General features: G+C 58.5%; 54 protein-coding genes, 1 tRNA gene and 1 pseudogene (2 of these 56 cut by a window edge). 14 read left to right on the top strand and 42 right to left on the bottom strand.

Annotated elements, in window-relative coordinates; all coding sequences use genetic code 11:
• Positions 1-162 carry the 3' portion of an SAM-dependent methyltransferase gene (locus ABRP93_RS01315; RefSeq protein ID WP_349886558.1) on the top strand. It extends 1152 nt beyond the left edge of the window, so the window shows 162 of its 1314 coding nt (coding positions 1153-1314); the start codon falls outside the window, past its left edge; the stop codon is at positions 160-162.
• A gap of 5 nt (positions 163-167) precedes the next feature.
• Here the strand turns inward: ABRP93_RS01315 and ABRP93_RS01310 are convergent, their stop codons facing one another.
• The 4 genes from ABRP93_RS01310 to ABRP93_RS01295 all read right to left on the bottom strand — a co-directional run bounded on the left by ABRP93_RS01310 (position 168) and on the right by ABRP93_RS01295 (position 2921).
• On the bottom strand, positions 168-1073 hold the full coding sequence (locus ABRP93_RS01310; RefSeq protein WP_349886557.1) for a Dyp-type peroxidase: 906 nt from the start codon (positions 1071-1073) through the stop codon (positions 168-170).
• 633 nt (positions 1074-1706) lie between these two features.
• Positions 1707-1871: a hypothetical protein gene (locus ABRP93_RS01305; protein WP_023022311.1), complete on the bottom strand. Its 165-nt coding sequence runs from the start codon at positions 1869-1871 to the stop codon at positions 1707-1709.
• A gap of 3 nt (positions 1872-1874) precedes the next feature.
• Positions 1875-2576: a YceI family protein gene (locus ABRP93_RS01300; protein WP_349886556.1), complete on the bottom strand. Its 702-nt coding sequence runs from the start codon at positions 2574-2576 to the stop codon at positions 1875-1877.
• Positions 2577-2579: 3 nt separating this feature from the next.
• Positions 2580-2921, bottom strand: coding sequence for a hypothetical protein (locus ABRP93_RS01295; RefSeq protein WP_284771868.1), 342 nt, complete (start codon positions 2919-2921; stop codon positions 2580-2582).
• A gap of 127 nt (positions 2922-3048) precedes the next feature.
• Here ABRP93_RS01295 and ABRP93_RS01290 point away from each other — a divergent pair, with 127 nt between their 5' ends.
• Entirely contained in the window at positions 3049-3426 is a 378-nt protein-coding gene (locus ABRP93_RS01290; protein ID WP_005279221.1) for an RNA polymerase-binding protein RbpA, read from the top strand.
• Positions 3427-3504: 78 nt separating this feature from the next.
• Here the strand turns inward: ABRP93_RS01290 and ABRP93_RS01285 are convergent, their stop codons facing one another.
• The 3 genes from ABRP93_RS01285 to ABRP93_RS01275 are packed head-to-tail and all read right to left on the bottom strand — an operon-like array spanning position 3505 to position 6536.
• Entirely contained in the window at positions 3505-4404 is a 900-nt protein-coding gene (locus ABRP93_RS01285; protein WP_284771869.1) for a polyprenol monophosphomannose synthase, read from the bottom strand.
• Between the two features lie 14 nt (positions 4405-4418).
• The gene (gene lnt / locus ABRP93_RS01280; RefSeq protein ID WP_284771870.1) at positions 4419-5936 is read right to left on the bottom strand and encodes an apolipoprotein N-acyltransferase; all 1518 of its coding nucleotides are present in this window, start codon (positions 5934-5936) and stop codon (positions 4419-4421) included.
• Entirely contained in the window at positions 5937-6536 is a 600-nt protein-coding gene (locus ABRP93_RS01275) for an FxsA family protein (RefSeq protein WP_023022319.1), read from the bottom strand.
• Positions 6537-6623: 87 nt separating this feature from the next.
• Between ABRP93_RS01275 and ABRP93_RS01270 the strand changes: the two genes are divergently transcribed.
• Complete coding sequence (locus ABRP93_RS01270; protein WP_349862240.1) at positions 6624-7433, top strand: precorrin-3B synthase; 810 nt, start codon at positions 6624-6626, stop codon at positions 7431-7433.
• Here the strand turns inward: ABRP93_RS01270 and ABRP93_RS01265 are convergent.
• The 13 genes from ABRP93_RS01265 to ABRP93_RS01205 all read right to left on the bottom strand — a co-directional run bounded on the left by ABRP93_RS01265 (position 7430) and on the right by ABRP93_RS01205 (position 22742).
• Positions 7430-8176, bottom strand: a complete 747-nt coding sequence (locus ABRP93_RS01265) for an SDR family oxidoreductase (RefSeq protein ID WP_349886554.1) — start codon at positions 8174-8176, stop codon at positions 7430-7432. The genes ABRP93_RS01270 and ABRP93_RS01265 overlap by 4 nt on opposite strands.
• The gene (locus ABRP93_RS01260; protein WP_349886553.1) at positions 8177-9298 is read right to left on the bottom strand and encodes a M24 family metallopeptidase; all 1122 of its coding nucleotides are present in this window, start codon (positions 9296-9298) and stop codon (positions 8177-8179) included.
• Positions 9299-9333: 35 nt separating this feature from the next.
• Positions 9334-12150, bottom strand: coding sequence for a DEAD/DEAH box helicase (locus tag ABRP93_RS01255; protein ID WP_349886551.1), 2817 nt, complete (start codon positions 12148-12150; stop codon positions 9334-9336).
• Between the two features lie 21 nt (positions 12151-12171).
• On the bottom strand, positions 12172-13296 hold the full coding sequence (gene tatC / locus ABRP93_RS01250; protein WP_349886550.1) for a twin-arginine translocase subunit TatC: 1125 nt from the start codon (positions 13294-13296) through the stop codon (positions 12172-12174).
• A 128-nt stretch (positions 13297-13424) separates the two neighbouring features.
• A complete protein-coding gene (gene tatA / locus ABRP93_RS01245) occupies positions 13425-13694 on the bottom strand; it encodes a Sec-independent protein translocase subunit TatA (RefSeq protein ID WP_237800800.1) in 270 nt (89 codons plus the stop codon).
• Positions 13695-13808: 114 nt separating this feature from the next.
• Positions 13809-14762, bottom strand: coding sequence for a helix-turn-helix transcriptional regulator (locus ABRP93_RS01240; protein WP_349886549.1), 954 nt, complete (start codon positions 14760-14762; stop codon positions 13809-13811).
• 4 nt (positions 14763-14766) lie between these two features.
• Positions 14767-15753, bottom strand: a complete 987-nt coding sequence (locus ABRP93_RS01235; RefSeq protein WP_349886548.1) for a helix-turn-helix transcriptional regulator — start codon at positions 15751-15753, stop codon at positions 14767-14769.
• 35 nt (positions 15754-15788) lie between these two features.
• The gene (gene pafA / locus ABRP93_RS01230) at positions 15789-17168 is read right to left on the bottom strand and encodes a Pup--protein ligase (protein ID WP_349886578.1); all 1380 of its coding nucleotides are present in this window, start codon (positions 17166-17168) and stop codon (positions 15789-15791) included.
• A gap of 38 nt (positions 17169-17206) precedes the next feature.
• A complete protein-coding gene (locus ABRP93_RS01225; protein ID WP_349835990.1) occupies positions 17207-17398 on the bottom strand; it encodes a ubiquitin-like protein Pup in 192 nt (63 codons plus the stop codon).
• Positions 17399-17429: 31 nt separating this feature from the next.
• Entirely contained in the window at positions 17430-18974 is a 1545-nt protein-coding gene (gene dop / locus ABRP93_RS01220) for a depupylase/deamidase Dop (protein WP_349886546.1), read from the bottom strand.
• Positions 18959-20539, bottom strand: coding sequence for a proteasome ATPase (arc, locus tag ABRP93_RS01215; protein ID WP_349886544.1), 1581 nt, complete (start codon positions 20537-20539; stop codon positions 18959-18961). The genes dop and arc overlap by 16 nt, the downstream gene beginning before the upstream one ends.
• 83 nt (positions 20540-20622) lie before the next feature.
• The gene (locus ABRP93_RS01210; protein WP_284770664.1) at positions 20623-21459 is read right to left on the bottom strand and encodes a tRNA (adenine-N1)-methyltransferase; all 837 of its coding nucleotides are present in this window, start codon (positions 21457-21459) and stop codon (positions 20623-20625) included.
• 29 nt (positions 21460-21488) lie between these two features.
• The gene (locus ABRP93_RS01205; protein WP_349886543.1) at positions 21489-22742 is read right to left on the bottom strand and encodes a M18 family aminopeptidase; all 1254 of its coding nucleotides are present in this window, start codon (positions 22740-22742) and stop codon (positions 21489-21491) included.
• A 46-nt stretch (positions 22743-22788) separates the two neighbouring features.
• Here ABRP93_RS01205 and ABRP93_RS01200 point away from each other — a divergent pair, with 46 nt between their 5' ends.
• Positions 22789-23616, top strand: coding sequence for a RecB family exonuclease (locus tag ABRP93_RS01200; protein ID WP_349886542.1), 828 nt, complete (start codon positions 22789-22791; stop codon positions 23614-23616).
• 6 nt (positions 23617-23622) lie between these two features.
• Here ABRP93_RS01200 and ABRP93_RS01195 read toward each other — a convergent pair whose 3' ends face one another.
• From ABRP93_RS01195 to ABRP93_RS01155, 9 genes are all read right to left on the bottom strand, one after another.
• Positions 23623-25290 carry a formate--tetrahydrofolate ligase gene (locus ABRP93_RS01195; protein WP_349886541.1) on the bottom strand — a complete coding sequence of 556 codons (1668 nt, stop codon included), beginning with the start codon at positions 25288-25290 and terminating at the stop codon, positions 23623-23625.
• Positions 25291-25439: 149 nt separating this feature from the next.
• Positions 25440-26747: an anaerobic C4-dicarboxylate transporter gene (locus tag ABRP93_RS01190; RefSeq protein WP_349886540.1), complete on the bottom strand. Its 1308-nt coding sequence runs from the start codon at positions 26745-26747 to the stop codon at positions 25440-25442.
• A 365-nt stretch (positions 26748-27112) separates the two neighbouring features.
• On the bottom strand, positions 27113-28672 hold the full coding sequence (gene aspA / locus ABRP93_RS01185) for an aspartate ammonia-lyase (protein ID WP_349886539.1): 1560 nt from the start codon (positions 28670-28672) through the stop codon (positions 27113-27115).
• A 111-nt stretch (positions 28673-28783) separates the two neighbouring features.
• The gene (gene hisG, locus ABRP93_RS01180; protein WP_023022358.1) at positions 28784-29629 is read right to left on the bottom strand and encodes an ATP phosphoribosyltransferase; all 846 of its coding nucleotides are present in this window, start codon (positions 29627-29629) and stop codon (positions 28784-28786) included.
• A 43-nt stretch (positions 29630-29672) separates the two neighbouring features.
• Positions 29673-29936 carry a phosphoribosyl-ATP diphosphatase gene (locus tag ABRP93_RS01175; RefSeq protein WP_023022360.1) on the bottom strand — a complete coding sequence of 88 codons (264 nt, stop codon included), beginning with the start codon at positions 29934-29936 and terminating at the stop codon, positions 29673-29675.
• Positions 29937-29979: 43 nt separating this feature from the next.
• Positions 29980-30702, bottom strand: a complete 723-nt coding sequence (locus ABRP93_RS01170) for an HAD family hydrolase (RefSeq protein WP_023022362.1) — start codon at positions 30700-30702, stop codon at positions 29980-29982.
• A 124-nt stretch (positions 30703-30826) separates the two neighbouring features.
• Positions 30827-31210: a hypothetical protein gene (locus ABRP93_RS01165; RefSeq protein WP_023022364.1), complete on the bottom strand. Its 384-nt coding sequence runs from the start codon at positions 31208-31210 to the stop codon at positions 30827-30829.
• Positions 31211-31234: 24 nt separating this feature from the next.
• On the bottom strand, positions 31235-32473 hold the full coding sequence (mshC, locus tag ABRP93_RS01160) for a cysteine--1-D-myo-inosityl 2-amino-2-deoxy-alpha-D-glucopyranoside ligase (RefSeq protein WP_349886538.1): 1239 nt from the start codon (positions 32471-32473) through the stop codon (positions 31235-31237).
• A gap of 33 nt (positions 32474-32506) precedes the next feature.
• On the bottom strand, positions 32507-33361 hold the full coding sequence (locus ABRP93_RS01155; RefSeq protein WP_349862225.1) for an undecaprenyl-diphosphate phosphatase: 855 nt from the start codon (positions 33359-33361) through the stop codon (positions 32507-32509).
• 66 nt (positions 33362-33427) lie between these two features.
• On the opposite strand from ABRP93_RS01155, the gene ABRP93_RS01150 reads away from it, so the two are divergent.
• The gene (locus ABRP93_RS01150) at positions 33428-34474 is read left to right on the top strand and encodes an NHL repeat-containing protein (RefSeq protein ID WP_349862224.1); all 1047 of its coding nucleotides are present in this window, start codon (positions 33428-33430) and stop codon (positions 34472-34474) included.
• Between the two features lie 3 nt (positions 34475-34477).
• On the top strand, positions 34478-35593 hold the full coding sequence (locus ABRP93_RS01145) for a quinone-dependent dihydroorotate dehydrogenase (RefSeq protein WP_349886536.1): 1116 nt from the start codon (positions 34478-34480) through the stop codon (positions 35591-35593).
• 65 nt (positions 35594-35658) lie between these two features.
• Here ABRP93_RS01145 and ABRP93_RS01140 read toward each other — a convergent pair whose 3' ends face one another.
• Together ABRP93_RS01140 and ABRP93_RS01135 are read right to left on the bottom strand one after the other, a co-directional pair.
• Complete coding sequence (locus ABRP93_RS01140) at positions 35659-36051, bottom strand: hypothetical protein (RefSeq protein ID WP_023022374.1); 393 nt, start codon at positions 36049-36051, stop codon at positions 35659-35661.
• Positions 36051-36590, bottom strand: coding sequence for a YbhB/YbcL family Raf kinase inhibitor-like protein (locus ABRP93_RS01135; protein WP_023022376.1), 540 nt, complete (start codon positions 36588-36590; stop codon positions 36051-36053). The genes ABRP93_RS01140 and ABRP93_RS01135 overlap by 1 nt, the downstream gene beginning before the upstream one ends.
• A 239-nt stretch (positions 36591-36829) precedes the next feature.
• On the opposite strand from ABRP93_RS01135, the gene ABRP93_RS01130 reads away from it, so the two are divergent.
• The 3 genes and pseudogenes from ABRP93_RS01130 to ABRP93_RS01120 all read left to right on the top strand — a co-directional run bounded on the left by ABRP93_RS01130 (position 36830) and on the right by ABRP93_RS01120 (position 38359).
• Positions 36830-36915 (top strand) — tRNA-Leu (locus tag ABRP93_RS01130).
• A gap of 102 nt (positions 36916-37017) precedes the next feature.
• Positions 37018-37757: pseudogene (locus tag ABRP93_RS01125) on the top strand (TVP38/TMEM64 family protein).
• A gap of 29 nt (positions 37758-37786) precedes the next feature.
• Positions 37787-38359: a hypothetical protein gene (locus ABRP93_RS01120; RefSeq protein ID WP_023022380.1), complete on the top strand. Its 573-nt coding sequence runs from the start codon at positions 37787-37789 to the stop codon at positions 38357-38359.
• 26 nt (positions 38360-38385) lie between these two features.
• Here ABRP93_RS01120 and ABRP93_RS01115 read toward each other — a convergent pair whose 3' ends face one another.
• The gene (locus ABRP93_RS01115; RefSeq protein ID WP_349853068.1) at positions 38386-39225 is read right to left on the bottom strand and encodes a DUF3097 domain-containing protein; all 840 of its coding nucleotides are present in this window, start codon (positions 39223-39225) and stop codon (positions 38386-38388) included.
• Between the two features lie 33 nt (positions 39226-39258).
• On the opposite strand from ABRP93_RS01115, the gene ABRP93_RS01110 reads away from it, so the two are divergent.
• Positions 39259-40032, top strand: coding sequence for an Rv1486c family protein (locus ABRP93_RS01110; protein WP_349886535.1), 774 nt, complete (start codon positions 39259-39261; stop codon positions 40030-40032).
• A gap of 22 nt (positions 40033-40054) precedes the next feature.
• Here ABRP93_RS01110 and ABRP93_RS01105 read toward each other — a convergent pair whose 3' ends face one another.
• The 3 genes from ABRP93_RS01105 to ABRP93_RS01095 all read right to left on the bottom strand — a co-directional run bounded on the left by ABRP93_RS01105 (position 40055) and on the right by ABRP93_RS01095 (position 44725).
• Positions 40055-41128 carry a ferrochelatase gene (locus ABRP93_RS01105; protein WP_023022386.1) on the bottom strand — a complete coding sequence of 358 codons (1074 nt, stop codon included), beginning with the start codon at positions 41126-41128 and terminating at the stop codon, positions 40055-40057.
• A 32-nt stretch (positions 41129-41160) separates the two neighbouring features.
• The gene (locus tag ABRP93_RS01100) at positions 41161-42543 is read right to left on the bottom strand and encodes an NlpC/P60 family protein (protein ID WP_349886534.1); all 1383 of its coding nucleotides are present in this window, start codon (positions 42541-42543) and stop codon (positions 41161-41163) included.
• Positions 42544-44251: 1708 nt separating this feature from the next.
• Positions 44252-44725 (bottom strand): Rv1476 family membrane protein, encoded by a 474-nt coding sequence (locus ABRP93_RS01095; RefSeq protein WP_349886533.1) that lies wholly within the window; start codon positions 44723-44725, stop codon positions 44252-44254.
• A gap of 374 nt (positions 44726-45099) precedes the next feature.
• Between ABRP93_RS01095 and can the strand changes: the two genes are divergently transcribed.
• Positions 45100-47916 carry an aconitate hydratase gene (can, locus tag ABRP93_RS01090; protein ID WP_349886532.1) on the top strand — a complete coding sequence of 939 codons (2817 nt, stop codon included), beginning with the start codon at positions 45100-45102 and terminating at the stop codon, positions 47914-47916.
• Between the two features lie 194 nt (positions 47917-48110).
• Positions 48111-48686: a TetR/AcrR family transcriptional regulator gene (locus ABRP93_RS01085; protein ID WP_284796119.1), complete on the top strand. Its 576-nt coding sequence runs from the start codon at positions 48111-48113 to the stop codon at positions 48684-48686.
• Between the two features lie 69 nt (positions 48687-48755).
• Here ABRP93_RS01085 and ABRP93_RS01080 read toward each other — a convergent pair whose 3' ends face one another.
• The 5 genes from ABRP93_RS01080 to ABRP93_RS01060 all read right to left on the bottom strand — a co-directional run bounded on the left by ABRP93_RS01080 (position 48756) and on the right by ABRP93_RS01060 (position 53122).
• Positions 48756-49910 (bottom strand): ATP-binding cassette domain-containing protein, encoded by a 1155-nt coding sequence (locus tag ABRP93_RS01080; protein ID WP_349886531.1) that lies wholly within the window; start codon positions 49908-49910, stop codon positions 48756-48758.
• Complete coding sequence (locus tag ABRP93_RS01075) at positions 49901-50593, bottom strand: energy-coupling factor transporter transmembrane component T family protein (RefSeq protein ID WP_023022398.1); 693 nt, start codon at positions 50591-50593, stop codon at positions 49901-49903. The genes ABRP93_RS01080 and ABRP93_RS01075 overlap by 10 nt, the downstream gene beginning before the upstream one ends.
• Positions 50593-51339 (bottom strand): ECF transporter S component, encoded by a 747-nt coding sequence (locus ABRP93_RS01070; RefSeq protein WP_023022400.1) that lies wholly within the window; start codon positions 51337-51339, stop codon positions 50593-50595. Before ABRP93_RS01070 ends, ABRP93_RS01075 begins: the two co-directional genes overlap by 1 nt.
• Positions 51340-51462: 123 nt before the next feature.
• On the bottom strand, positions 51463-52440 hold the full coding sequence (locus ABRP93_RS01065; protein ID WP_023022403.1) for a nucleoside hydrolase: 978 nt from the start codon (positions 52438-52440) through the stop codon (positions 51463-51465).
• 13 nt (positions 52441-52453) lie between these two features.
• Complete coding sequence (locus ABRP93_RS01060) at positions 52454-53122, bottom strand: NAD(P)H-binding protein (RefSeq protein WP_023022405.1); 669 nt, start codon at positions 53120-53122, stop codon at positions 52454-52456.
• 117 nt (positions 53123-53239) lie between these two features.
• Here ABRP93_RS01060 and ABRP93_RS01055 point away from each other — a divergent pair, with 117 nt between their 5' ends.
• Both ABRP93_RS01055 and ABRP93_RS01050 read left to right on the top strand, forming a co-directional pair.
• Positions 53240-53509 carry an ACT domain-containing protein gene (locus ABRP93_RS01055; RefSeq protein ID WP_023022407.1) on the top strand — a complete coding sequence of 90 codons (270 nt, stop codon included), beginning with the start codon at positions 53240-53242 and terminating at the stop codon, positions 53507-53509.
• A 1-nt stretch (position 53510) separates the two neighbouring features.
• The gene (locus tag ABRP93_RS01050) at positions 53511-54875 is read left to right on the top strand and encodes a PFL family protein (protein WP_349862213.1); all 1365 of its coding nucleotides are present in this window, start codon (positions 53511-53513) and stop codon (positions 54873-54875) included.
• Between the two features lie 58 nt (positions 54876-54933).
• On the opposite strand, the gene ABRP93_RS01045 is transcribed toward ABRP93_RS01050, so the two are convergent.
• Both ABRP93_RS01045 and ABRP93_RS01040 read right to left on the bottom strand, forming a co-directional pair.
• Positions 54934-56262 (bottom strand): DUF2254 domain-containing protein, encoded by a 1329-nt coding sequence (locus ABRP93_RS01045; RefSeq protein ID WP_349886530.1) that lies wholly within the window; start codon positions 56260-56262, stop codon positions 54934-54936.
• 5 nt (positions 56263-56267) lie between these two features.
• Positions 56268-57269, bottom strand: the 3' portion of a protein-coding gene (locus ABRP93_RS01040; RefSeq protein ID WP_034659222.1) for an ABC-F family ATP-binding cassette domain-containing protein. Its footprint extends 630 nt past the window's final position; the window shows 1002 of its 1632 coding nt (coding positions 631-1632); its start codon lies beyond the right edge, outside the window — the gene reads right to left on this strand; it ends in the stop codon at positions 56268-56270.

Below are 57269 nucleotides of genomic sequence, written 5' to 3'. Positions count from 1 at the left end.
TTTGATGGGCATCTTCGTGAGGCCGCCGCTGCCGGCTTTGATCCGGTTTTCCGCAGGTTATGGACCTTCCAATTCGCGCTTCGTGAGGCGCTCATGAGCCTCGGGATGATAGAATCCGTCCAATTCGGACTGACCCACCGCAATCGCGGCGGGCGCCGCTAGGATTTTTATTGCGGAAGCTCATCAAATTCGTCCAGCAGTTCAACGCTCGGGACGAAAAAGTTCGTACCGGTCAAGGCCGTGGAGAAGTCCAGGATCCGGTCATAATTGCCTTCGGGATCGCCGATGAACATATTGCGCAAACGCTCATTAATATCCTCTGGGTCCTTGGCATATCCGATAAAGTAAGTACCCATCTCACCTGCGGCAAAGGAACCGAAGACCATGTTCTCGCGGTAGATATCCTCCTCGAGGTCATTGAGAGCCACGTGGGAATTTGATGACTGCGCATCCTCATCGAGCTCCACGTCATCGGCCTTGGTACGCCCGATAACGCGTTCCTGCTCTTCGGTGCTGATACCGCTCCACTTATCTAGGTCATGGGTGTATTTTTGCACTGTGACGTAGGAGCCGCGGGGATAATCGGCGTCATCGGCAAGCAGCACTGTCTCTAGAGCTTCCTCGGGGAGGGGATTGGCGGTGCCATCCACAAAGCCTAGGAGGTCGCGCTGGTCCAAGTACTTGAAACCCTGGGTCTCATCGATGACGGTCGCAGCATCGCCCAGCTGGCGCAAGACCTGGCGCGCCATCTCGTGGCAGAGGTCATAGGTATTCGCGCGGAAATGCAGCAAAATATCGCCCGGCGTGGAAGGCGCCTTGTACGTGCCCTCGAGCGGCTCGAACTCCTTGAGCTTGTCCGGCCGGGGAGCGCTGGTGAGGCGTGGCCACATGTTGGCGCCGATGCCAACGACCGTGTACAGCTCGCCCTCGTTATGGCGGAAATTGACGGACTTGAAGGTATCGCCAAATGCGGAGAACATGTCCCGAGTGGCTTGCTCGCCGCCTTCTGCAATGTTCAAGACCAAGAAAAGGGCGGCGCGGGAAGGCTTAGTGACAACGCGTTGAATAGTCATGAAGTCCAGCATATGTGTTGGCCTTGGGCGTTGCACGTTTGGTGTATGTGGTGTGTGGGGTTGGTGTGATGTGCCGGCATGGCTTGCATGCGGGATGCGCTGGCATGGCGTGATGCGTTTTTGCAAATAGCGAGCCGATTTGGGCCTTTTGAGGGGCTCTATTTGTAAATTTGGAACACTTTGCGCCCGGGTGGCTGGACCATTCTTGGATTAAGGGCCGCGGCACGATGGGAGGGACTTCTACGGATCTAAAATGACATAATGTACATTATCGGACAATTATGGAGATCTGCTGGTTAAGTTGAGGGCGGCTTGAGTGTAACCCCTTAGGTCCGTGGATTCGGTCCGGGATGTTGGCTGGCCTACCTGTTGCTGCACGCTGAGGCCTTGAGCACGTCAAAGCTTCTGCGACTTCGGCTCCTCAGTGGCCAGAGTTTAGATTCCTGAAGCGAGCCTGGCTTGAGAAATCGTTTCGACGAGGCTTGTGTGGAGTGTCTGGCAGGCGGCACGCCACGGCTCCGGACGGCTCGGACGTCCGATTGAGTCGAGATTCGCTTCAGGCGGTCCTTTCCTGCCGCTGGACCTTGGTGCACTTATACCCCGGTATTTAGTCACAGTGACGTTAAAATAACGCTATTGGTTTTTGTAGGCGCTCCACAGCTGCCAGATGGTTAACACCGCCAGCAATGCTGCAACCGCCGTGACTAGCCACATCTGTTGGACCGCGACGAAAATCGAGAAAGCTATGACGACAATGAGGCGGAACCAAAGCACGGGAATTAAACGTCGAGAATTCACGGTTTAGTCCTTATTCAAGGAGATGCGCAGGTTGATCTCGCCGTCCTCGGCAACCTTAGCCGCCAGCATGTCTGGCGTCTCCACGTTGTAGTCCAAGCGGTTAATCGGAATATCGCCGCCAATGACGATATCGTCGCCGTCGCGCAAAACATCGAACTCATGGGTGATTTCCTGCGTCTTGTCCTTGATCTTGAGGTCACCGGTGAGCTTAACGGAGCCTATGGTGCCGTCTTCGGGAACATCGGCAAGTGAGACGGGCTTGGTTAGCGTGAAGGACGATTCTGGGAAGTCTGAGGTCTTAAAGAGCTTGGACTTCATATTTTGGTCGCGGACTTTCTTATCCGTGGTCAAGGAATCCATATTCACCGTTATGGTGGCGGATTCCAGCGTGGAATCGGAAATCTCCGTCTGGCCGGTGACCTCCGTGGTCGACCCAGAGGTGGACGTCCTCTCTGCCGGCAGAACCTCGTCGAAGGTAAAGCCCACCGAGGTGTGGTTATCGGCGCGGCCCTTGGCCACAGACCAGGAACCGTCGACCGGCGTTGAGGCTGCCTTGGCGCCATCGGCAGTCACGGGCTCCGTCTTGACGCCGCCGCTTTTGAAAAGCGAGTACACAATCGGGCCGATCGCTACGGCGGTAAGCACGAGGATTAAAACCACGAAGATGGAAACGACGAGTTTCCGGTTATAAAAAAGCTTTTTCATCTACTATCGAAGTCCTTCTAAACGCCGAGCCAGCGAAATAAGCTCCTCACACAGACTGGAAAGCTCTTCCGCGCTCGCGCCTTCTTTTGCGGCAGTTTGAATGTCTTCTGCGGAACACCGCAATTCAAAAAGGCCGTCGCGCAAGCCTTGCACTTTATCTGGGCTCAAGATTACTGCATCGGCAGGAATATCCGTGCCACTAACATTGTTTCTTTGTTCATAAGCACGCTGTTTGCACGAGGCGCTGCAAAACTTACGTGGTCGTCCCCTACCGCCTTGGTCAATATCCTTTCCACACCACTGGCAGGAACCGACATTGCTTTCACGACTAGCTGTACGGATCACTAGATACACTTTAGTCCATTAAACGGCGGGCTGGGAACAATACCGCGTGGGTGTTCGTTATAATAAATAGCTCTTAGGCGAAACTATCGCCGTCAATCAGGGATCTCTTTGAAAAGGATGATGTTGCATGGCAGATCGCGTACTCCGTGGCAGCCGTATGGGTGCAGTCAGCTACGAAACTGACCGCGACCACGACCTCGCACCGCGCCAGATGGTGAAATACCGCACGGACGATGGTGAGATTTATGAGGTGCCCTTTGCACATGAGGCAGAAATCCCTGAAGAGTGGATGTGCAAGAATGGCAAGCTGGGCCACCTCGTAGAGGGCGAAGGCGTGGAAGCTAAGCCCATCAAGCCACCGCGCACCCACTGGGATATGCTGCGGGAGCGTCGCTCCATCGAGGAACTCGATGAGCTTTTGGAAGAGCGCATTAACCACCTGCGTTCCCGCCGCCGGACCGCTGCTCGCCTCCTCAAGGAGCAAGAACAGCAGAAGAAGTCTTAAAGGCGAAGACGGAATTAATTAAAGCCCGTACCCTGACTGCCATTTTGGCACGGGGTGCGGGCTTTAATGCTGCCTAGATTACTTCTTCTTAGTCAGCTGGCCCACCTGGTGCTTGACCAAGTATCCCAGCTCATTGGCCAAATTGGTGGCCCAACCGACACCGTTGCGGGCCTTCTGACCAGCATTGTGAACGGAGCCGTATTTGACCTCGTGGTCCGCCAGCTTGGACATCTCGCCGGCAAAATCCTTCACCTGCTCCGCGCGGTGGGCCACGCCCCACTTGGTTACCTCGAAGAGGGAGTCCTTGACAAAGGAACCATCCAGCTTGGACTCACCGTACTCGCGCTCGGTGAAGGTGATGGGCACCTCGCGGATATCGTATCCAGCCTTGACCGCGCGGAAGGCCAAGTCCACCTGGAAGATATAGCCGGCCTTGGACAGCTCGTCAAAGTCGATGTCTTCCAAAAGCTCGCGGCGGAAGGCACGGTAGCCGGCGGTCATATCGGACAGGTCGGTTCCGAGCGCGAAAGAGATGTAGAGGTTGCCCAAGCGGGACAGGTACTCGCGGGATGCCGGCCAATTGACGGTCTCGCCGCCCGGCACGTAGCGGGAACCGATGACTAGGTCCGCGCCCTTGTCAATCTCCTCCAACAGCAAGTGCAGCTGTTCTGGGGCGTGGGAGCCATCGGCATCCATCTCACAAAGGACCTGGTAGTCGCGCTCCAGGCCCCATTCGAAGCCGGCGATATAAGCGCCTAAAAGGCCGCCCTTGCCCTCGCGGTGTAGCACGTGAATGTGGTCATCTTCTGCTGCGAAAGCATCGGCCTTCTCGCCGGTGCCGTCGGGGGAATTATCATCCACAACGAGGATGTGAACCTCTGGCAGCGCCTCGCGGACGCGGCCGGTAATCAGGGGAAGGTTTTCAATCTCGTTATACGTTGGGATGATAACCAGCGTCGCAGAATCAAGAGTGCTCACAGTAATTAATGCTCCTACTTTTCTTTAGCGCCGACACCGCGAGGTGTACGACCCAATCGGTTAGTACGCACGGCAATGAGTGCGCAGACGGTACCAATAATAACCATCAGCCACTGCATGAGCGAACCGTAGCGCACCGAAAATGTTTCGCCGGTTTTCAGTGGCAGGCGTTCTACCAGTGCCGCGGGCTCAAAAAGCTCCGTGGATTGGCTCACGCTGCCGTCTGGGTGCACGAGTGCGGACACTCCAGAGGTGGCTGCAACCACGACGGCGCGGTCTGTTTCTAGCGCGCGCAGCCTGCTCATAGCCAGCTGCTGGTACGTCATATCGGAAAAGCCGAATGTTGCGTTATTGGTCGGAGTCGTCAGAATCTGCGCGCCGTTTTTGACGGATTCATGGAAGGCATTATCGAAGGAGACCTCATAACAGGTCGCCACACCTACCGCGACGGAATTCATGGAGACCACACCGGGCCCGTCCCCTGCCTTGAAATCACCGGCGAGGTCAACGTAGTCAGAGAAATGCGCGAAGAAGTCCCGCATGGGCATGGTCTCACCGAACGGCTGCAGGTACTTCTTATGGTGGTGATCGCCCACACCATGGCCAGGGGTAAAGACTTGCATGGTATTGCGCGCGCCTACCTCATCGCGGGTGGCGGTACCGACCAGCACGGGAGCGTCAATGGCATCGACGGCCCCGCTAATGGCTTGGGCTGCTTCCCCATCGCGGAAAGGATCAATATCGGAAGAATTTTCCGGCCAGATCACCAGATCTATATCGTCTTCGCGGCGCGCGAGCTTCTCCGTTTCCTGAACGTGGTTATTTAGTACCGCGCGACGCTGCCCGGCGAAGTCCAGACCGCTGCGCGGCACGTTACCTTGAATGGCCGCCACCTTGGTATCGCCAACCTTGGTATCGGCAGGATCGATGCCACGCCCGGCCGCTAGTCCAACGATGAGCGGGAGAATAAGGGCGGCGCCAGCGGCAATCTTTACCCGCCCGCCGCGCAGCAATAAGCCGGCAAGGCCGCAGGCGCACAGCGCCGTTGCCACTGTAATCAGGGAGGTCCCGCCCCACGGGGCGAGATTGGCTAAGGGCCCTTCGATTTGTCCCCACGCCAGTTTGACCCAAGGGAAACCACCAAAAGGCACCGAGGAACGCAGGACCTCCACGGCGAGGTACACGAAGGGAAAGACCAGAAATCCATATCGCCACCGCGCCACAGAGGCCCCGAATATCCCTAAAAGGATGGCATATACCGAAAGCCAGATGGCAAGCGCCGCATAGGGCACGGTCCCTACCAACTCGCCAATCCAGGGCAGGCTCAGCAAGTACAGAATCAGCCCGTGCGCCACCGCCAAAAGCGCGCCTGTGGCCCCGCGCACCTGTCGCCCACGCCAAGGCATGAGGCTCACATACAGCAGGGCGATGCCAATGATCGCGCCCCACCACCAGCCGCGCGGCTCAAGGGCGGTAAAGGTCAGCGCACCAGATATGCCCGCTATGACGAGGCGGGCGAAAAATATCGCCACTTATTTTCCGTCCTGCGAATTGCCATCGCCGCGGGGACCGAAGTCATCAGGATCCAGGTTTTCGGACCAGTTGCGCAGCTCTTCTTCGTCGATAACTTCGTGGGAATCGCTCTGACCAGACGATTGCCCAAAAGATTGGCCCGAGGCCTGCCCAAAGGAACCAAAATTGCCATAGCTATCGTGCTGCTGTGCCATGGGCGATGCCTCGTAAATGCGCACACCCATCTTCTCCACCTTGCGGTAGATGGATACGGCCATAAACTTTCGAAACAGCGACCGCGTTGGGGCGAAGATGAGCAAGATACCAATAAAACTGGTCAAAAACCCAGGCAGGGACAGCAACATGCCACCGGCCAAGGTTAGGCCCACATTCCCGGCGGTTTTACCCATGTCGTTATCGCGGACGTAGTAGGTCCCGTCACCAGCCTGTTCTACCTGTTTACCCATCAACCGGCGCACCTCAATACCGGCGATGGACATTCCAAAGAACATGGTGATGAACAGAGCAATGAACGCCCAAAAGAGGCCAATCCACTCGGCGACGGCCCAAAACGCTAGGGTTTCCGCCAGCATATAGAGGACGAGATATAAAAACGGCATAGTTTCCAGTTTAACGAGCAAAGCTGACGATATGCTGGCAACACTCGATCCCAGCGCAGGGCTTCTCACCGGCTACACTGGCAAGCTATGCATTACCCCAAATTTTTCCAGCATCCCGAGTCCGGCACTTCCCTGCGCCTGCACGTTGTGGGCGGTTTTACCAGCCCTAATGATTGGATCCATTTGGGTTATTGCGCGGCGCACTGGGCCGATGGCAGCGTCTACATTAGCCCTAATTCCGCCATCGAGTTGCGGGGCGTCACGGACAAGGCGCAGCTGGCGGCTGAGCTGGATAAATTGGAGTTGCAGAGCTTCCACATTCCTGTGCTGGCCTCTCCCCTTTCTGCCGCGGCGAAGCAGGCCGCGCGCGAGCTGGCCACGCACCTGAATACCGAACAGCCCGGCGTGGAGTCGCTCGCGATTACCGCTACCGACGATCTCCCGGCTTCTGCCACGCAGGTCAGCATGCGTCTGCTTGACGATGCCACCTTGAATATCACCCAGTCCCCCGCCGCCGACATCCCTACCGCAGGCCTCTCGCTTGCCGATGCCGCAGCCCACCTCCAACGCCTCGGTGCACAAAGCACCGAGACGAAGGGCGGTGTGACAAGTGACGCGGAGCTTAACGCAGAACCTGGGCCCATTGGCTGGTTGGACGAGCACCAGGCAGAAGGCGTGGTCGACCTTGGCGCGGGGGTCTACCAAGGCGCCATCCCGGCGCAGTTCGCGCAGCTTATCGGCCAGCTCGAGGTAAACATCACGGTCACCCCGTGGGGTGGCTTAGTCTTTCACGACATCGCAGAGGGCGATGCTGAGGTCGTCCTCCGCGTGCTCGCCCCGCGCGGTTTCATCTTCGACATCAACTCGCCCCTGCTGCGGGAGGGCGAGGCCGACTAACGCGGCATGTGCCGCCACACGGGCCGGGGCACGAGCCGCATGACCCAGGCCAAAGCCTGCAGGGCCTTCGGGATCCACAGGGTGTGGCTGCGTGCCTGACCGCGGCGGTCGTCGTTGTCTATGCAAGCAACGACGGCATCGGCGACATCGCCTGGCCGCACCGATAGCGGGGCCGGTTTCATTCCTTGGGTCATGGACCCGATGACGAACCCGGGGCGCGCGGTAATCAACCCAAGCCCACTGCCGTGCAACCTATCCGCAAGGCCCTGACAAAATGCATCCAGGCCAGCCTTGGTGGAACCGTAGACATAATTGGCGCGGCGGGCCCGCCAGCCAGCGATGGAGGAAAAGGCCACGATATGGCCGCGCAGCATCGACTGCGCCGCCACCGTCAGCACGGAGACCTGGGCGGTGTAGTCGATAGTGGCGATTTGTGCTGCCTGGGACGGATCGAGTTCCGCTTTATCTTGATCCCCTAGGATGCCGAAGGCGACCACAGTCAGCTCAATGGCGCCGACGCGTTCCTTGGCCTCGGCAAAGATCTGGCGGTGCTGGGAGAAATCCTCCGCATCGAAGGACAGCTGGTAGACGCTGCGTGCACCTGCGGCCTCTAGCTGAGAGGTTACCTCCTCAAGCCCGTGCGTCCCGCGCGCGGCGAGGACGATGTCGTTGCCGCAGGCCACGCGACGGGCGATTTCACCGCCGATATCGCTGCGCCCGCCTAGGATCAGTACGCCAGCCACTTAGCGCACTTCGCGTTCAACGACGTTGAGGGACTCGTAGCCATCCTTGGTAAGGACCACGATGTCTTCTAGGCGCATGCCCCACTGGCCTTCCAGGTAAATGCCTGGCTCGATGGAAAAGGCCATGCCCTCTTCCAGCGCTAGGTCATTTCCCTCCATGATGAAGGGCTCTTCGTGGGTCGAGAGACCAATTCCGTGGCCGGTGCGGTGGACGAATTTATTGCCCCAGCCGGCATCGGCAATAGCCTTCCTAGCAACCGCATCGATTTCCTCGGCAGTGCTGCCGGGTTTGGCGGCGGCGAGGGCGGCCGCTTGGGCATCGTAAAGCACTGCATAAGCGTCCTGGAAGTCCTGCGGTGCCTGGCTAAGATCGCCGCCTACGACGTAGGTGCGGGTGCAATCGGAATGGTAGCCGGAGGGCAAGGTGCCTCCGAGATCCACGACGACGGGCTCGCCCGCAGCCAGCTTCCGGTCAGAGAAGCTGTGGTGCGGATTGGCGCCATTCGGGCCAGAGCCCACGATGACAAAGTCAATGATGGAATGTTCTTCGAGGATGAGCTTTTCCAGTTCGTGCGCCACCTCGGCCTCGGTGCGGCCGGGCTGCAGGAGCCCAGGAACCTGGGCGTGCACGGCGTCGATGGCCTGGCCGGCCCTGCGCAGCTCTGCGATTTCCGCCTCATCCTTGCGGGTAAACAGCTCTGCGAGCGCGTAGGTGGCAAGGACATAATCCGTCTCGGGCACGAGCGCCTGGAACTGCAGGATGTGGTCCGCAGTCAGGGATTGGCCCAGAGCGACCTTCTTGATCGGCGCAGCGCCCTTGAGGGCGAGCTCGTAGGGATTATCGCCGTCATTCCACCCGCGCAGCTCCACATCGAGCTTGCCGACGGGCGCCGATTTAATATCCGTAATATCCGTATTCGGCGAGACAATCCACGGGGTACCGCTCTGCGGAACCGCCAGCACCGTCAGGCGTTCGTGGGACGATACCCACGAACCGGTCAGGTAGGCGAAATCGGGGCCGGTGCCAATCAGCAAAAGGTCAATGCCCTGCTGGGTGGCCGCTTCTTGCGCGGCCGCGAGCCGGCGCGAATACACTTCGGGAGAAAAAGCCTGAGTAGTCATACACCTCAGTCTACTAGCCAGCAGGCCGGGCTAGCTTAAGCCCCGATCGCGACGACCCCGCGCTGGATGGCATCGATTGCGCGGCGCGCGTTGCGCTGAATCTGGCCATCGTAGCCAGTCTTGGCGATTTGCTGCAGGAGGTCCACAACTTGGCGGCACCACCGCACGAAGTCACCGGGGGTAAGCTCCGCGCCCGCCTCATTGGCCGCCGCCATGCAATAGCCCAACGGCGCACCCGCTGACCATTGGTGAATGGCCAGCGCAAAACCGGCTTCCGGCTCGCGCGTTGGGGGCAGGCGGTGGCGCCGCTCATCCGCGCTGAGTTCGGTATAGATACGCCACGTCGCATTCATGGCATCGGCCATGCGATCCGTTGCGGCCTCCGGCTGGCCCCCAGTGGCCTTCCTATTTTCAAAGCAGCACAGAGATGCAACGCCGGCCAACTCCGCCGGATCCAGCTCATCCCAAATTCCTCGTTTCAGGCATTGGGCAACGAGCAGATCGGATTCGCTATGAATCTTGGCTAGGCGTTCGCCTTCCTCAGTGATGACCGGCGTGCGATCGCTGCCGGCACCAGAGAACTCGACATAGTCCATCTCCGCGAGAAGATCCACGATGCGTTCAAAGGTGCGGCCCAAAGTATCGGTTGCCTTATTCACCTTGGTCTGCAGCTTTTCGAGGTCGCGCTCGCGGCGCGCCAACTTCTGTGCCACGCCGGCCAGTTGCTCCCTGTCGGTGGCGGGCCAGTCGTGCGCAGGGTGCTCGCGAATGGCATCGCGCAACTCGCCTACCCGCTTATTTGGTCGCAGGCGCGGCTTCGACTTCATCCGCTTCGGGCGGTCAAACTTTTCGCGGTGGAAGACGTCCTGGATGTACTTGGTATTGCGCCGCGGGTTCTTCCGCACCGGCTTCGGGATCTTAATCCGCCCCAGTTGAATCGGCGGATTGCTAATCCCGGTGGCATCGATGCGCCCTGACCAGCCAGATTCCGTGGTCACCCACGGGCGTGGATCCGCGGTCTGGTTGGCCGGGGTGACCACCGCGGCAAGAGTGGGCCGCTTCTTTCCGGCAATCGCGATGACATCGCCCAATTGCAGGCGCGCTAGCACCGCGACTACTTCCTGGGTGCGTTGGTGTTCCTTATCAACCTTGGATTGCTTTTCTTCCACCGTCAGCTCGCGGCGCAGCCGGATATAATCCATGAGCACCTCGGCGGGATCCTCGCCGTCCTTGGCTGGTGGTGCGAGGGCATCTACGGCATCGTCAAGCTGCTCGCGCAATTCGCGCACGCGATGCTCTGCGCGCTCTAATTCGCGGGTTTCTTCGACCACGGAACCATCGGCTTGGAACTGCGCAAAGGACTTTTCTAGGAGCCGCAGCGAGTCCTCAAAGCCGAGCATGCCCAGCAGGTTGATGGCCATGTTATAGCCTGGCGCAAACGTAGAAATCAGCGGATACGTGCGCGTCGATGCCAAACCCGCGACAAATCGCGGATCCATCGCCGGGGCCCACTGCACGACCGCATTGCCCAGGGTATCGATTCCGCGCCGGCCCGCGCGCCCAGTCAGCTGCGTGTATTGGCCCGGCGTGAGATCCACGTGCGCTTCGCCATTGAACTTAATCAACTTCTCGAGCACAACCGTGCGCGCTGGCATATTAATGCCCAAGGCAAGGGTTTCGGTAGCAAATACCGCGCGTACCAAACCGCGGACGAAGAGATCTTCTACGATGTGGCGAAAAGCCGGCAACATTCCTGCGTGGTGGGCGGCAAAACCGCGCGAGAGCGCTTCGCGCCACCGCCGGAAATCCAAGACCTGCAGGTCTTCTTCCGGAATGCCCTCGACGCCGGCATCGACGATGGCCTTGATCTCTTCTGCCTCTTCCTGCGTCGTCAGCACCATCCTGCTGCGCAGGCATTGATAGAGCGCGCCATCGCAACCGGCGCGGGAAAAGATGAAGGTAATCGCGGGCAGCATATCTTGCGATTGCAGCACCTTTAGCACCTCTGGGCGCCCTAAGGGGCGGTAGCGATCTTGCGGACGGGAGGAACCGGAACGCCCGCTCGCTTTACCATGAAATTCGCTGCGCCCGCCGCCCTTGTGGCGCGCCCTCGCACGGAACCCCTTGCCGGATTTATAGTCCGCGCGCCCATCGTCGCTATCGCCTGCCTCCAAGCGCTGAATGCGGCGCTCTAGTTCGGAATTGACCTGGCCGCCGGATTCCGGCTCAAAGAGCGGGTAAATCTTGCGGCCCAACATCATCCATTGATCGAGCGGGACCGGCCGGTGTTCAGTCACGATGACAGAGGTATCGCCGCGGACCGTGGCGAGCCATTCACCGAATTCCTCGGAATTGGACACAGTGGCAGACAGCCCAATGATGGATACGTGGTCCGGCAAATTCAGGATGACTTCTTCCCAGACCGCGCCGCGGGAGGCATCTGCAAGGAAGTGGATTTCATCCATGACCACGTGTGTAAGCCTATCCAGCGCCGGAGAATCCGCGTAGATCATATTGCGCAGCACCTCGGTGGTCATCACCACGATTTCGGCATCGGCGTTGATGGAGACATCGCCAGTAAGCAGACCCACGGCATCCTCGCCGTGCTCAGCAACGAGGTCGTGGTATTTCTGGTTGCTCAGCGCCTTAATCGGGGTGGTATAAAAGCACTTCGTGCCGCGGCTTAAAGCCAAAGACACGGCGAACTCGCCAACGACGGTTTTACCTGCGCCAGTAGGGGCGCAGACGAGCACCCCTTGGCCATTTTCTACCGCCTCACACCCCTGCACCTGGAACTCATCCAAGGGGTATGGGAGGCCGGCGGCGAAGGTATCCAGGTGAGTTTCAGTCATATTTCACAAGGCTACCCGTGCTTAAAGCACATCGTCGAAAAAGCCGCCTTCATCGGTAGGTCGCTGCGGCCCCTTGCGATCCCCAGCCTGTTGCGAAGTGCTATCCGACGCCCGATTTTCCGTGCGGACGGTCTGCGATGACGCGCTAGGTGCCGTAGGCTTAGGCGAGGCGTATACGCCCGAGGAGCTAACGCTCGATGGGGCATCGACAGGCGCGGGCCCGCCCACGCCTGTGGGGCTTTCGTCTAGCGCAGACGCGGATTCATCATCAAGATCCATCCAGTCAGGACGCTGCCGATTCTGGCGCTTATCGTGAATGCGGCAGAACTGGAAGGCAATCTCAATAAGCAGCATCAGGCTGGCGGACAAGACCACCATCGTGAAGGGATCTTGGCCTGGAGTCACGAAGGCGGCAAAGATCATCACCACGACGATGACGATGCGACGCTTGTCCTTGACGTGGTTATATTCCAAGACGCCAATGAGGTTGAGAGAGACGATTAACAGCGGAATCTCGAAGCTGATACCGAAGATAAGCAAGAGCGCCAAGAGGAAATAGAAGTATCGCTCACCAGTTAATGCTGCGGTTTGGTACTCAGCGCCGATACCAATGAGGAATTCTAGGCCCACGGACAAGATGAAGTAGGCCAAGATGGCGCCAGCCAAGAAGAGGGAGACGGCCACAACGACGAAGCTTAAGGTGTAGCGGCGCTCATTCTTATGCAGGCCTGGGACGATGAATGCCCACACCTGATAGAGCCAGACTGGAGACGAAATCACCGTACCTGCCAATGCACCTACCTTCAGTCGCAAAATGAGCATCTCGAAGGGGCTGGTGGCAAGCAAGCGGCATTCGCCATCGTTGTTGAAGTTGGCTCGCTTATCTTCCGGCAATGAGCAATAAGGCTCGCGCAGGATTTCTCCCAGCGGCGGAATCCGGAAGGGTGCCTGCTGGTACCAAATGAAACCGATGATCGCGCCGATAACCAAGGCCAGCAAGGATATAATGATCCTTCGCCGCAGCTCTTGCAGGTGCTGTACTAAGGTCATCTCGCCCGTTGGGTTTTTGGGCTTGCGTGAAAAACCTCGACGCTTGCGGCGCACGCGGGATCCTTGTTCACCGACAGGATGGGTCTGTGAGGACATCAATTTGGCTCTTTCAACGCACAAGAGCGAACACTGCCCTGCCCACCTGATTTCTCAGGGTCGCACTCCGGCACGGCCGACGAGTGCATAAGCAGCAGAGGGTGTTCGCGTTTTACAGCAGGCGGGCGTTAATTCTGAGAGGAAGAGTTTCCCTGCTGGTGGCCAGGTTGCATATCCGGGCGGTTCCAGAACTCCTCATCGGACTGTTGGCGCTTCTGGCTCAGTTGAGCTTGGGCCTCAGAGCGCTTGGTGTCCTCCGATTGCATTTCATTGACCTCAGATTTGAAAATGCGCATCGAGCGGCCCATGGAACGAGCAAGATCGGGCAATTTCTTCGCGCCAAATAGCAAAATGATGACGAGAACAATAAGGCCGATTTCCAATGGTCCTAAGGTCATAAGATCCTCTTTCGGTTCTTCTTTGCCTGCGTCAAATGACCGCCGCGCTCCCTGACTTCGCGGGGAAAATTCGCGAGGCAATTTTAAGACGCATGTGCGTGCAGTAACTGGATTTTAAGTATAGCCCTTCAACGCGTCATTTCCGCGTTCCGCAATGAGATTTACAATAGATTCTGGGGCTATGACGCGTAACCTATCGGCCTGCCCGAGGGCAAAACGAACCAGCCAATCCACCGATCCGACCTGCATCGTTGCAGCTATAGTGCCGTTTTCTAGGCGTTTGCCTAATTGCATATCGTAGTATTCTGCAAGCCAGGTGAATTCTTCATGAATGACTAATTCCACGGAATCCGCCGCACCTAAATTAAAGGGTGCTGCAGCGTCGAAATCCAGCTGTTTGAGGCGGGGATGAGCAGTCTCCTCGGTCAACTCGGCATGCTTGATGCGGTCAATACGAAAGGTCCTGTGCCCCTGCTTTTCTTCTTCCCACGCCGCGAGATAGGGCTCGGCATCCACGATAAAAATCCGGGCCGGATCAACTATGCGCTCGGTTTCCTTATTAGATGAGGCGCTCCAATAGCGCATCCGGATGCGCCGTTTTTCATTGAGACCGCGGTTCAAGGTCGCCTGGATGTCGGATTCTTGCGGGTCCACCGTCGATAACGTGTCATAGATGCTCAGCGTGCGCTCATCCATAATGGAGCGCAATTTCGCCGCGGCAGACTTAATCGCCCGCGCATCCAACAGGCCGGGCATAGCCTCGAGAGATTCTAGGGTAAGCAAGAGCGCGCCGGCCTCGGTTGGGGTAAGCCGCAATGCTTGTCCCAGCCCCTGGTCATTGTAAATGGTGACCCCATCGCGGTAGCTAAAAGAGAGATCGATGAGCTCCTCGGTATTGCGGCCGGTCCCAGAGCAAAATAGCCGGTCCACGGCATCTTTCAGCTCCCCTGGGTCCATGCCCAGATCCGCGGCCGCCTCCATCGGAGTTTTATCCGGATGGTTTTGGAAGTACGGGATGAGGTTCAGCGACCGGACGAGCGCTTGCAGTTTATGAGATCCATCGGCCATTGGTTTACTCAGCTCCGTTGTGGTTGGCGGTTGCGCGCAGAAGGTTAATGATGTCAGTGCGCACCTCGGGGGGATCGAGCACTTTTACTTCTGGGGCATAGCCCGCTGCGGTGCGCACCAACCAATCCTTTTGGACCCCGGTCAGCACTACGGTGCCTTCGGCAGTGCGCTCCCCCGCACTTTCTAGCTCCTGGGCTTGACCTTCAGGAATACGCAGGGTCGCATCCACCTTTTCGCCGCGTTGTAGGGCCTCTTTGACGAGCTTGTCGATGTCCACCGTCGGCTCAGAATGCTCTGCCGGCTGGTGCGACCTTTTGATATCGGAAAGCCGCAGGGCGCGAAAGACGCGCGGGGCGGCGCGGTCAACATCGAAGCCAACGATATAGATGCGGCTCTGGTGGTTGACTACTCCCCAGGGATCCATGGTGCGGCGCACGGTCTCCGCCGCTGGGTGGGGGCGATAGGCAAAAGTAATCCGGATTTTATTCCGCACGGCGGCCAAGACGAAGGTGATCACCTCGGGGGCAAGGCGGGTGATGTCATTGACCGCGGTATAGACGGGTGCGCCCTCCAGGTTCCGGGAGGCACCCGAGGCGGCTATCTTGGTCCACCCGGACAAAGAGAAATCGCTCAATCCACCAGGGGTTCCCACTCCCCCTGCGATGCCAAGCACCATCGCTTCTTCCGGTGAAAATCCCACCGGCGGGAGCTGGTAATTGCTTTGGTCGAGGCGGTACGAGGCGCCGTCTTCCCCACCGGTGTGCACGATGGGGACTCCAGCGCGTTGCAAGGTGGCGATATCGCGCGCCAAGGCCTTGGTAAAAGCTTCGTCGGATTTATCGCTATAGCCTGCGACGTGGCTGCGGATCCAGGCTGCAGAGCGGTCCGGTGAACCACCCGAATTCGCCGCTCCTTGCAGCGCAAAGGACAGGTTGGTGAGCCTTTCTACCGCCGCATCCTGCCGGCTCGGCGTGGATCGTGATGCCACCACGTTGTCTACTCTCCCCTTTGCTCAATGTGCACGCCTTAGGCGTGATTATCGTGCATATAGTCTAGCAATGCCGCGACGCGCGGATCGGTGGACGCGAAAGGATCCAGCAGTTCCTCGGTGCGCGGTTCAGGGCGGTTGACCTTCAGCCGCGTCCAGTCCACGGTCACGTGCGCGCCGCAGTCTTCGGCCGCAGCCAAGAACTGGCCGCGCAAGGCCGCGCGCGTAGTTGGCGGCACGGTCAATACTGCACGCTCGATGTCTTCATCTTCAATCCAGCGCTCGATCATCCCGCGGCGCAGCAGCACGTCGTACAAACCTCGCCCTGGCCGGATATCGTGATAGGTCATATCAACCTGCGTAAGTTTCGGATGCGCCCAGTCACCGCCCAAGCGCGAGCGGTAGCGCTCGAGCAGCTCGAACTTGATGACCCAATCAATCTCGCGGTTTACGCCGGAAAAATCTCCGGTCTCGATGGCGCGCAGGATGCGCTCCCACAGGTCAACGACGCGCTCTAATTCCGCCGTGGGCGTGCCGGCGTCTTCGCGGTGAGCGAGCCAATCGCGGGCCCGCGCGCAAAGCTGCTGCTGGACCTCCAAGGCTGTAATGGTTCCCCCGCTAACAAGCGGCAGCGGCGTAGATCCGGTCATATCTCGCGCGATGGTGCGAATGTGGTGGATTGGATCTGCGATCTCGAGCTCGGGCAGCTCGAAGCCTGCCTCCAGCATCTCTAACATGAGCAGGATGGAGCCGACCTTCAGTGCGATGGTGGGCTCCGCCATATTGGAATCGCCTACGATGATGTGCATGCGGCGAAAGCGCTTGGAATCCCCGTGCGGCTCGTCGCGGGTATTGATGATGGGCCGGGACCGGGTGGTCGCAGACGAGACACCCTCCCAGACCTGGTCGGCGCGCTGGGATAAGAGGAATTGCGCGGGGTGTTCGCCCTTGGCTGGCTGCACCATTCCCGCCCCGCAGATAAGTTGGCGGGTAATCAGGAAGGGCAAGAGCGCTACGCCCAGATCTTTGAGCACCATATGCCGGCTAATGAGGTAATTCTCGTGGCAGCCAAAGGAGTGCCCGGCGGAATCTACGTTGTTCTTAAAAAGGTAGACCGGCCGCTCGTTTCCTTCTGCGGCCAACGCATCTTCCGCTTGCAGCGCGAGGCGGTTCATCACGCGGTCACCGGCGCATTCGTAGGCGATGAGCTGGCTGAGGCTATCGCACTCGGCGGTAGCTACCTCAGGATGCGAGCCGACGTCAAGGTACAGGCGGCTCGCATTGGTGGCGAAGATATTGGACGAGGCGTATTTTTCGACGATCGGCCGGAAGAGCACGCGCGCAACTTCATCGGGGCTTAAAGCACGCTGGTCCTTCGGCGTCGCCGTGGACAGGCCATACTCGGTTTCGATGCCCATGATGCGCCGGGCAAAAACGGGACGGGTGGATTCCACGCCTACTGTCCGCCCTTTTGGACGTAGGAGCGGACGAATTCTTCCGCGTTATTTTCTAGCAGGCCATCGATCTCATCAAGCAGGTCATCGGTGCCAGAGGTGTTGATATTGAGCTGGGTTGCGGTAAATTCTTCCTCTGACTCGGGGCCGTTTCCCCCATTATTGCTAGTGACCTGGCGATTCGAATTGGACACGGTGTCATCCTTTCGTCGTGTTAGGCGATCATTACTTACGATACTCGGGCTGGATACCGATGGCAGCAAGGCCTTCCAGCAAGCCTTCTACGCTGCTTGCGCCCTCGATGATGTCTTCGCAGTCCGCGCGGGTGAGCCCGCGGGCATCATCCATGGCCACGGTGGCCCAGACGCCGTTTCGGGCGTGTCCGTCCTTATCACCACGGCGCAGGGTGAGGCTTTGCCAGCTGGCGGCAATAATGTCTTCGCCGAATTTCTGCGTTATGCGCCCGCGGAAATATGCCCGGGTATCGGCGGGCGGCTCGGCCGCGGCGCGGTGCAGGTCTTCGGTGCTAAAGAGCTGACGCATCTGGCCCTTGCGCACCAGCGCATGGTGGAGCGACTTCTCGGGATCGATTTCCGCATATTGCAAGTCAATAAGGCGCAGCTTGGGATCATCTGGGGACATGCCGCGGTCCAAGTAGCTCTTGATCAACCGGTACTTGGCCACCCAATCTAGGAGGTGGGCGGCTTTGAGGGGGTCATCGGCAAGCAGCTCTACTGCCTCGTCCCAGGCCGCCAGCACCTTGTGGTCGGCGGAATTCTCTGGCTGCAGGCGGCGGCGGTATTCGTTGAGCAGCTCGAGGGCGGTGAGCGTGCGGCCATCAGCAAGCGTGAGCCGGTGGCGCAATTCAAGGTCGCGGCTTACCAGGGGGACCTCCGCTACAGCATCGGCAAGGCGCAGATCGCTAAAGTCCGTGCCGGCCTCAATGGCATCGAGCACCAGCGAAGTCATGCCCAATTTCAGCAGCGTCGAGGTCTGCGACATATTCGCATCGCCGATGATGACGTGCAGGCGGCCGAAATCATCGTGGATGGCATGGGGCTCGTCGCGGGTATTGATAATGCCGCGATTGAGGGTGGTTTCCAGGGAGATCTCCTGCTCGATATAATCCGCGCGCTGGGAAATCTGGAACCCCGGTTCCTCCCCAAACTCACCGCGCCCCATGCGCCCAGCACCGATGACGACCTGCCGGGCAACGAAGAAGGGAATCAGCGCCTGGGCCATGACCGAAAAATCGGTGCTGCGGGCATACTGATAATTTTCATGCGAACCGTAGCTGGCACCCTTGCCATCGACGTTATTCTTGTATAAGCGGAGCGGCGGGCACGGCTGCCGGTCCGCCAAGACGGACTTTCCCTGTGCCGTCAGCTCCGCCACGGCATCCCGTGCCTGCAGCAGGGTGTAATCGCCGGCGGCATCGTAGAGCGTCGCCTCCCAAGCATTCGTGCACTCCGGAGCCGAATATTCGGGGTGGGCGTGGTCCACATAGAACCGCGCCCCGCTCGGGGTGACAACATTGGCCACCCCCACCGCATTGGGGTCCACCACGGGAACCGTATCGTAGCGCTTGAGATCGAAGCCGCGCGAGTCCCGCAAGGGGTGTTCTTCCGCAAAATCCCAGCGCGAACGCGCGCCCGTATACAGAGCTGCATAGGCCACGACCGCATGGGTCGAGGTAATGATTGGGGATTCCTCCGGCGAATCCGGCGTAGAAATGCCGTATTCCGTTTCCGTTCCTAGCACGCGGGCCACGTACCGCTCCTTCCGCTTAAAAGTTCCACACTGGTCACACGCGATCCGCCATGATCCGCGGAGACAATCTTGCTCCATTCCTCAGGGTTGGTCGAGGTAGGCATGTATTCCGATTCTTCCTGCTCAGCTGCGATGGCAGCGCGCAGATGCTGCTTGCCGATGCCCCCTTCAACGCCCCCAGTGCCTTCCTCCGCGGCGCGCTCCGCGCCGTGGTGCGATAAAGCTTCCTTGATGGCCAGCTTTTTAGCCCGGGCCAAGATATTGGCGATCATCGCGCCAGAGACGAAATCCCGGTAGTGCAGGACTTGGCGCTGCCCATTGCTAAAGTGCAGCTGCGCAAACGGCCTGTCGCTATACAGCTCATCCACGGCATCGCCGATGAGCTCGTCAATTTCGCCCATATGCGGAATGGAGGGATCGAAGTGGCGGGCGAAAATCTCGCGCGCACCGCGCTTGGTGGGGCGATTGATGCGCACCTTCATATCCAACCGGCCCGGGCGCATGATGGCGGGGTCAATGAGCTCTTCCCTATTGGTGGCGCCGATGATGACCACATTGCTGAGGCCCTCCACGCCGTCGAGCTCCGTTAGCAGCTGTGGAACGACGGTGGTTTCCATATCGGACGAGACCCCGGATCCGCGGGTGCGGAAAATGGATTCCATCTCATCAAAGAAGATGACCACCGGGCGATCCGCGCTGGCCTGGGCGAGCTCGCGTGCGCGCTCAAAGATCAGCCGGATGCGGCGTTCTGTTTCACCGACGTACTTATTCAGCAGCTCTGGGCCCTTAACATTGAGGAAGTAGCTGGATCCATCTCCCCCCATTTGGGTAGACAAAGAGTTCGCCACTGCTTTAGCAATGAGCGTCTTTCCGCAGCCCGGTGGGCCATAAAGCAATACACCCTTGGGCGGTTGCAGTCCATATTCCCTGTAGAGCTCTGGGTGGATAAAGGGCAGCTCGACGGAATCACGGATCTGCGAAATTTGCTCGTCTAGGCCGCCGATATCCTCGTAGCGCACATCTGGCACTTCCTCCAGCGAGAGCTGGGATACCTCTGCTTGATCCACCTTTTCCACGGCCACGGAAGCCTTGGTATCTAACAGCACGACCTCGCCCGTGCGCACGCTTTCTTGCAGCGCTTGTGCGAGGAGAACGACGCGGTTATCCCCCGCGGAATTAGCCACGACGGCCCGGCGCTGGTCCAAGCGCTCGACCACGGTGGCAAGCTCGCCGGTGCTCGTGGGGGCGCAGCCTTCGACGACCACGAAGCCATCTCCCAGCCGCACCTGTTGGCCCACCTGCAGGCTTCCCGGCTCCACGTTGGGAGAGACCTTGAGCTGCATGACGCGGCCGTTGGTATAAACCTCCGCCGTGGTTCCTACCTCGCTTTGGTGCGGCGAGTAGGCCAAAAAGACACCGTAGGTAGAGGCAGGCTCTGCAAGTGCATTGACCTCAGCAAATAACTGCTCAAGCTCGGCGCGCGATTTCTGTAAAAGCTCCACCAGCTTTTGATTGCGCGCAGCAAGCTGGCTGAGTTGCCGCTTATTATCCGTGGCTTCATCCATGCACACCACTTTAACGCGCGAAAAGGTATGAGCGAGGCCACTTTAGCAATTAATTACATCCGTGTACTTAAATAGTGCGCATACTATTTGCGGGCGCGGCGCTGGGGGCGCGGCGGGGTGACGCCATCGGCAAGCCGCCTGGTCCAAATGAGGAATGCGGTATGCGCATTCATGCGGTGCTCTGGGCGAGTGGCCAGGCCTTCTACCTTCCACTCGCGCACCAGGGACTCCCATGCCTTCGGCTCTGTAAAGCACTGCAGCTCGCGAATGCCCTCCATGACCTTCATCAGCTGCGGGACCGTTGCCACATAGGTCATGAACACGCCGCCGGGGATCAGCAGATCGCGTACGGTCTCCAAGTTCTCCCAGGGCTCAAGCATGTCCAAGATGATGCGGTCAACGGGGCCACCGAGATCGTCAGCGGTGACATCGCCAAGATCGCCTAGGCGCGGCGACCACCACTCGGGGTGGCTGCCAAAGTATTCCTCGACATTATCGACCGCATACTCCAAGTGATCCTCACGGATTTCGTAGGAATAGACGTGGCCTTCGGGGCCCACGGCGCGCAGGAGGGACATCGACAAGGCACCGGAGCCCGCACCAGCCTCAAGCACGCGGGCGCCCATGAAAATATCGCCCTCGACCAAAATCTGTGCGGCGTCCTTGGGGTAGATGACGGCGGCGCCGCGCGGCATCGAGAGGACGTGATCCACCATGAGGTGGCGGAAGAGCAGGAAGGACGAGCCCAAGGTGGACTCGATGACGGAACCTTCATCCATTCCCACGATGTCATCGTGGTTGATTATGCCTTTATGGGAATGAAACTGGCCTCCTTCTTTCAAAATGACCGTGTAGTGGCGACGCTTGGCGTCCGTCAGCTGCACGCGGTCGCCATAGGAAAAGGGGCCAGAATAAGCCATGCCGCAAAACTCCTCGAGGTTGTGGGAAACTAACCCTTCAAGTATGCCTCAAGTGCCCGCGAGAGCCATATTTGGTCCTGCTCGCCCACCATCTCGCGCGCGGAGTGCATCGATAGCATCGGCACGCCCACATCGACGGTGTCGATGCCCAGCCGCGTTGCGGTAATGGGGCCGATGGTCGATCCGCACGGCACATCGTTATTGCCCACGAAACGCTGCACCGGCACCCCAGCCTTGGCACACGCGGTCTCCCACAGCGCAATCGTCTGCGCATCGGAGGCATAGCGCTGGTTACCGTTGATCTTGGTCACCGGGCCCTGCCCAATGATCGGCTGGTGGGTGGGATCGTGCGTATCCGCGTAATTGGGGTGCACCGAATGCGCGGCATCGGCAGACACGCAGCTTGAGCGGGCGAACATCTGGAAGCGCTCCTCCTCATTGGCCCCCAGCGCGCGGGCGGTGCGGGTCAGCACGTCCTGCAGGATGGGCCCGGCGGCACCATAGCGGGAGCTCGATCCCACTTCCTCGTGGTCAAAGGCCATCATGACCAAAATATCGGAGCCGTCATAGTCCTGCGCGGCGTGTTGCATGGCCTCCAGCGAGGCATGCACCGAAGACAGGTTATCCATGCGGCCAGCCGCGATGAACTTTTCGCCCGCACCAAAGACCGCACCCCGAGCGGCATCGGCGGTAATCAGGTTGAAGGAAGCAATATCCTGCTTGGCGATGCCCGCCTGCTCCCCCACCACCTGCAGGATCGACGCCTCTTCATCGCCCACCGTCAGCACCGGCTGCATGTGCTTTTGCCGGTCCGGTTTGAACTCATCCTTGCGGTACAGGTGGATAGCCAGCGACGGAAGGCGCAGGACTGGGCCCGTATTCACGAGGTGCTGACGCCCATCCGTGGTCACAACCTGGCCGGCGACGGTCAGCTCGCGATCGAACCAGGTGTGCAGCAAGGCACCGCCGTAGACTTCTACCGCAACCTGCTGCCAGCCCGCAGCAGAAAAATCGGGCGTGGGCTTGAGCGCCAGCCCCGGCGAATCAGTATGTGAGCCGATAACCCGGAAACCGGAGTTTTTATCGGCGCCTTCCAGCACGTACCACGCGGCAACCGCGCCGCCGCGGACCATGACGTGACCGCCCGGGGTGGCCGACCAGTCCTCGCGCTCATCCTGGACCTGGAAACCAGAATCTTGCAGCTGGCGCGCTACCTCATGCGCGGCGTGGTACGACGACGGCGAGGCCGCCAAGAAATCAAGGAACTTATCGGTATAACTCATGCCTTCTAGCTTGCCACGAAACGAACAGCGATAGGCTAGATACATCATGGCTACTACATCTACTCCCCGCCCCCGTCCCCTTGCCCTGTCGCCGTCGCGTGCCTCCGACTACCAGCAGTGCCCGCTGCTCTATCGTTTCCGGGCCATCGACAAGATTCCCGAACCCAAGACCATCGCCCAAGTTAAGGGAACCCTGGTCCACGCGGTCCTAGAAGAAACGCATAAACTCCCGCGCGAAGAGCGCACTTACCCAGCCGCAGTAAAGATGATTAAGCCAAGCTGGGCAGCGATGACGGAACAGGACGCTGAATTGCTCGAGCTCGTGCCCGAAGACGAGACGTATGATTTCTTCGTCGCCGCCCGCGAACTGCTCAAAGGCTATTTCCAGATGGAAAACCCGCAGGGCTTCGACTGCCAAGAAACCGAGATGTATGTCAACACGGTTCTGCCCAACGGCGTGCCCGTGCGCGGGTTTATTGACCGCGTGGACCGCGCCCCCACCGGCGAGGTGCGCGTCGTGGATTATAAAACGGGCAAGAAACCAGCACCGCGCTTTTCCCACAGCGCCCAATTCCAGATGCGGTTTTATGCCCTAGTGTATTGGCGCCTGTTGGGAACAATCCCCCACCAGCTACGACTGATGTATCTAAAGGTGCTGGGTTCGATGTTCTTATCCCCCAACCAAGAAGAACTCGAATACTTCGAGCGCGATCTAGGCCAGCTGTGGGCCAAGATTGAGGCCGATGGGCGCGCCGGGGATTTTCGCCCGAAACGCTCCAAGCTCTGTAATTGGTGCGCGCATCAGGCGATTTGCCCCGAATTTGGCGGCACGCCTCCGGAGTACCCGGGTTGGCCGGGCTCCGCGGCGGATTAATTCGTTTTAGAATAGCCCGGATACCGTGCCATCGGCGGCGACGTCGATATTATTGGCCGCCGGCTTCTTGGGCAGGCCCGGCATGGTCATCACGTTGCCGGTAAGCACCACGATGAACCCGGAACCGGTGCGCGGCAGCAGCTCGCGCACGTGCAGCGTGTGTCCTTCCGGGGCACCCAATGCGGTTGCTTCATCGGAGAAGGAATACTGCGTCTTGGAAATGACAACGGGTAGCCTATCCCAGCCATTGTCCTTGATGTACTGCAAGTCCTTCACAGCCTTGGAGCCGTATTCCACGCGATCCGCGCGGTAGATCTCGCGGGCGATGGTCTCGATGGAGGCCTCGATGCCTTCTTCAGGATCGTAGAGCTGCTGCGCGCCACCCTCGAGGTTTTCCAACAAGGTCTCGGCCAGCTTCGTCGCTCCCGCGCTGCCTTCGACCCAGACGTTGGCCTCTTCCAAGGCCACGCCGAAGTCCTTGGCCCAATCGCGCATGAACTGGCGCTCTGCTTCAGTATCGGCCCAGAAAAGGTTGAGTGCGACAACGGGCTTGATACCAAACTTGCGCAGGTTTTCCACGTGGCGCTCGAGGTTGACGATGCCCTTTTGCAGCGCCTCAACGTTTTCCTCGGTGAGCTTATCCTTGGCAACGCCCCCGTTGTACTTCTGCGAGCGAATCGTCGCCACGACCACTGCGCCGGCCACGTCCAGGTCACCAAACCGGGACTTGATATCAATAAACTTCTCACCGCCGAGATCCGCGCCGAAGCCGGCTTCAGACAGCACGATATCGCCGAACTGCAGGGCAGTTTGCGTTGCCAGCAAAGAGTTGCAGCCGTGCGCGATATTGGCGAACGGGCCACCGTGCACGAGTGCGGGAACCCCGCCGAGGGTTTGCACCAAGTTCGGGTTCAAGGCATCGCGCATCAGCGCGGTGAGCGCGCCTTCCGCATCGAGCTCGCGCGCGGTCACTGGCCGCTGGTCATAGGTAAACCCGACGGTAATATCGCCTAGGCGCTGCTTGAGGTCATCGAGGCTCGTCGCCAAGCACAAAATCGCCATGATCTCTGAGGCCGCAGTAATGGTAAAGCCTGTTTCTGCCGGTACGCCGTGTGCCGATCCGCCGAGGCCAGTTACCACGTTGCGCAGCGCGCGATCGTTCACGTCGACGCAGCGCTGCCACGTCACGCGGCGTGGGTCGATGCCCAGCTGGTTGCCCTGGTGAATGTGATTGTCGATGATGGCCGCAAGTGTATTCGTTGCCGCGGCAATGGCGTGGAAGTCACCGGTAAAGTGCAGGTTGATATCCTCCATCGGCACAATCTGGGCGTAGCCGCCGCCTGCTGCGCCTCCCTTAATGCCCATTACGGGGCCCTGAGAGGGCTCACGAAGGGCAACGATGGCCTTCTTCCCGATCTGATCCAGCGCATCGGTCAAGCCGATGAGGACCGTGGATTTACCCTCGCCGGCCGGTGTCGGAGATACTCCTGTTACCAGCACGAGCTTGCCGCGCTTGTCCTTGGCGTTATCCACCTTGGTGATATCCACCTTGGCTTTCGTGGAACCAAAAGGAATTACTGCATCTTCGGGAATTCCTGCTTTGGCTGCGATCTCCGCAATCGGCTGCAGGTTATGGGCTTGTGCGATTTCAACATCGGATGGCTGCGTAGTCATGGCACCTACCCTACCGATTTCTGACATTAGCCAAGTCGCATGGGGGTATAAACTGTGAGGCAGAACATTTCTTTTGGTGAAGATTCCACATAAAAGTGGCGCCCTCTCAGCGGAGAAGACGCCACAAGGACCTCGAGTTCGAAGACTCGCTAAATGATTACCGCACCGAGTGCGTAGCCAAGGAGCACGGAACCGACGATGCTGACCACGCCGGGGATAAGGAATGGGTGGTTGAATACGGCCTTGCCGATCTTGGTCGTGCCCGTATCATCCATTTCGACAGCTGCCAGCAACGTTGGGTACGTCGGCAGGATGAACAGAGCAGATACTGCTGGGAATGCGGCCACGGCGGTAACCGGGTTAACACCTAGCGCCAATGCGGCGGGCATGAGCGCCTTGGTGGTGGCAGCCTGCGAGTACAGCAGGGCTGCGGCGAAGAAGAGCACCACTGCTAGCAACCATGGCGAAGCTTCGATGACGTCGCCGGCCAGCGCTTGAATATCGTCCAAATAGTGGTTGATCAAGGTGGTTCCCAACCACGCAACGCCCAACACACAGATGCAGGCGGACATACCAGATTTAAATACCGGAGTATTGAGGACGTCGCCGGTCGGAATCTTGGTTTTCAAGACGATGATCGTCGCGGCCGAGAGCATGACGGTCATGATTGCCTCATTGCGCGGCAACGTGGGATCCGTAATCAGGCCAACTTGTTCGGAAGAAATGGTAGCCCACGCCATGACGACGACGATGGCGATGAGGAAGATGACTACGGAAGACTTAGCTCCTTCCTTTGGCTCATATTTACTAGCACCAATCGGTTCTTTGACCAGGCCTTGCGCCTTGCGCTCCTGATATACAGGGTCATCTTCTAGTTCTTTGCCGAACTTATTGGCCACCCATGCGGCGGGGAAGATGGAAAGGAAGGTAGCTGGAATCAGGACACCGAGTACTTGGAGGTAGCCCACGCCCATGGGCTCAAGCAGACCAGCCAGGATGACAACTGCAGCAGAAATCGGCGAGGCACAAATACCCATCTGTGCGGCGACGACCGCGATAGATAATGGGCGCGACGGGCGAACTTTGCCCTCCTTGGCCACCTCAACGATGACCGGCAGCGTGGAAAAGGAGGTGTGCCCGGTACCGGCCAAGACCGTCATCAACCAGGTCACGATGGGTGCGTAAAACGTAATCTTTTTGGGGTTTTTGCGCAGGAACTTCTCGGCCACATGAACCAAATAGTCCATGCCGCCGGCCTTTTGCATGGCGGCAATAGCCGCAATCACCGTCATAATGATGGCAATGACGTCGAACGGAATGTCGTCCCTAGTTACTGGAACTCCCGCAACGCCCAAAAGGAGAACGCCCAGGCCGCCGGCCATGCCGATGCCTATGGACCCAATTCTCGCACCCAGGATAATGGCTGCGAGAACGATGACAATATGAATAATAACCATGGATACGCTCCACACGTTCTCAACTACACGTGGTGGCCCCACCTACGCCTGCCGGTCGTGGACCACCCTTACATTTCTATTTTGCCCTGAATATGTTGTTTTATTTACATATTCTGCCCGTTTGTGTTGCTTCCCACATGTGTTCTACCTCGCGTTATAAACCGTTCGGTATGGTTTGATGTCTTTGCGCTATGGGGCGGAAGTAAAGCCGCACTGCGGGCAGAGACGAAAGAGACCGCACACACCGCGAGGCGCTTCCCCACCCCAAAGGGAGGAAAGAAAGCACGGTGTGTGCGGACTGATCGGTGCCGCCATGAGGATGGGCATCTCCCACCTCATGCGGCACTATGGCTCGCGAACTTTACTTAGTTTTCATCCAAGAAAAGCTGACCGCGAAATTCTGGGTGCATCAGGTTTTCTACCGACAGCACCTTGTTCAGCGTTGCCTCATCAAGTAGGCCCTTCTCCAGCACGAGTTCCTTGACGCCCTTGCCGGTCTTGAGGGATTCCTTTGCAATCTCGTCACCGTTGTGGTGACCAATAAATGGGTTCAGGTAGGTAACGATACCGATGGAGTTCTCCACGTACTGGCGGCACACATCAGCGTTGGCGGTAATGCCGGTGACGCACTTCTCACGCAGCGCATCAACCGCGTTGCCCATGATGCGGATGGACTGGAACAGTGCCTCACCGATGACCGGCTCCATCACGTTGAGCTGCAGCTGGCCTGCCTCTGAGGCCATGGTCACGACGTGGTCGTTGCCGAAGATCTTGAAGCAGGTCTGGTTGACAACTTCAGGGATAACCGGGTTGACCTTACCCGGCATGATGGAGGAACCTGCCTGGCGGGCCGGCAGGTTGATCTCGCCAAGACCAGCGCGCGGGCCAGAGGAAAGCAGGCGCAGGTCGTTACAGATCTTGGAGAGCTTCATGGCAGCGCGCTTGATGGCAGAGTGCAAGAAGACGTAGGCACCGCAGTCAGAGGTGGCCTCGATAAGGTCGCTTGCAGTCTTCATCTCCAGGCCGGTGACTTCAGACAGGGCGGCGGTTACCTGGTGACGGTAGCCAGCTGGAGTGTTAACTCCGGTACCGATGGCGGTTGCGCCGAGGTTGATCTGCAGCAAGCGGCTCTGTGCATCGCGCAGAACGGCCTGCTCCTCGTTGAGGTTATTAGCAAAGCCCTTGAATTCATCGCCCAAGGTCATGGGGACGGCATCCTGCAGCTGGGTACGGCCCATCTTCAGGATGTCTTGGAACTCATTACCCTTGTCCTGGAATGCGGAACGCAGGCTGTCGATGCGCACGATGAGGTCATCGATGGCAGCGTACAGGCCCAACCGGAAGCCGGTTGGGTAAGCATCGTTGGTGGACTGGGACATGTTGACATCGTCGTTGGGGTTGATGATGTCGTAGGAGCCCTTCTCCTCCCCCAAGTGCTCAAGGGCCAAGTTGGCAACGACCTCATTGGTGTTCATGTTCAACGAGGTGCCGGCACCACCCTGGAATACATCGAGCGGGAACTGGTCCATGCAGCGACCCTCATCCAAGATCTGGTCACAGGCCCACATGATGGCCTCTGCCTTCTTCTTTGGCAGCACGTGCAAGCGACGGTTGGCCATCGCGGCAGCCTTTTTGACCTTCACCATGCCGCGGATGAAGTGCGGAATGGTGTTAATGGTCACGTAGGAAATCTGGAAGTTATCCATCGCGCGGACGGTGTGGACACCAAAGTAAGCATCAGCGGGAATTTCCAAGTCACCGATCAGATCGGTTTCCGTACGAGTGTTTTTGCTCGACGTCTTTGGCTGCTTCTGCTCAGCTACCTTTTTCTGTGCAGAATGAGTGGTCTTATCCTCCTGCTTATTCTCCGCTTGCTTTGCGGCAGACTTAGTGTCTTTTTCTTCTTTCTTAGACGACTTTGCCATGATGGCGCGGCTCCTTTGCCTGTCGAGAATGATGTCCGAGTGAATAATCTCAAGCGCCAATGGTAGCCACGTTTCGCCCCAGTTGGGACGACCAAGAATTTAATACTCCCCCTAAAAGCGGGCAATGCGGAGATCGGAAGCCAAAATTGCCTCCGCACCGAGTTGGGAAAGTCGATCCATAATCTGGTTGGCTTCTTTTTGCGGAACCATCGCACGCACCGCCACCCAGTCTTGACGCGCCAACGGTGAAACCGTTGGGCCAGTCAGGCCCGGAGTAACACCAGCTGCTTTATCTAGATTTTCTTCTGCAATGTTGTAATCGATCATGAGGTAGGTGCGGGCGTGCAGAATACCTTGGATGCGGCCCAATACAACCTGCTCTTCTGGCGTCACCTCTGCATCGTGGCGTTTAATGACAACAGCTTCCGAGCTCACAATGGGCTCACCAAAGGGCGCCAAACCCTGCTGCCGCAGCGTAGTACCAGTTGACACGACATCAGCAATAACATCGGCTACGCCTAAGTGGATGGATATTTCCACCGCGCCGTCGAGGCGGATCACATCGGCGGAAATCCCCTTCTCCGCCAAGTCTTGTCGGACCAAATTCGGGTACGACGTTGCCACACGCTTGCCCTCCAGGTGAGAGATATCCCACCCCTCTCCTTGGGGTGCGGCGTAGCGGAATGTTGAGTCACCGAAGCCAAGTGAGAGGACCTCTTTAAATTGGGCGTTGGAATCGAGCGCTAAATCGCGCCCCGTAATCCCCAGATCAAGCACACCGCGGGCGACATAGATCGCGATATCCTTCGGGCGGAGGAAGAAAAACTCCACCCCATTGTCCAAATCCACCACGTTCAGCGTTTTGGAGTGGCCGCGCCCCTTATAACCGGCCTCACCAAGGATTTCTAAAGCCGCTTCTGATAGGGAACCTTTATTTGGTACTGCAATTTTGATCATGCTGTTCTCCAGGAAGTCTGCTCCACCGCAGGTGGGCAACAAGTTATAGGTATTTATAAATATCTTCAGGCCGCAGGCCGCGCTTGATCATCATGACCTGCGTCCAATAGATAAGCTGCGACATTTCTTCCGCCAGTTCCTCATCGGACTGGTATTCGGCGGCAATCCATACTTCGCCCGCCTCTTCGATGATCTTTTTGCCAATATGATGGGCGCCTTCTTCCAGCGCCTGGACGGTCCCAGAACCCTCTGGCTTCTGGTCTGCTTTGTGTAGTAGCTCAGCAAAAAGTGTCTCAAAATCCTTCACAACTACCTATTGTTCCACAGGTAAGCAGTCAATGCGAAGGGTTTTATTTCATTTCCTGGATAGCTCGGAACCACTCGTAGACATCTACATGGCGCGCGCCTGCGAGGTGGCGAGAATCGCGCAGCCGGGAAATCTCCACTACCCCCTCCGGCACTTCCACGCCTTCATCCTCGGGCAAACCGATAACGGTGCATCCCGCGGCCACGGCAGCGCGCATACCTGCCGGGGAATCCTCAAACACAAGGCACTGAGCTGGATCAAGCTGCAGGCGCCGGGCTGCTTCCAAGTACATATCCGGGGCGGGCTTGCCAGTGGGAACTTCATCGCCGCAAATAGTGTCCACGAAATGTTCGCGGCCTATTACCGCGATGGCAGCGTCCGCGACGTCGCGATCCGTGTTCGTCGTGACCATCATCGGCATGCCGTCTTGGCGAAGCGAGGTTAAAAGCTCAGGGATCCCGGGAAAGATTTCTAGGCGGCCAGCAAAAAGTGTCTTCACATAATCAAACATCTTGTGCCGATAGGCTTCGACGTCGCCTTCGCCCAAGGAAACTCCCGCATTATCAGCGCAAATGCGCAGCGTCGTAGGAAAGGTAGCCCCCACCGTATCCATGCGTTGTCTGGCTGTCAGGCGCTTGCCCAGCACTTCCGAAAGATAGTACGTCGCCTCACCCCACAAGGGCTCCGAGTTGGTCAAGGTGCCATCCATATCCCAGAAAATCGCCGCGGGACGGGACAAAGACTGGGAATCACTCACTGTGGTCATACACACTCCACCGGCTATTCCGGCATAGAACTACGGCTCAACGAGGGGGATATTCGCGCTGCGCGGTGATCAATCAACTTCACCTTAGGAATCTATCCACGGCGGGCTGGCGCCGTAAAGGGGCCTAGAAGTCCAACTCTGGGATCTGTGACAGCGCCTCATCATCGGCGCCGGTAGCCGCGGAGGCGTTGTACATCAGCTCGGCGATTTCTTCCTTTTCCTCCGGCTCCACCACCGCATCGTGTTGCTTGCGATTGAAGGTGGCGAGTTTTTGCACGGTCTTATTCAGCACCGCGGCGAGCTGGCCGCCATCAGGATCGTCCGGCAGCCCGTCCAACCCATCCAACATCTGCTCGAGGTGGCCTTTGAGTTCTGGTAGGACCGCCGCGTTAAACGGTGCCTCCCAGAATTCTTTTTCCTCGTCCTTGAGGTAATCGCCGGTGGCGAAGGACTTAAGATCAGCAATGAACTCATCAACGGTGGGTTGGAAATCTGCGCGAATGCTCATGCTGTCGATATTGCCCTAAGTTGGCTAGGCCTGCACGCCGAGCAGCGAATTAAGTGCTGTACGCACTAACTCCGCAGCACCTTCCTCGTCTTCACCCCGGTTACTGCCTGCCCAATCGTCGATGACGCGCAGCGCGGTGGGGGTATCGAGGTCATCGGCAAGCGCTTGGCGAAGCCCCGCTACCGCACCTTCCGCAGCCGACAGGGACCCAGGGCTTTCCAGGGCAGAGCGCCACATGGCCAGGCGGGTCTTGGCTTGGTCGAGCACCTCATCGGACCAGTCCCGCTCAGCGCGGTAGTGGCCGGAGAATACGCCAAGGCGGATGGCGGAGGGATCTTCGCCTTGCTCCACGAGCTTGTGGACGAAGACCAGGTTGCCCAGGGACTTGGACATTTTCACGCCGTCGAGGCCGATCATTCCCGTGTGGACGTAGAACTGCGCCATGCGGTCTACGCCCAAGGCGGCCTCTGCATGCGCGGCGGAGAATTCATGGTGCGGGAACTTCAGATCGCTGCCGCCGCCTTGGATATCAAAGGTGCTGCCCAAGTAATTGGTGGCGATAGCAGAGCACTCGATGTGCCAGCCGGGGCGTCCGGGACCGAAGGGAGACTCCCACGCCGGTTCGCCTTCGCGGTGGGCGCGCCAAATCAGGGCATCCATGGGGTGCTTCTTGCCCGGGCGGTCGGGGTCGCCGCCGCGCTCGGCAAAAAATTCCTGCATCTGTTCCATCGAGTAATTGGATTCGTAGCCAAATTCCTCGGTGGCATCGATGGAGGCATACACATCGGGGTACTCCGGGTCATCGACCACGTAAGCGGCGCCGTTATCCAATAGTTTTTGCACCATCTCCACGATCTCATCGACTGCTTCCATGGCGCCGATGAAGTGCTGCGGCGGGATGACCGATAAAAGCTCCATATCGGAGCGGAAAAGGTCGATCTGGGAGGTGCCGAGTTCGCGCCAATCAACGCCGTCGCGCTCCGCGCGCTCAAAGAGCGGGTCATCGACGTCGGTGATATTTTGCGCGTAATTGACCTTCTTGCCTGCATCCAAGAACTGCCGGTAAATCAGGTCGAAGGTGAGGTAGGTGGCTGCATGGCCCAAGTGGGTCGAATCATACGGGGTAATACCGCACACGTACATGGTGGCGGTATCCCCCTTTACCTGCACGGGGGCCTTGGTTTGATTCGCGGAGTCGTAGAGATAGAGCTGCGCCGCATCGCCTGGGACGCGACTATAAGTAGGTTTTGGCCAAGAATGCATGGCACCCATCCTAACGCTTCTTTATGGGTGGATTTAAATGGGCTGTAGAGCCCCCAAGGCCAGCAGAATCATCACGATGATGCCCACTGGGATGCGGTAGGCCGCGAACCACGCGAAGGAGTGGTTGCCCACGAAGTTCAGCAACCACGCGATCGAGGCATAGCCCAAGGCAAAGGCGATCCCTGTGCCAACGAGCAGCTGCATACCGGAAGCGGCTTGGCCGGACTCGGGTGCGAAGGCATCGGGAAGCGAAAAAAGCCCCGAAGCCAGCACTGCCGGAATGGCCAAAAGGAAGCTAAAGCGCGTGGCCACCTCGCGGTCGAGGCCCAAGAAAAGACCACCGGAAATGGTGCCGCCCGAACGCGAAACGCCAGGAATGAGCGCCAAGCACTGGCACAGGCCCATGATGATGGCATCCTTCATCGTCAGCTCCTCAAAACCGCGCTTTTTGGAGCCGACGCGTTCAGCGGCAATGAAGACGAAGGAAAAGAGGATCAGCATCGCTGCGGTGATCCACAGGTTGCGCAGCGCCCCGCGGATGGCATCTTCAAAGACGAAGCCGATGACGCCGATGGGAATGGATCCGGCGATGACCATCCAGCCCATGCGCCAGTCCTGCCCGCGCGAAGCGGGATTGGTCCACCCGCGCAGCCACCCAGAGAGGATTTGCCAGATCATCGGGGCGAAATAGACCAGCACGGCAAGCTCGGTGCCGAGCTGGATAACGGCGGTAAAGGAAGCGCCGGCATCGTTGCCCCAAAAAAGCTCAGAAACGATGCGCAGGTGCCCCGAGGAGCTTACCGGGAGAAACTCCGTAAGCCCCTGCACAATGGATAAAACGATAACTTGTGCCCAAGAAACTGCTTCAGTCGCGGTATCAGAAATCACCCGCCATACACTACCGTCGCGCACGGCTTCGGGAAATCGCAACGCGCGCTGTTAGGATAAGTATCCGTGAAATCACGATCCCGCTCCACACTCGTACTATCCAGCCTGCTAGCGCTCTCCACTGCTGCGCTGGCCGCCTGCGATTCCACCGTGGGCGTAGGCGGTGATCCCGAAACCGCAGTGAAGGGCAACGCCACCCCGGCCGCTTCTCCCAGTGACACCGATCCTGCCGGCACGGTCATCGACCTCGATGAGGACATTACGGATCTGGCTGCGGTGAAAGATACGATTGCCGTTCGCACCGCGGACCAGGTGCGCATTGGCAGCCAGGACGATTTTGCCGCCAAGAAGGCGAAGACCATCGATATCGATTCCACCTGCGGCGATTTAAGCTCGTCTGAGTCTGGATTCGTCCTGGCCTGCCCGGACAAGGTCCTGCTCATCGATCCTGCTGCGCCGGAGTCACCGGGGGAAATCAAGATGGACGAGGACTTCCAGGTCAGCGCCGCAACCCAGATTTCGACCGGCGAGGTATTTGTCACCGCTGACGACTCCGCTGTGGTCGGCCGGTACAAGGATGGCAAGCGGGACGGCGAAATCTCCGTCGAGGCCGGCTCGGACCAGATGCTCGCCGTTCCCAATGCGGATGGCGATGACGGTATCGTGCGCATTCAGCGGTCGGATTCCACCATCCAGAATATCGATTGGCCCAATGACCGCGCCGGCGGCCGGTTGCGCGCTGGCCAGGGTGTCGGCCAAATCGCAGTGGGTGACAACGGCGTTGTGCTCGCCTCCGATACCGAGGGCGGCCGGATCGCGGTCTATACCTCCGATGACGTCGTCCGCCTGCACCAATACGGCGTGGTGCACGGCACCCCGTGGGCGGTGGCCTGGGATGACTCGCGCGAGCTCGCGTGGGTTACCACCACCGATAACAACATCGCGCACGCCTATTCTATTGACAAGGGCGTTCCCGAATCCCGCGGCGACTTTGCCACGCTTGCCGATGCCCAGAATATTTCCGTTCTTTCCAATGGCACCATCGTGGTTGCCTCCGCATCCGGCCAGGGGCTGCAGTTCGTGGCGGATCCGCACCTGAAAAAGGAGTCTTAATCCATGGTTTCGACCTTCGATTCGCTGCGCAAAGGCGCCTATCAGCTAGCGCTGCGAGGAATGTTTCGCTTAAACCCCGAGCGCATCCACGGTATTATCAATTCTGGCCTGCACGGTCTGCACGCGGCAGGACCCGCCAATCGCGCGCTTGGCCGCGTCCTGCCGGTCAACGATCCAGTCTTGAAACAAGACGTTTGTGGGATCACCTTCCCGCGCCCGCTTGGCCTGGCGGCCGGTTTTGATAAAAACGCCGCGGCTGCCGATGCCTGGTCCCCCCTTGGTTTCGGCTACGCCGAACTGGGCACCGTCACGGCGCAGGCGCAGCCGGGTAACCCGACTCCCCGCCTCTTCCGCCTCAAAGAAGATGCCGCCATCTTTAACCGGATGGGCTTTAATAATGAGGGTGCGGCCGCCGTGGCAGAGAACCTGCGCAAGCGCCGGTACAACGACGTCATCGGTATTAATATTGGCAAGACCAAGGTCACCCCGGCAGAACGCGCCGTGGATGATTACCGCCGCTCCGCTTCCGTTTTAGGCGGCCTGGCGGACTACCTGGTGGTCAATGTCTCCTCCCCCAATACTCCCGGGTTGCGGGACCTGCAGGCGGTCGAATCGCTTCGCCCCATCCTGCGCGCCGTGCAAGAATCCACCGATGTACCCGTCATGGTCAAGATCGCGCCGGATCTTTCGGATGCCGATGTCGATGCCGTCGCCGATCTCGCCGTGGAACTGGGCCTTGCCGGCATCGTCGCCACCAATACCACCATCTCCCGTGAGGGACTTAACACTCCCCGCGCGGAGGTAGAGGCCCTTGGCGCCGGTGGAATTTCCGGTCCACCCGTAGCCGATCGCTCCTTAGAGGTGCTCCGCCGCCTTAACGAGCGCGTGGGCTCGCAGCTCGTCCTGATTTCCGTCGGCGGGATTACCACCCCGGAGCAAGCGTGGGAGCGGATTGCCGCAGGTGCCAACCTTCTCCAGGGCTATACTGGGCTCATCTACGGTGGTCCGGACTGGATTCGGGATATTCACAGGGGCATCGCCAAGCAAATTCGCGCCCATGGCCTGAACAATATTTCTGAGGCTGTAGGCTCCAATCTGCCGTGGAAGGCAATAAACTAGCAGCCCACCAGATAGCACAAATGCCACGTGTAGAAACACGTGGCATTGCTTGTTTTAGGGACCGCTTAAGAGGTCGCCATGACGCTGCGCCGCAAAATCAAGGCGCAGATGGCAGACATGCCGGCATAAAAGAGCAACCAATACTGCTGCTGAATCAGCAAATCGTGCTGCGGCAGAAAGCGGCTAGCAATGATCAACGCCACCGCCACTGCCAGGGCGATGATCTGCGCGCGGCTGCCGGCATGCTCCTTGCTCATCGTGCTGAATGCACCCACCATCACCGCAGCGATGATGATCGCGAGGTTGCTGTAGGTCCAGACAAAGGGTGCGCCCCATCCATCGCTAAAAACGGAGATGAGGGCGAAAAGCACCAGCACAAAAGCGACGACCAAAAAAGCGCCGCCCACCCGCAGCGCTGCGGGTGGGGTCACTGGATTTTTAGGAGCGGAACTCGCCATTACTTGGCCTCGTACCAACCCCAAAGGATTGCCCGGCCCAGCGCGTGGAAGTGCAGGTTGAAGCCGAGGACGGTCGGGGAAGAATCTGGATCAATGTCGAGGGTTTCTACGTCTACGGCGTGGACCGCGTAGAGGTAGCGGTGCGGCGCGTGGCCGGCCGGCGGATTAGCACCAAAGTGGGTACGGTTGCCGGAATCATTGCGCAGGCTGATAACACCGTCGATGCCAAGGTCCTCTGCCGCACCGGCATTGGTGGGCAGCTCGGAGACATCGGTGGGGATATTAAAGGCGGCCCAGTGCCAGAAACCGGAGGCAGTCGGTGCATCCGGGTCAAAGCAGGTGACGGCCAAAGACTTGGTTCCCTCCGGCAGCCCGGACCATGCCAGCTGCGGGGACACGCTTTCCGGCGCGCGGTGCTTTTCTGGGATCTCATCGCCTTCTACCAAGTCGGTAGAAGACAGCCCGAAGCTGGGGAGATCGCGCAGCGGGGCGTATGGGTCAGGTCCGGGGAATCGAGTGTCATCTGCATAAGAAGTCATGTACCCCTTTGTACCGCAGATCACACGCGCTTGTCGATGTCCCTCCCCACTAACCCTCCACTAGGCGGCTGGTTTCGTACCGCGTTCCTGCTTTCGCGCTACGGCTACCCAAGTTACAAGGATGTATTTTCACCGCCTTGAGATCGTCCGTTTTATGAGGATTTACCTGGCGATTTGTATTCCAATAGCGGAACACGATAAAGTTTCGGGGTGCCCAACCGAGAGGTTGCAAACACCCTGCCCGGGTGGCGGAATGGCAGACGCGCTAGCTTGAGGTGCTAGTGTCCTATTAACGGACGTGGGGGTTCAAGTCCCCCTCCGGGCACATCGTGAAGTCTCGAGACATCGTTCCTATGGTGTCTCGAGATTTTTCTATGAGTACAGCTCTTTTCTATCAGCCCGGCCCAGCCGACTACGATACAAACGCATGACCACTTTCCGGGATTGGATACGCAGCTTTGGTAGCTTCTGCGTTCAACTCATCCACTCTGCTTGGGGCTCAATCCGCGCGTGGTCACCGCGACGCTGGAGCCTCATCATCGCGCTCGCACTTGCTGGAGTTGCGCTTTTTATCTGGCTCGATATTCCCGATCTCTCCCAGATGCGGGCCGCCGCTGCCCGCCTTGGCGCGTGGTTTCCGGTTGCCTTCACGCTAGGTTATGTCATATTTACGCAATTTCCCCTACCCCGGACCATCTGGACGATTGCAGCTGGCATCCTTTTCGGCCCTTGGCGGGGTCTTGCTATCTCGCTATTCGCGCTCACCATCTCGGCCGTATTATCGCTGCTGATTGTGCGCAGCCTGCTCGGAGACTGGAATAGGCCGCACCTTGCTCATCCTGCGGTTTATACCATCAATGCCCACCTCGAGCGGCGCGGTTGGCTGGCCATCGCTTCCCTGCGCATGGTCGCGGGAGTGCCCTTCAGCCTTCTCAACTATGTCGCCGCACTTACCCCATCAGCGTTTCTCACTTTACGGTCGCTACGTTGGTCGGCTCGATTCCCACCACGGTCATTGGAGTCTTTTTCGGCGATGCCCTTACTGGCACGGCCAGTCCCGGGATCATCGTTGCCTTTATCGTCTTTGCCCTCGCCGGTATCGGCGGACTTGTGCTCGATTCGCGCCTGCCAACTCCCGTCCAGTCAAGGTTAAGCGGTAGACTGTAACGAACTGCTCGCAATAAAGGAGGATCCTCGTGCTCGCTGTCCATGCCCGCTACCGTGGGCGTTCCGTGCGCCGCGCTGAGCTCGTACAGCGCTCGGCCGCCGCGCTATCCACCCTCGAGGGCGTCGGCGAGTTTCACGTCCTTGGCGTGGAGGATATTTGCGCCGTTGTCGATTCCGCCACCGCAGTCTGTGAGGTCGTCATGGCCTTGCTTGCCGATGGCGACTGGGCCATCGGCATCGGCATCAGCCCCGGCAACCAGGCTGACGAGGAGAGCGCGCGCCACGTGGCGACCGCAGCGCTCAAGAATTCCGCGCGCATGGGGCAGGTCTATACCAAGCTCAATAAGCGCGGCCGTTCTGCGGAGGCAAGCGATATTGCCGCTGCCTTCGCGCTCATTGGATACGTGCTTAATAAGCGCACCATCGAGGGCCGCGAGGCGACCTCGCTCGTAAGGGCGGGGCTCAATCAAAATGAGGCCGCAGAAGAATTGGGCATTTCCAAACAGGCGATGTCCCAAAGGCTGCAGGCTGCGGGCTGGAGCGCCGAGATGGCCGGGTGGCAATTGGCGGTCAACCTCATTGAACGCGCCAATCTAGCCTAAGCCCGGAAAGCACCGCTTATTGGAGCCTAGACAAGGTCTGATTTCTGCAGCTCTGGCGTGGTCACAAAATCCACGAGCCGTTCGACCGCACCGATAAGGCTGGAGTCTAGGTCCCGGAAAGAATGGACCGCGTTATACACGTGGCGCCACCCGTCGGAGGGGTCGGACCAACCCACGCGGCGACAAATCCCGGTCTTCCAATCTTCGCCCCGCGGCACCTCCGGCCATGCTTGCAGGCCTACCCGTTGCGGCTTTACTGCCGCCCAAATATCAACAAAAGGATGGCCGGTGACTAGAACGTGCTCCCCCACTGACTCGGTCATTCGTGTTTCTTTCGACCCTTTGACCAGGTGATCCGCGAGCACGCCTACCCGGCGGCCGGGGCCAGGCTGAAATTCGGCGAGCCTTTCTTCGAGGTTGTCCAAGCCCTCCAGGTATTCCACGACCACGCCTTCTACGCGCAGGTCATGCCCCCACACCTTTTCCACGATGGCGGCATCGTGGACGCCTTCGACCCAAATGCGCGATGGCGCTGCCACCTTGGCTTCTACGTTTTCTACCCGCCTAGATCCCGAGTTGGATTTGCGGGGTGCTTGCTTGGGCACGTACCTCGTAAGCGTCACCGGCTGACCTTCTACTAAGAACCCGCCTTTAATAAGGTTAAATACTCGCTCGACGCCGTGGCGGTCTTCTAGCCGCACGACCTCACCAAAGACGGTCTTATCCACGCCTAATACGGCGCCCACAAAGTCATCACCGCGCACTTCTACCACCATGCCCGGTTCTGCCGGCACCTCTGGGTACTGGGTGGGCTTGCTGCGTCGGTGCCCAGCAAAAATATCTCCGCCATAAGGATCTAAACTCATGACCCGATAGTCTATCTACTACACTTGCTCGCCATGGATATGCGCGCCGAAGTGTGGTCCCCTCTCCAAAACTCTGCCATCTGGCTAGCCGCGTGGTTGTGGGGACATGAGACAACAGATGAGCTGCTCGATGCCCTGACAGAGCTGGGCGGGCGCCCCGAATGCTTGGATGAATCTCCCTTCATCGATTTGCTCGCCTTGCTGCGCGCCGAAACGAAGGAGCTCACTTCTCAGCCAGGCGCGGGCGGGGAGCCTCTTCTCCGGCTTATTTTATCTGGCCCGGGTGAAGCGCCGGCGCTTCCCGCAGGATCAGAATCTGCCCGTGCGGCCGCGCAAAGTTCAGCGGGCGCCATCGTTGTGCGCACCAACGATCCGGAAGTTTCGCTCGTCCTTGTCCCCTATCCCCATCGAGCTCACACGGCATGGCAGGTAATCCGCGAGGATCAGCCGCTACCTTCACCGGCATGGCTGAGCCCCGGCGAGGCGGACGCATTGTTGACTAAGGCAACGGATGAATCCGCCGATCTCATTACGGCCACCGGCTACCAGTCCACCACGCTGACTAATCCCCGGCTCACGGTGGGGACCCTGAGCGATTTTTATGACACACCCGGCCTGCCACCGGCCACCCCGCCCCGGGCTGCGAAACTCTTTGCTCGCGCGGACCGCGTTGCCGCGATCATCGAAACCGTCACGGATAGGATCAACGATCACAGCCTCGACCCGCAGCTCCTCCGCCTATGGCGCCATATCCGGCAGGCGCGGATGACGGGAGTGGCTTATTCGGCAGCGGAATTCGCTCGCTGAAGCAGGCTCGCACGCGGCCCCTTTAGTGGGCGCGGATATCGCAGCAGCCTGCAGCGCAGGGCGCGCCGTTGGTGGTGCACCCTTGTACGGTGACATTCCCGCTGGTCTCCCACGGCTTCCCCTGTTCGAGTTCTTCCACCAGATCCACCACCATGCCCGCAAACCGCTGGGAGGGGCCAGCGGTGCGGGCGCGCTCGACCTGTACTCCCATCTCATCGGCTGCGGCTTGCAGTTCGGAATCCAAGTCCCAGATGACCTCCATGTGATCGGAGATGAAACCGATGGGGCACACCACTACGGCGCCTACCCCGTCGCGGTCATGGATTTCGGTGGTGTGGTCAACGATATCCGGTTCCAGCCACGGCGTCTTCGGGTTACCGGAGCGCGATTGCCACACCAAGTCGTAATCAGAAATTCCGGCGCGCTCGGCCACCAGACGGGAGGCTTCGGCTACTTGCCGGGAGTAAAGGTTTTTGTCCCCGTCTGCACCGCCGACATTATCGTGTGCATTCGGCACCGAGTGGGCTGTAAACAGCATGCGCGCGCTCTCCATTTTCTCGGCGGGGATACGGCGCCAGGCCTCGGCGACGGCATCGGCCATCTCCGCGATAAACTTGGGGTGATCATAAAATTGTCGAATCTTGGTGAATTCGATTTCTGGCAGAGCCTTATCTGCAAGGTGTTGCCGCATTGCAGCGATGTCTTCATCGTATTGCCGGCACGCCGAGTAGCCTCCCCAAGCGGAGGTGGCGAAGACGGCCACCGTGCGGATCCCCTCTTCCGCCATTTTCTCTGCGGTAGCTGTGGCAAAGGGGTGCCAGTTCCGATTGCCAAAATAAACCGGTAGATTATGTCCGCGTTTTTTCAACTCACCTTCGACGTTACTGATAATCTCCCGGTTCAGGCCGTTGATCGGGCTTACCCCGTCAAAGTGGTAATAATGCTCGCCCACTACTTCTAAGCGCTCGCGCGGAATTCCGCGGCCCCGCGTAACGTTCTCTAAAAACGGAACGACCTCCTCGTTTCCTTCCGGGCCACCGAAAGAAAGAACGAGCAGGGCGTCGAAATTTTGGGCAGGATGCTGTGCGTCAGTCATGCCCTAAATAGTAGCAACCACAAGGCTAAGAATTAGAGAAGACGCACGACATCCGGGGTCGCACCAGCCCAGCGCACGGGGGAGACCTGTACGTTCTGGCCAGACTGCGGGGCTTCAATCATTTGGTCATTGCCCAAGTAGATCGCAACATGCTGACTACCGCCGGCGCCGTAGAAGATGAGGTCGCCGCGCTGCAAGTTGTCGCGCGAAACCTTGTTGCCCATTTGGTACTGCGCACCGGTGTAGTGCGGAAGGTCCAGGCCTGCTGCGGCGAACGCGTACTTAGTTAATCCGGAGCAATCAAAACCGCTTTGGCCATAGTCACCAAAGCTATCGGCAACGCCGCCGTCCCGGAGGCCACCAGTTGGGCCATTGTTGTCGCCGCCGCCCCACACGTATGGGGTTCCGATGACAGATTCTGCGCGAGCAATTACCGCCTCAATCTGGCTGCTATTGCCCGGAGCAGAGTTGGATGGCGCTCCTGACCCCTGACCGGTAGCGGAAGGATCGGTGCTTGCCGATGGCGCCGTATTCGGGCTGCCAATCCCCAACAGGTCTGAAGAGCCCTCCAACAGCCCCCGTACATCATCTTCGTCGACCGCTGCGGCGAGCTCGCCTGCAATGTCCACTACGTCCGATGCCGATGAACCAGTGCCGTAGTCGACCGTGTTAAAGGACGGCGTGGCTCCCTGATTAAGTGCGGTGCCGAACTCCACCTTCGGGGCAGCCGCGTCCTTCTGCCCCTCGACGACGGCGTCATCATTTGTCGCCTCAGGGAGTGTAGCTTCATCCGGAATAATCTCGTCGGTAAAGTTTTGAGCCTTGTCTTTATTCAAGTCTTGGGGCTTGACGGGATCATCGGCAAGCGTATCCGCCCCTACCTTAAAGTCAAGGTTTTTATCTTGATTTTGCACATTTGGAAGGTCACCCTGCTGGGACACTTCCGCCGTCTCCTGCTGGTGGGCAAAAGAGGCCTCAGCGAAGTTGCGGGTGGCGCTCATCTGAGCCTCTCGTTGGGCCAAATTGCGGCGATGTTCGACCATTGCCGATTCGGCCGCGCGCTTATCGGCATAAGCTTGGTCAAGCTCTGTTGCATCGTCCGCAACCTCAGGGTCGGCCGAAAGCTGGGAGATGCGCTCCGTCGCGGCCGCCGCTTGCTCCTCCGCCTGGTCGAGCAGCTGCCGCAGATGATCTACTTCCCGCTGCTGAGCATCAGCGTTGGTTACAGCACGGGCGATCGAGTCATCGGCATCGGCGCTCGGACCATCTGCAACCGTACCGACTTGGGTAGGATCGGGGTGCTCATCTGCTCCCGCGGGAGCGATGGACGTCAGGGGCGATAGCGCTGCGGCACCTACGACTGCAGCGATAGTTGCGCGAACATGTCGGATGCGCGGTAGACGAATGGTGGCCACTGGAATTCTCCTTGTTTGGACCACCTTCCAATTAAGAAAGGGACTCACTGCTCCGCACTTAGGCACAGGAATGCCCGAGACACTTAAAGCTTGCGCATTTCCGCACAGCAGCAAGCTCAGAGTCTTCATTGCGATATTCGGAATCCGATAGCTACACACCCAAAAGCTTATGGGTATGGGTTATCGCCCTGGCAGCCCGCGGCCCCAGGATGTATACGGCACATGAGCCCGAAAATTGAAGAGACTTCACCTAGGGTTTGCGCACATCTATGAAAGCTCTATGTGCTGAAGCTTAACTCAGTAACTCCACGACTCAATGCCCATCAATCGCTACTATTTCCCCATACCAGCGACATATATGGTGCAATTTCTCCACGTGTACTACGCGGTTTACTGTGAGTGTGAGCACTCTAGCGCTGCAGGGAGCATCTTCTTCTCCCATCGCGTTGCCAATTTAAGATTGGCACATCTTCATAAAGCTTCACTTGTGGTGCGCGGTTCTTACGGGTAACTGGTTGAATCCAGTCCCCTTGCACGCTGCGCTTGGCACAGTGAGAACTGCCCTATGATCCTTGGCGCAACTCGCCGCGGCGCAGTGGAGGTACAGCTTCACGATGGGACCGTAGATCCCGGTTGCCTGAAATCATCCCTGCGAGGGCAAGCGGCCACAAACCATGAACAGGCCACACAATGCTGGCCCTAGTGTGATTCCGGTTCCCTCATTCTCTCATTCTGCACGTACCCGACTGCGCTCCTCGGCGAACCTTGTGCCTGGATCCCCGCTTCACTGGGAATCCAATATTGAAGGGCTCGACCAAGAACCACATCCGCATACCCACACGATGGAGCTCTAGCGAACTCGTCTCACCACTTTTAAGGAAGGTGGGTTGATGTTTATTTTTCGAACATTGACATCGCTCAAGTGAAAAGTTTTTCTACTCTCCCGTTCGAGAGATTCCTCGTGGTTCATTGACTCCCAAGTACCGCCAATTCCTCGATTCCCGCGAGGCGTGCTTCCCCACATACCCGTGTGAATCTTCAATTGACCGTCAAGGCTAAGCCCATGAACTCAAGAAGATATTCATGTCCCTTGAGTCGACACTCGAACCATACGTCACGACACGCCCTTTTCGCACACATTCCACTTAATTATGGGGAGTCAAGTTAAACCACATGACACAACAGGCGTACCTAACCTGCAATAATTTTGTTACCATCCCGTTATTGTGATGTTCATCACTTTGGTTTTTATATTTTCAAGGTCCTTGCGCCCTGAATCGCAACCAAACCGGGGCCGTTTCACTGCCACGGAACCACTCCCCCGGCGCAAGTCAACCACTAAGCCTTTACTTTGGCCCCTCCCCCACTTCCCTGACACTTTTAGGCAATGAGAGTTTTCTTCATTCGCAGCGACCCGGAGTCACCCAAAGGGCACCCGTAAAGGGCCGATGGATCACGCCAATGCCTGAACATCATTTTCCATAAATCTCAGGGCGGGCACCGCGAGTTCCTTCAGTGCGATGCCCCACGACGCTCATGCGGCCGCAAAATTTAGCCCGCTTCAACGGATGGTTTTTGGGGCGCTCCGAGCACTAAAAGAGAAAATTTTCTTCTACTTTTTCGAACAAACATAGCTAGAAGTTGGATACGCTTGGACTCCTTGACACATCCGCTTTCCCCGGATCGCGGCCTCCTGAATGGCCGCTACTTATCCCCGAATTTCGCGATAACGGGAGGCGCGCCAATAACTCAAGCCGCCGAAAAGTAAGGCGAGTATGGCGACGACGGCGACGATCGCGAGCATCGGAAAGTTGCTTTGCTCAAGCCCCGCATAGTACTGCTGCACAAGATCGACTTGGTTAAGTCCCGGCTTCAATTGCGCTTGGGTGGATTCAATATCCGCACGGCTATAGTTCTCGCTAACCGAAGAGACATGGCGCGGGGTCTGCACGATAACGGTGTGCAGATCGGTAGCATCATGGAGCTCTTGTGCAATGTCCCGCGCGTCAGCGGACTTGGAGACAAAGACATCGACCACGGCGAGCCCGTCGCCTTCACGCAGTTGCTCGGCGACGTGTGCATTCAGCTGAGTATCCGATTCCAGGGAGGGTGCGGAATAAGCTACGCCATCCTGCTTGAGCTGCTGAGCCAGCTGCGGGACGTCCACTTCACCCGGAACCATTCAACCCTCTTCCCTCTTCTTCTCTACTACGGAGGCTCGTGCACCCGAAATCGGGGGTCATGCACTGCGCTTATCCCGTAGTCCTTCTGCATTAAAGATAATGGTTACCGCCGCCGCCCACACAGTAAACGCGCCGAGTGCGACCAAAAGCTTTAAACAGAACGCTTGTCCCGTTACAATTGAAGCAACGGAAGGTTTTTACCTCTACAATAAATAGGTGAACCATCGCGTTCTTTGCCGCCTTTGGCACTGCGGGCCCCATGGCTTCGTCTCGACCACTATGTGGTCGCGCACCTTTTGCTTATCCCGCAACCCCAGTAGGCGGCGAGTACAAAACAGAACAGACTGTTTATCAACAAGGAATGGAGCTCCCTGTGACTGAAAGCTTGAACTCCTTCGACGCCAAGAAGACCCTTGATGCCAACGGTAAGTCTTACGACTACTTTGACATCAACACGGTTCCTGGCATGGAGAAGTTGCCGTACTCCCTCAAGGTGCTGGCAGAAAACCTGCTGCGCAATGAGGACGGCAAGAATGTAAACGAGGACCACATCAAGGCCCTCGCCAATTGGGATCCAAAGTCCGAGCCGGATACTGAAATCCAGTTCACCCCAGCCCGCGTCCTCATGCAGGACTTCACCGGTGTTCCCTGTGTCGTCGACCTCGCAACCATGCGTGAGGCCGTTTCCGCTCTTGGCGGTACGCCAGACCAGGTTAACCCGCTGAACCCGGCCGAGATGGTTATTGACCACTCCGTCATCGTCGAGGCTTTTGGTTCCACCGACGCTCTTGAGAAGAACGTTGAAATCGAGTACCAGCGCAACGAAGAGCGCTACCAGTTCCTGCGTTGGGGTGCTGAGAACTTCTCCAACTTCCGCGTTGTTCCTCCGGGAACCGGTATTGTCCACCAGGTCAACATCGAGTACCTGTCCCGCGTTGTCTTTGACAACGAGGGCCTTGCGTACCCGGACACCTGTATCGGTACCGACTCCCACACCACCATGGAAAACGGCCTGGGCATCCTGGGCTGGGGTGTTGGCGGCATCGAGGCAGAGGCTGCCATGCTCGGCCAGCCGGTATCGATGCTCATCCCGAAGGTAGTGGGCTTCAAGCTCACCGGCGAAATCCCGACCGGCGTTACCGCAACTGACGTCGTCTTGACCATTACGGAGATGCTGCGTGAGCACGGCGTTGTCCAGAAGTTCGTAGAGTTCTACGGCAACGGCGTTAAGTCCGTCCCGCTGGCTAACCGCGCCACCATCGGCAATATGTCGCCAGAGTTCGGTTCCACCGCGGCCATCTTCCCCATCGACGAAGAAACCACCAAGTACCTCGAGCTCACCGGTCGTCCGCAAGAGCAGATCGACCGCGTGGAGCAGTACGCCAAGGCCCAGGGCATGTGGCTGGCAGAGGACACCCCGGAGCCGGAGTACTCCGAGTACATCGAACTCGATCTGTCCACCGTTGAGCCATCCATCGCCGGCCCGAAGCGCCCGCAGGACCGCATCCTCCTTTCGGAGGCCAAGGAACAGTTCCGTAAGGATCTGTCCAACTACACCACCGACGAGGTATGCGTGGATGACTCCTCCGTTGAGGCTAAGCGCATGTCCGCTGAGGGCGGCGCGCCTGGCGATGAGGACGTCACCGGTGGCTTGAACAAGTCGCGCGAGGGCCACGGCGAGTCCGCCGCCGTTGGCGCTAAGGGACGTCACTCCAACCCGATCACCGTTGAACCTGATAACGGTGGCGAGTACACCCTTGACCACGGCATGGTGGCAATTGCCTCCATCACCTCTTGCACCAACACCTCCAACCCATCCGTCATGGTGGGTGCAGGTTTGATTGCACGTAAGGCCGCCGAAAAGGGCCTGCGCTCCAAGCCATGGGTTAAGACCATTTGTGCACCTGGTTCCCAGGTTGTCGATGGCTACTTCCAGCGCGCAGACCTCTGGAAGGACCTCGAGGCCATGGGCTTCTACCTGTCCGGCTTCGGCTGCACCACCTGTATTGGTAACTCCGGCCCACTGCCAGAGGAAGTCTCTGCAGCCATCAACGAGAACGACTTGGCAGCTACCGCAGTTCTGTCCGGTAACCGCAACTTCGAGGGCCGTATCTCCCCGGACGTCAAGATGAATTACTTGGCATCCCCAATCATGGTCATCGCCTACGCTATTGCCGGCACCATGGACTTCGACTTCGACAACCAGCCGCTGGGTCAGGACGAAGACGGCAACGATGTCTTCTTGAAGGACATCTGGCCTACCCCGCAGGAGATCGAGGACACCATCCAGTCCGCTATCTCCCGCGAGATGTACGAGGCTGACTACGCCGACGTCTTCAAGGGTGACGACGCATGGCGCAACCTGGATGTCCCAGAGGGCGAGACCTTCGAGTGGGATGAGGACTCCACCTACATCCGCAAGGCTCCGTACTTCGAGGGCATGCCGACCGAGCCGGACCCAGTTGAGGACATCAAGGGCGCTCGCGTTCTTGCGAAGTTGGGCGATTCCGTCACCACCGACCACATCTCCCCTGCTTCTGCCATCAAGCCGGGCACCCCGGCCGCGCAGTACCTGGATGAGAACGGCGTTTCCCGCTCTGACTACAACTCCTTGGGTTCCCGCCGCGGTAACCACGAGGTCATGATGCGCGGTACCTTCGCCAACATCCGCTTGGCCAACCAGCTGGTGGATGAGACCGGTGGTTACACCCGCGACTTCACCCAAGAGGGCGCACCGCAGGCATACATCTACGATGCATGCGAGAACTACAAGGAAGCCGGCATCCCACTGGTCGTTATTGCTGGTAAGGAATACGGCACCGGTTCTTCCCGTGACTGGGCTGCAAAGGGCACCAACCTTCTGGGCGTAAAGGCAGTCATCACCGAGTCCTTCGAGCGCATCCACCGCTCGAACCTCATCGGTATGGGCGTTATCCCACTGCAGTTCCCTGACGGCGAGTCCCACGAGTCCCTGGGGCTGGACGGTACGGAGACCTTCGACATCGAAGGCATCACCGAGTTCAACGACGGTTCCATCCCGAAGACCGTTCACGTCACCGCTACCAAGCAGGACTCTGATGACACCGTCGAGTTCGACGCTAACGTACGTATCGACACCCCGGGTGAGGCAGAGTACTTCCGCCACGGCGGTATCCTGCAGTACGTGCTGCGCCAGATGGTGAAGAACTAAGCCACTTAATGCGACGGAAAAGTACTAAGCTTTTTGGGCTTAGTGCTCGTCGCTGAGCTTGAAGACGCGGGGTCGCACCGCTCTCTCCCGTAGAGGGCTCTGCGGCCCCGCGTTTCTTTATTGTCGTACTATGTTCGTTTCAGAACATACTTAACTTGAAGTATTAATTATTCCTAAAAGGAGACGACCTCACTATGCCAATCGTGAGTGAATCTGAGTTAAATCGGCGGCGGCACGAAATTCTCGTTGGGGCGCGACGTTGCTTTGCCGAGCATGGCTATGAGGGTGCGACGGTTCGCCTCTTAGAACAAGCCACCGGGAAATCACGTGGCGCCATTTTTCACCACTTTGGGGACAAGGAATCTCTATTTCTTTCCTTAGCCCGCGAAGATGCCGCGCGCCAGGCGGAAGTAGTGGCTAATAATGGCCTCGTCGAAGTCATGCGTGAAATGTTGCGTCACCCAGAACGCCACGATTGGCTTGCCACGCGTCTAGAGATCACTTCTCTATTGCGCACGGACCCATCATTTGCTGCGCGCTGGAAAGAGCACCAGTCCATTCGTGACGAGGCTATCCGCGCCCGCCTCGCCTCCAACGCAGAGCAAGGCCGCCTGCGAGACGACGTCGATATAGATACCCTGGTGTGCTATTTGGAAACCTTCATGGATGGGTTTATTAATAGGCTCGCCTTGGGAGATACGGATGGCCTGGAGCGCGTCCTCGATCTGGTAGAGCAATCAATCCGGAGTTCTAGTTCGCCTCAGCGCTAACCGCGCATCAGCCTTCGTCTTTCTGATTTCTTAGCAGGAGGCGAAGGCAGCGGCTCAACGCCGCCACGCTTAGTTGGTGTCTTCTTGGATGCCGTCAGTGCTGGACAGTTCCACTTCTTGGATACTGACATACTGCGCGATCTCTTCGACGAACCCTGGATCGTGGCACGTAAGGATTATTGCCGTTCCTGATTCCAGCGTCCTATGAATCAGTTGATGCATCAGCGCTCGATCCGTTAGCGAAAGCAAGCTATCCGGCTCATCCATGAGCACGATGGCGTGGCCCATCCCCACCACATGTGCCGTTTGGGCCAGCCTGAGCCGGGAAGCGGGCAGATCCAATGGGTGCTCATCGGCATCAAGTTCCAGCAGCTCCCGTAACACGGTATCGGGAACAAAATCCCCCAAAGTGGAATATATTACCTGGTCATAAGGAGATTGGAGGACCAATCCCCGGGGCTCAGCTGGGCGCTGTGCCCCATCAAGGCCTGCGGCGGAGCGAAGAAGCGATGTCTTTCCAGTGCCGTTTGCCCCGCGCAACCAGGTCACACCGCCGCTGCGGATGGGAATGGTCACTGGCCCGACGCTAAAGGTAGTGCCGGAAGGCTTCGCCGACTGCCACCACCGCTTCTTTTCTTGTCCGCGGCGCGCCGTAAGCGGGCCGAGATTTTCCCTCGGTCCATATGACGAAATCGCCTCCAAGCTAAGTGGGACTGGTTGTGGGATCTCTCCTACGACGTGACCGCCCAATTCGGGCCAATGCATCGATGACACAGCAAGAACGCAGGTATTGCGCAGCGAATGCAATAGCTTCACCATCATCGCCAGCGATGTGGGGTCAAGACCCGCGCTCGGCTCGCAAATAATAAGGACCTCGGGTTCGCGAATCGCCACACACGCAGCTGCGAGCCTCCGGGTCTGACCACCAGAGAGCTGGGTGGGGTTCTTCTCCGCGTAATCGCTCAGGCCCACAGCCGCGAGCATTTCCTCTCCCCGCACCTGCATGCGCGCTGGGTCCTCACCTTGGTTTTCTAGGCCTAGGACTACTTCTTCGATACAGGTATCGCGCAAATAGCTCATCTGGGCGGACGAGTCTGTACCGATGATGGCGGACGTCGAGAATTTTTCTCCTAGCTTTTGCGCTACGTTTTCCGCGATCGCATCCGAAGGAACAAGTACTTGAACGACGGTTCCTTTACTCGGCTGAATATCGTCTATATCCATACAAAGACCATGACTCCTATGGTTCCTAAGGGAACGATGCAGCGCAGCACGCGGGACACGGCAGAATCCGGTACCGGCCGCAAAAGGGTCCTAGTTCCCTCTTCATCAAAGCCCGCGGCGGCTAGGGCGTGGCCGCGCTCGGTGCCTTGAATCAATAGGCGCGAAATCACCGGGATGACCACCCGAGAAATAGTATTGCGCCACGTCACTTTGATTCCGGCCAGCTGGTTAGCATCGCGGACGGTCCGCCATGCCTGCGCGCCTTGAGGCAAAGATTGCAGTGAAGCACCAACGATGTAGGCAATTTTGTGCCCCGCGCGCGAGACTTGTAGCCATTTCGCAATATCGGAAATTCGCAGCACGGACATCGCCACGATGAAGCACACCATTAACGCGAAAAAGCGCAGGGCTAGTGTGGCTGCAATGAGCAGGCCATCGCTTGTGACTAGCGGAATCAGTTGGTTATCACCATAGGGGGCGTGGATCACTAACATCGATAGGACCACTGGGACACAGAGCGCCCCGGATGCCAAGACGATCGCGATGGATCTCGTGGCCCACACGCCATAGGCAAGCATCGCACTTGCCACGAGCGCGGAGACTAGTGGGCTATTGAGCCCAAGGATAAGTATCCAGCCGCACGCAGCAATGGTGAGGACCGTCGACGGGTGAAGGCGATACATTAGCGAGGCTGCAAGGATTCCCGGGTTCGCTTGGGCAAGGATTTCACGGCAGCCCACACGATGAGGAATACAACGACCTTATCCAGTGGGTCAGAGATGAGGGACTGCATGGTGACGGATGCAATCAAAGAGTTGCCCAGTTCGCGGAAGAGGGACGTGAGCGCGCCGGTACCGACACCAGCCGTACCGCCGTAGACGAAGGCGGCTACGGGTGCGGCGAGCATGCCGCAGATGATGCCGATAATCGCGCCGCTGACGATGACCTTCCAGATCTTGGTGAACGCGCCCTTTTGAATGGCCCAGCCAGAAAGGAATCCGGTCGCAGCGGAAACGGCAGCGAATGGGAGCGCCATCGGGTTGAGCAATCCCCAGACCACCGATGACAACGTACCGGTAGCGAGCCCGGCGATGGGGCCCGCGAGAGCCGCTACCAAGATGGTTCCTACGGAGTCGATATACAGCGGAATGCCGCTCGATCCGATGATTTGGCCCACTACGATATTAAGAACCAAGGCGATGGGAATAATGGCGATGGTACGAGCCGGGAGGGACGGCACGGTGCCGGCAAGCAAAAGAGCCGCACCAATGAGGTAGCCGGCCAAGGTGATCAAGGCTTCGGCGGAGCCCGCTACGGACTCCCAATCGGTCGGGCGAAAAAGCACCAAGTAGATCCACGTGGCGACGACTAGCGCGGCGCCCGCGATGACCATCCCCCGGCGAGCAGGGGTAAGAGAAAGCTGAGGCATAGAGGTATTCCTAATCCATCAATGTGTAAAGGAGAATGGGGGCACACTGCTCTTTTGGTCCCAGCCTATGTCACCTCAGCGTAGGAAAATGTGGCGTATGCGCTGCGGATTAGGGTAAAAGATTTATTCGCCTTGAGCAACACGCGCGCCCAAGCTGCGCAGCGCCCTGTCGAATTCGCGGTGGGAGGCTGGAATGTCTGCGCTGGTCACCAGCGAGGCATTAGCCGGCCGATCCCAGTGATTGCGGAGGTCTGCGACGCTGGTCCCGCGCATCAGCGCAGAGTCCGCTTCCACGTCAATAGTCGTTTCTACCGCCTCGAACGATACCTTCTTTAGGGCGATGATGCAGGTCAGAAGGTCATGGATCTGGGCTTGGTAGCCTTCTTCTTGCGCTTGATGGAACTCGAAGTAGAACCGCAGTATCTCCGGCAGTTTATCAGCCATTGGGTGGGTGCCGAGCAGCCCCACAATTTCTGCTAACCGTTCTGGGGTGATGAGAAATTGCTCGGTAACCTCGAGCGAGCAGAGAGTACTGGGTGGTGCCGCTGAGGTTCGAAAATGGTGAGCTGCTGCGTGCGGATCTACCCAGAAATTCCATTCCGCGGTCGGCGTCGTATTGCCGCGGTAATTAACGGCACCGCCCATGATGATAATCGAGCCGCACCGCGCAACGGCATCGCCATGCGCCCGCTCGAAGTCCGCCAAATTAGTTACCGGGCCAGTAATGATGAGGTACAGACCTGGGTTGCGGGCAATCGCGGTCGACCACAACTCCTGCCAGTGAATATCGCCGAAATCGTGGTCGGGCGCGGAAAGATAGCCCAAGCCGGACTTCCCGTGGGTTTCAGGTGTCGTGATCAGCTCGACCTCGAGTGGAGCCGGCCGCCCTGGGGCGACGGGGACTTCCGGCAATCCACAGAGATCTAAAATCCACCGTGCATTGGCGGCAGTCTGCTGGACCTCGACGTTTCCAGCAGTCGTGCTCACGCCCACCAATTCGATCTCGCCTGCGTGATGCAGCCCCGCCAAATACATTAGGGCGAGGCAGTCATCAATCCCTGGATCGCAGTCGAGCAATACGGTTGGGCGCGAGAGACTCATAGATGGCTGACTATTACTTAATGGAGCTTACTGGCTTGTCGCCGTCGACGAATACGACTGGAGACGTTGGAAGCTCTTCGCGGCCCAGTACCTCTACGATGACGTCTGCCACCAAGTCACGAGACGAGGTCTGGCCCTCCTGTAGCATCTTGTCCTCAGCGAATTCCAGCCCCTGCGCAGGCTCTTCCGTCAGGCCAGCGGGCTTCAGGATGATGTGCGGAATGGAGCTGTCTGCCAAGCGGTTGTCTACTTCCTTCTTGGACTCCACGTAGGCGTACCACTTCTCATCGGCTGGGTCCGTCGTCGCGACCTGGGAGCCGACATAAGAAATCATGACGAATTGCGGGACATCCTTGCCCAGCTTTTCTAGGGCCTCGATGGCGGCCAAGGCACCGTCGCGGTCAACCGCCCACGTCAGCTCGGCACCGCCACGGCCACCGTTTCCGGCACCCCACACAACCGCGTCATAATCTGCGAAAAGCTCCGCCCACTGATCAACGGACTGCTCAGTAATATCTGCAATAACCGGCGTAGCGTTGGCCTGCTCGATATCGGCCTTCTGTTCTGGGTTACGGATAAGCGAGTGAACCTCATGGCCGGCAGCCGCTAATTTTGGAGCCGCCAGCAGTCCTACCTTGCCGTGTCCGCCAATGTACAAAATCTTTTTCTTAGTATCAGTCATAGCGCCCCATCGTAACAGCGCATTTTTTTATGCTGCAGCGACACTTCCGCAGCGAAGTCACTACATGCCGCTACCGTGGTGTAAGCATTGCCCACCGAACCAGATAGAATACTGACTATGTATGCCATTATGACCGTTACAGGTGCCGATAGCACCGGAATCATCGCAGCAGTAACCACGACCCTTGCTGATCTCAGCATCAACGTCGTTGACGTATCGCAAACCCTGATGGGTGACTACTTCACCATGATCCTCCGCGTCGAATTCGACGCGGATGCCGTGTCCATCCAGACCATTAAGGAGCGGATGCGCCCGGTGGCGGAGGAAAAGCAGCAATCCATCCGCATTCAGTCCGAAGACCTCTTTACCGCCATGAACGAGATTTAACATGAGCACGCGTTTTAATACCACCAATATCTTGGACACCATCGAGATGATCGAAAATTATCGTCTCGATATCCGCACCGTAACGATGGGCATTTCCCTGCTGGGATGCACGCGCTCGACCATGGAGGCAACCTGCCACGCCATCTATGACCGCGTAACGCAGCAAGCGGGCCGTTTGGTTGAGGTATGCGAGGGCATCGAAGGTGAGCTCGGCATCCCGATCGTCAACAAGCGCATCTCCGTCACCCCCATTTCCCTCGTTGTCGCAGGCTTGGACGGCAACCCCGTCGATGCCGCACGGGCGCTGGACAAGGCCGCCAAGGAAGTAGGCGTTAACTTCGTCGGCGGCTACTCCGCGCTGGTGGAAAAGGGTGCGACGAGCGCAGAACAAAAACTCATTGCCTCGATCCCAGAAGCCTTGGCTGATACGGACGTGGTGTGTTCCTCGGTCAATATCGCCAGCTCTCGCGCCGGCATCAATATGGATGCAACGAAGCAGATGGGCGAGGTCATCAAGGAAGCCGCAAAGCTCACCAAAGATAATTCCGCAATCGCCTGCGCCAAGCTCGTCGTCTTTGCCAATTCCGTGGGCGATAATCCGTTTATGGCCGGTGCTTTCCACGGCATCGAGGAGCCTGACTGCGTTGTTTCCGTCGGTGTCTCGGGCCCCGGCGTGGTGGACCGCGCTCTCGGCTCTTTGGAAGGTGCAACCCTGGATCAGGTTGCAGAGGAAGTGAAAAAGGCCGCCTTCAAGATCACCCGTGCCGGCCAACTCGTGGGCAATATGGCTTCCGAGCGCCTCGGCGTTCCCTTCGGCATCATTGACCTCTCTTTGGCTCCCACGGCGGAACTTGGAGATTCCGTGGCGCACATCCTCGAGCACATGGGCCTGGATCAGGTGGGCACGCACGGCACGACGGCGGCTCTGGCGCTGCTTAACGATGCCGTGAAGAAAGGCGGCATGATGGCATGCTCCCGCGTGGGCGGCTTGTCCGGTTCATTCATCCCCGTCTCTGAGGACAGGGGCATGATCGATGCCGTAAAGTCCGGTTCCATTTCCATGGACAAGCTGGAAGCCATGACCGCGATCTGCTCAGTCGGCTTTGACATGATTGCACTCCCCGGCGATACCTCGGCGGCCACGATTTCCGGCATGATTGCAGATGAAGCCGCAATCGGCGTGATGAATCATAAGACCACGGCCGTGCGCGTCATTCCGGTACCTGGCGCCAAGGTGGGCGACGAGGTCAGCTTCGGTGGTCTTTTGGGCTATGCCCCTATCATCCCGGTTAATACGGTGGGCAACTCGCAGTTCATTAACCGCGGCGGCTTTATCCCCGCACCTGTGCACGGTTTCCGTAACTAGGTGTGGAGTACCCCACACCTAGGGCAAGCGTGCCCAGGGAAAGTGCGCCAAGGCTCCGCTAGGACTCGGAGTCTTCATTCTCCTCGCCCGGTTTCTCGGATTCTTCCCACCGGGCGAGGTTCGCTTTAAAGTGCTGAAAGGAATCCTCTAGCTGGTGCAGCTCCACCTCGCCGCCGACTTGGCGGCCCGCATCGGAGTAGATAGCCTCCGCGGCTTCATCTAGAACGTTGCGGCGCTCCACGGTGCGCAGCAGTGCCACCACCTTGGCCAGGTTATTGAGCAGGCTGAGATAGATTTCAGCATTATCGGCCGCATCGCGGCGGATTTGGGTGAACATCGCCTCAATAATCTGCTCGTAGCTAAAGGTTTGATAATCCAGGCGGAACTCGCCATCGATATGCATAATCCCCTGCGGCAGGCGCTTGTCCCCTATGACCACCAAGATTTGTGTGAAGCGGTCAATGATGTCGATGACTGTATAGGGGTCATTGACTCCGGTGCTTAAAGCACGGGCGGCGATTTCCGCGAGGTGCCGGGCTGTGAACCGCGGGTCGTGCGCGGAGGCATCCTCGCGGTGCTGCGTGACCACGATGTGCTTTTCAATGTTTTCCGGCATGTGCGGCACGCCGTGGGCAATGACTTCGCCTTCTAACACGAGATCGCCGGGGGCTACGCCCAGGTGAACCGCACAATCTTCTTCGGCGGCTGCTTGGGCAATGGACTTGTAGTCCACGAATTTTAGGTAGCCCGTTTGGGAGCTGCGGGTTGCGTCGGCGGATTCGTAGAAATCCGAACCCGGGGCCTTTGATACTTTCTCTTCCTCACCGCGCTCGATAAGGCGCCGCATGTGCTCTTCCACATCCTGGGCCACCACGTGCACCACGTGAGACATGCTAATAGACTGCGCGATGTGGACGATGAAATAAATCAAAAAGACCACGCATATCAGCGCCAAGGCAATATCGACTGCGACGTTCAGCGAGGGGACGTGTTCTTGCTTGCCTTCACCACCAGCACGCACGGCACGTAGAGATAGCAGCGAATAGGTAAAGGTTGCCAGGTAGATCCCCAGTGTGGACTGGATGGAACGGTCCTTTAAAAACTCGTGCAATAGGCGCGGACCCATCACCGTCACCACGCCGGAAAGCGCGGTCAGCGTAATGAAAAACAGGGTGCCGGCCAGAGACAGCGTGGCGGTGGCCACGGCGGTGAGCAGGCCCTGGGCGCTTTCCGCGCTGCCGTCATAGAGTCGAGAGAGCGCCAGATCGAAGTTGCGGTCGATCGCCAGCATGCCTTCGGCCGCCACGACGGCCACTGCTACCGCTACAGCGGGAATGACCCAAAACTTATCCCGCCAGGCGGGCATCCTCTCGATTAGCGTCTTCATGTAGCTTAAGCCAGCTCGACGATTTCCATGTACTCATCGGACCACAGATCTTCATCGCCGTCCGGCATAATAATCACGCGCTCAGGGTCGAGTGCCTTTACCGCACCCGGATCGTGGGTTACCAAGACCACCGCGCCCGTGTACGTATTGAGTGCATCGAGCACCTGCTCGCGGGAGATGGGGTCGAGGTTGTTGGTCGGCTCATCGAGAAGCAGTACGTTCGCGCGGCTGGAGACCAAAGTGGCCAGCGACAAGCGGGTTTTCTCACCGCCAGACAGCGTTCCAGCAGGCTGCTGCAGTTTATCGCCAGAAAACATAAACGCACCCAGCAGCCCGCGCAGCTCTTGCTGGTCCGCATCGGGACACGCCTCGATGGTATTTTCCCAGACGCTCTTATCCGGGTGGATATTGTCGTGCTCTTGGGCAAAGTAACCAATGCGCAAACCGTGGCCACTGACGATGCCCCCTTCGCCGTCGGTGCGCTCCTCGCCCGCCAAAAGCTTGAGCAAGGTGGTCTTACCGGCACCGTTATATCCCAGGACAACGACCCTGGAGCCCTTATCGATGGCCAGGTCCACGCCCGCGAACACCTCCAGCGAGCCATACATCTTGGTCAAGCCCTTGGCATTCATGGGCGTCTTGCCGCACGGGGCGGGCTCGGGGAATTTAATATTGGCTACCTTATCCGCAACGCGCACCTCGTCGAGGTCATTCATCATGCGCTCGGCTCGGTTCAGCATCTGCTTAGCCGCTGCGGCCTTGGTGGCCTTCGCGCCCAATTTCGCGGCCTGCTTTTGCAGCGCGGAGGCCTTCTTTTCCGCATTCGCGCGCTCGCGGCGCCGCCGCGCCTCATCGGTGGCACGTGCGTCGAGATACTTCTTATAGCCCATGTTGTAGACGTCCGCCTCGCCGCGCACCGCATCAAGGAACCAGACCTTATTACAGACCGCCTCGAGCAGCTCCACGTCGTGGGAAATCATGACCAGTCCGCCCTCATGCTTGGACAG

It is taken from the genome of Corynebacterium sp. KPL2850 (genome assembly GCF_040225855.1).
In the GTDB taxonomy this organism is placed as follows: Bacteria; Actinomycetota; Actinomycetes; order Mycobacteriales; family Mycobacteriaceae; genus Corynebacterium.
Note: the sequence above shows the minus strand (reverse complement) of the source record. Positions and strands in the feature narration are given on the sequence as shown.

Excerpts from the sequence above, each read along its gene's own strand:
- mshC (WP_349886538.1), bottom strand. The coding sequence starts at position 32,473 with ATGCATTCTTGGCCAAAACCTACTTATAGTCGCGTCCCAGGCGATGCG.
- ABRP93_RS01065 (WP_023022403.1), bottom strand. The coding sequence starts at position 52,440 with ATGAGTCTCTCGCGCCCAACCGTATTGCTCGACTGCGATCCAGGGATT.
- ABRP93_RS01195 (WP_349886541.1), bottom strand. The coding sequence starts at position 25,290 with ATGACTACGCAGCCATCCGATGTTGAAATCGCACAAGCCCATAACCTG.
- arc (WP_349886544.1), bottom strand. The coding sequence starts at position 20,539 with ATGGATGAAGCCACGGATAATAAGCGGCAACTCAGCCAGCTTGCTGCG.
- ABRP93_RS01260 (WP_349886553.1), bottom strand. The coding sequence starts at position 9,298 with ATGACTACTCAGGCTTTTTCTCCCGAAGTGTATTCGCGCCGGCTCGCG.
- ABRP93_RS01165 (WP_023022364.1), bottom strand. The coding sequence starts at position 31,210 with ATGAGCATTCGCGCAGATTTCCAACCCACCGTTGATGAGTTCATTGCT.
- ABRP93_RS01270 (WP_349862240.1), top strand. The coding sequence starts at position 6,624 with ATGCATTACCCCAAATTTTTCCAGCATCCCGAGTCCGGCACTTCCCTG.
- ABRP93_RS01050 (WP_349862213.1), top strand. The coding sequence starts at position 53,511 with ATGAGCACGCGTTTTAATACCACCAATATCTTGGACACCATCGAGATG.
- tatC (WP_349886550.1), bottom strand. The coding sequence starts at position 13,296 with ATGTCCTCACAGACCCATCCTGTCGGTGAACAAGGATCCCGCGTGCGC.
- ABRP93_RS01255 (WP_349886551.1), bottom strand. The coding sequence starts at position 12,150 with ATGACTGAAACTCACCTGGATACCTTCGCCGCCGGCCTCCCATACCCC.
- ABRP93_RS01075 (WP_023022398.1), bottom strand. The coding sequence starts at position 50,593 with ATGTATCGCCTTCACCCGTCGACGGTCCTCACCATTGCTGCGTGCGGC.
- ABRP93_RS01115 (WP_349853068.1), bottom strand. The coding sequence starts at position 39,225 with ATGAGTTTAGATCCTTATGGCGGAGATATTTTTGCTGGGCACCGACGC.
- ABRP93_RS01170 (WP_023022362.1), bottom strand. The coding sequence starts at position 30,702 with ATGACCACAGTGAGTGATTCCCAGTCTTTGTCCCGTCCCGCGGCGATT.
- ABRP93_RS01110 (WP_349886535.1), top strand. The coding sequence starts at position 39,259 with ATGGATATGCGCGCCGAAGTGTGGTCCCCTCTCCAAAACTCTGCCATC.
- ABRP93_RS01290 (WP_005279221.1), top strand. The coding sequence starts at position 3,049 with ATGGCAGATCGCGTACTCCGTGGCAGCCGTATGGGTGCAGTCAGCTAC.
- ABRP93_RS01135 (WP_023022376.1), bottom strand. The coding sequence starts at position 36,590 with ATGACTTCTTATGCAGATGACACTCGATTCCCCGGACCTGACCCATAC.
- ABRP93_RS01210 (WP_284770664.1), bottom strand. The coding sequence starts at position 21,459 with ATGGCTTATTCTGGCCCCTTTTCCTATGGCGACCGCGTGCAGCTGACG.
- ABRP93_RS01140 (WP_023022374.1), bottom strand. The coding sequence starts at position 36,051 with ATGGCGAGTTCCGCTCCTAAAAATCCAGTGACCCCACCCGCAGCGCTG.
- ABRP93_RS01240 (WP_349886549.1), bottom strand. The coding sequence starts at position 14,762 with ATGGCCGATGGATCTCATAAACTGCAAGCGCTCGTCCGGTCGCTGAAC.
- ABRP93_RS01070 (WP_023022400.1), bottom strand. The coding sequence starts at position 51,339 with ATGCCTCAGCTTTCTCTTACCCCTGCTCGCCGGGGGATGGTCATCGCG.
- ABRP93_RS01275 (WP_023022319.1), bottom strand. The coding sequence starts at position 6,536 with ATGCCGTTTTTATATCTCGTCCTCTATATGCTGGCGGAAACCCTAGCG.
- ABRP93_RS01145 (WP_349886536.1), top strand. The coding sequence starts at position 34,478 with ATGGTTTCGACCTTCGATTCGCTGCGCAAAGGCGCCTATCAGCTAGCG.
- ABRP93_RS01200 (WP_349886542.1), top strand. The coding sequence starts at position 22,789 with ATGGCTACTACATCTACTCCCCGCCCCCGTCCCCTTGCCCTGTCGCCG.
- ABRP93_RS01055 (WP_023022407.1), top strand. The coding sequence starts at position 53,240 with ATGTATGCCATTATGACCGTTACAGGTGCCGATAGCACCGGAATCATC.
- ABRP93_RS01095 (WP_349886533.1), bottom strand. The coding sequence starts at position 44,725 with ATGGTTCCGGGTGAAGTGGACGTCCCGCAGCTGGCTCAGCAGCTCAAG.
- ABRP93_RS01205 (WP_349886543.1), bottom strand. The coding sequence starts at position 22,742 with ATGAGTTATACCGATAAGTTCCTTGATTTCTTGGCGGCCTCGCCGTCG.
- pafA (WP_349886578.1), bottom strand. The coding sequence starts at position 17,168 with ATGGGCATCGAAACCGAGTATGGCCTGTCCACGGCGACGCCGAAGGAC.
- ABRP93_RS01060 (WP_023022405.1), bottom strand. The coding sequence starts at position 53,122 with ATGACTGATACTAAGAAAAAGATTTTGTACATTGGCGGACACGGCAAG.
- tatA (WP_237800800.1), bottom strand. The coding sequence starts at position 13,694 with ATGACCTTAGGACCATTGGAAATCGGCCTTATTGTTCTCGTCATCATT.
- ABRP93_RS01080 (WP_349886531.1), bottom strand. The coding sequence starts at position 49,910 with ATGGATATAGACGATATTCAGCCGAGTAAAGGAACCGTCGTTCAAGTA.
- ABRP93_RS01190 (WP_349886540.1), bottom strand. The coding sequence starts at position 26,747 with ATGGTTATTATTCATATTGTCATCGTTCTCGCAGCCATTATCCTGGGT.
- hisG (WP_023022358.1), bottom strand. The coding sequence starts at position 29,629 with ATGATCAAAATTGCAGTACCAAATAAAGGTTCCCTATCAGAAGCGGCT.
- ABRP93_RS01105 (WP_023022386.1), bottom strand. The coding sequence starts at position 41,128 with ATGACTGACGCACAGCATCCTGCCCAAAATTTCGACGCCCTGCTCGTT.
- ABRP93_RS01045 (WP_349886530.1), bottom strand. The coding sequence starts at position 56,262 with ATGAAGACGCTAATCGAGAGGATGCCCGCCTGGCGGGATAAGTTTTGG.
- ABRP93_RS01310 (WP_349886557.1), bottom strand. The coding sequence starts at position 1,073 with ATGACTATTCAACGCGTTGTCACTAAGCCTTCCCGCGCCGCCCTTTTC.
- ABRP93_RS01300 (WP_349886556.1), bottom strand. The coding sequence starts at position 2,576 with ATGAAAAAGCTTTTTTATAACCGGAAACTCGTCGTTTCCATCTTCGTG.
- ABRP93_RS01085 (WP_284796119.1), top strand. The coding sequence starts at position 48,111 with ATGCCAATCGTGAGTGAATCTGAGTTAAATCGGCGGCGGCACGAAATT.
- aspA (WP_349886539.1), bottom strand. The coding sequence starts at position 28,672 with ATGGCAAAGTCGTCTAAGAAAGAAGAAAAAGACACTAAGTCTGCCGCA.